At 55.4% G+C, this 57,671-nt stretch carries 49 protein-coding genes, 3 tRNA genes and 1 other annotated feature (2 of these 53 cut by a window edge); of the genes, 30 read left to right on the top strand and 22 right to left on the bottom strand.

Annotated features, from left to right (window positions below):
- On the top strand, positions 1 to 301 hold the final stretch of the coding sequence (locus GC087_RS19660) for an MFS transporter (RefSeq protein ID WP_039338800.1). 920 nt of this gene lie to the left of the window's left edge; 301 of the gene's 1,221 nt are visible here — the last part of the coding sequence; the start codon falls outside the window, past its left edge; its stop codon occupies positions 299 to 301.
- Here the strand turns inward: GC087_RS19660 and GC087_RS19655 are convergent.
- Both GC087_RS19655 and GC087_RS19650 read right to left on the bottom strand, forming a co-directional pair.
- Entirely contained in the window at positions 298 to 762 is a 465-nt protein-coding gene (locus tag GC087_RS19655; RefSeq protein ID WP_033740183.1) for a YbaK/EbsC family protein, read from the bottom strand. The genes GC087_RS19660 and GC087_RS19655 overlap by 4 nt on opposite strands.
- Before the next feature lie 192 nt (positions 763 to 954).
- Entirely contained in the window at positions 955 to 2,049 is a 1,095-nt protein-coding gene (locus GC087_RS19650; RefSeq protein WP_006121830.1) for a GGDEF domain-containing protein, read from the bottom strand.
- Between the two features lie 256 nt (positions 2,050 to 2,305).
- Between GC087_RS19650 and GC087_RS19645 the strand changes: the two genes are divergently transcribed.
- Positions 2,306 to 2,539 (top strand): DUF1435 family protein, encoded by a 234-nt coding sequence (locus tag GC087_RS19645; RefSeq protein ID WP_006121831.1) that lies wholly within the window; start codon positions 2,306 to 2,308, stop codon positions 2,537 to 2,539.
- A gap of 45 nt (positions 2,540 to 2,584) precedes the next feature.
- On the opposite strand, the gene GC087_RS19640 is transcribed toward GC087_RS19645, so the two are convergent.
- The 4 genes from GC087_RS19640 to rsmC all read right to left on the bottom strand — a co-directional run bounded on the left by GC087_RS19640 (position 2,585) and on the right by rsmC (position 4,094).
- Positions 2,585 to 2,671: transfer RNA gene (locus tag GC087_RS19640), tRNA-Leu, on the bottom strand.
- A gap of 28 nt (positions 2,672 to 2,699) precedes the next feature.
- Positions 2,700 to 2,786: transfer RNA gene (locus tag GC087_RS19635), tRNA-Leu, on the bottom strand.
- A 30-nt stretch (positions 2,787 to 2,816) separates the two neighbouring features.
- A tRNA-Leu gene (locus GC087_RS19630) sits at positions 2,817 to 2,903 on the bottom strand.
- A 159-nt stretch (positions 2,904 to 3,062) separates the two neighbouring features.
- Positions 3,063 to 4,094, bottom strand: coding sequence for a 16S rRNA (guanine(1207)-N(2))-methyltransferase RsmC (gene rsmC / locus GC087_RS19625; RefSeq protein WP_039338798.1), 1,032 nt, complete (start codon positions 4,092 to 4,094; stop codon positions 3,063 to 3,065).
- Between the two features lie 105 nt (positions 4,095 to 4,199).
- On the opposite strand from rsmC, the gene GC087_RS19620 reads away from it, so the two are divergent.
- Genes GC087_RS19620 through yjjG form a run of 3 tightly spaced genes read left to right on the top strand, consistent with a single transcriptional unit; the run spans position 4,200 to position 5,722 of the window.
- Positions 4,200 to 4,610, top strand: coding sequence for a DNA polymerase III subunit psi (locus GC087_RS19620; protein WP_006121833.1), 411 nt, complete (start codon positions 4,200 to 4,202; stop codon positions 4,608 to 4,610).
- A complete protein-coding gene (gene rimI / locus GC087_RS19615) occupies positions 4,582 to 5,022 on the top strand; it encodes a ribosomal protein S18-alanine N-acetyltransferase (RefSeq protein WP_205955954.1) in 441 nt (146 codons plus the stop codon). The genes GC087_RS19620 and rimI overlap by 29 nt, the downstream gene beginning before the upstream one ends.
- Positions 5,023 to 5,041: 19 nt before the next feature.
- Entirely contained in the window at positions 5,042 to 5,722 is a 681-nt protein-coding gene (gene yjjG, locus GC087_RS19610; RefSeq protein ID WP_006121835.1) for a pyrimidine 5'-nucleotidase, read from the top strand.
- A gap of 114 nt (positions 5,723 to 5,836) precedes the next feature.
- Here yjjG and GC087_RS19605 read toward each other — a convergent pair whose 3' ends face one another.
- Positions 5,837 to 6,505, bottom strand: a complete 669-nt coding sequence (locus tag GC087_RS19605; protein WP_033740187.1) for a YtjB family periplasmic protein — start codon at positions 6,503 to 6,505, stop codon at positions 5,837 to 5,839.
- 107 nt (positions 6,506 to 6,612) lie between these two features.
- Between GC087_RS19605 and serB the strand changes: the two genes are divergently transcribed.
- From serB to GC087_RS19555, 10 genes are all read left to right on the top strand, one after another.
- Positions 6,613 to 7,590, top strand: coding sequence for a phosphoserine phosphatase (gene serB / locus GC087_RS19600; RefSeq protein WP_033740188.1), 978 nt, complete (start codon positions 6,613 to 6,615; stop codon positions 7,588 to 7,590).
- Positions 7,591 to 7,603: 13 nt separating this feature from the next.
- The gene (gene radA, locus GC087_RS19595) at positions 7,604 to 8,986 is read left to right on the top strand and encodes a DNA repair protein RadA (RefSeq protein WP_006121838.1); all 1,383 of its coding nucleotides are present in this window, start codon (positions 7,604 to 7,606) and stop codon (positions 8,984 to 8,986) included.
- Between the two features lie 92 nt (positions 8,987 to 9,078).
- Positions 9,079 to 10,317: a multifunctional transcriptional regulator/nicotinamide-nucleotide adenylyltransferase/ribosylnicotinamide kinase NadR gene (gene nadR / locus GC087_RS19590; RefSeq protein ID WP_006121839.1), complete on the top strand. Its 1,239-nt coding sequence runs from the start codon at positions 9,079 to 9,081 to the stop codon at positions 10,315 to 10,317.
- 322 nt (positions 10,318 to 10,639) lie between these two features.
- Positions 10,640 to 11,557, top strand: coding sequence for a winged helix-turn-helix domain-containing protein (locus tag GC087_RS19585; RefSeq protein ID WP_324029107.1), 918 nt, complete (start codon positions 10,640 to 10,642; stop codon positions 11,555 to 11,557).
- Positions 11,557 to 12,006, top strand: a complete 450-nt coding sequence (locus GC087_RS19580; RefSeq protein ID WP_006121842.1) for a YqeJ family protein — start codon at positions 11,557 to 11,559, stop codon at positions 12,004 to 12,006. The genes GC087_RS19585 and GC087_RS19580 overlap by 1 nt, the downstream gene beginning before the upstream one ends.
- A gap of 301 nt (positions 12,007 to 12,307) precedes the next feature.
- Positions 12,308 to 12,805, top strand: a complete 498-nt coding sequence (locus GC087_RS19575) for a fimbrial protein (protein ID WP_226374626.1) — start codon at positions 12,308 to 12,310, stop codon at positions 12,803 to 12,805.
- A gap of 39 nt (positions 12,806 to 12,844) precedes the next feature.
- Positions 12,845 to 13,534: a fimbrial biogenesis chaperone gene (locus tag GC087_RS19570; protein ID WP_205952610.1), complete on the top strand. Its 690-nt coding sequence runs from the start codon at positions 12,845 to 12,847 to the stop codon at positions 13,532 to 13,534.
- A gap of 5 nt (positions 13,535 to 13,539) precedes the next feature.
- Complete coding sequence (locus tag GC087_RS19565) at positions 13,540 to 16,062, top strand: fimbria/pilus outer membrane usher protein (protein ID WP_324029105.1); 2,523 nt, start codon at positions 13,540 to 13,542, stop codon at positions 16,060 to 16,062.
- Between the two features lie 14 nt (positions 16,063 to 16,076).
- Positions 16,077 to 17,360 (top strand): fimbrial protein, encoded by a 1,284-nt coding sequence (locus GC087_RS19560; RefSeq protein WP_324029103.1) that lies wholly within the window; start codon positions 16,077 to 16,079, stop codon positions 17,358 to 17,360.
- 1 nt (position 17,361) lies between these two features.
- Positions 17,362 to 18,117 (top strand): fimbrial biogenesis chaperone, encoded by a 756-nt coding sequence (locus GC087_RS19555; protein ID WP_006118290.1) that lies wholly within the window; start codon positions 17,362 to 17,364, stop codon positions 18,115 to 18,117.
- A 43-nt stretch (positions 18,118 to 18,160) separates the two neighbouring features.
- On the opposite strand, the gene GC087_RS19550 is transcribed toward GC087_RS19555, so the two are convergent.
- The gene (locus tag GC087_RS19550; RefSeq protein ID WP_006118291.1) at positions 18,161 to 19,162 is read right to left on the bottom strand and encodes a zinc-binding alcohol dehydrogenase family protein; all 1,002 of its coding nucleotides are present in this window, start codon (positions 19,160 to 19,162) and stop codon (positions 18,161 to 18,163) included.
- Between the two features lie 96 nt (positions 19,163 to 19,258).
- Here GC087_RS19550 and GC087_RS19545 point away from each other — a divergent pair, with 96 nt between their 5' ends.
- Entirely contained in the window at positions 19,259 to 20,155 is an 897-nt protein-coding gene (locus tag GC087_RS19545; protein WP_039338795.1) for a LysR family transcriptional regulator, read from the top strand.
- Between the two features lie 36 nt (positions 20,156 to 20,191).
- On the opposite strand, the gene ettA is transcribed toward GC087_RS19545, so the two are convergent.
- Positions 20,192 to 21,859, bottom strand: a complete 1,668-nt coding sequence (gene ettA / locus GC087_RS19540) for an energy-dependent translational throttle protein EttA (RefSeq protein WP_006118292.1) — start codon at positions 21,857 to 21,859, stop codon at positions 20,192 to 20,194.
- 197 nt (positions 21,860 to 22,056) lie between these two features.
- Positions 22,057 to 22,821: a DNA-binding transcriptional repressor DeoR gene (gene deoR / locus GC087_RS19535; RefSeq protein WP_033740198.1), complete on the bottom strand. Its 765-nt coding sequence runs from the start codon at positions 22,819 to 22,821 to the stop codon at positions 22,057 to 22,059.
- A gap of 550 nt (positions 22,822 to 23,371) precedes the next feature.
- On the opposite strand from deoR, the gene GC087_RS19530 reads away from it, so the two are divergent.
- The 5 genes from GC087_RS19530 to GC087_RS19510 all read left to right on the top strand — a co-directional run bounded on the left by GC087_RS19530 (position 23,372) and on the right by GC087_RS19510 (position 31,919).
- Positions 23,372 to 24,958: a methyl-accepting chemotaxis protein gene (locus tag GC087_RS19530; protein ID WP_133745518.1), complete on the top strand. Its 1,587-nt coding sequence runs from the start codon at positions 23,372 to 23,374 to the stop codon at positions 24,956 to 24,958.
- 440 nt (positions 24,959 to 25,398) lie between these two features.
- The gene (locus GC087_RS19525; RefSeq protein ID WP_324029101.1) at positions 25,399 to 26,952 is read left to right on the top strand and encodes a pyridoxal phosphate-dependent decarboxylase family protein; all 1,554 of its coding nucleotides are present in this window, start codon (positions 25,399 to 25,401) and stop codon (positions 26,950 to 26,952) included.
- A 10-nt stretch (positions 26,953 to 26,962) separates the two neighbouring features.
- The gene (locus GC087_RS19520) at positions 26,963 to 28,255 is read left to right on the top strand and encodes a lysine N(6)-hydroxylase/L-ornithine N(5)-oxygenase family protein (RefSeq protein WP_033740201.1); all 1,293 of its coding nucleotides are present in this window, start codon (positions 26,963 to 26,965) and stop codon (positions 28,253 to 28,255) included.
- A 1-nt stretch (position 28,256) separates the two neighbouring features.
- Positions 28,257 to 30,608 (top strand): GNAT family N-acetyltransferase, encoded by a 2,352-nt coding sequence (locus tag GC087_RS19515; protein WP_058702087.1) that lies wholly within the window; start codon positions 28,257 to 28,259, stop codon positions 30,606 to 30,608.
- Between the two features lie 78 nt (positions 30,609 to 30,686).
- Positions 30,687 to 31,919 carry an MFS transporter gene (locus GC087_RS19510; RefSeq protein WP_324029099.1) on the top strand — a complete coding sequence of 411 codons (1,233 nt, stop codon included), beginning with the start codon at positions 30,687 to 30,689 and terminating at the stop codon, positions 31,917 to 31,919.
- Positions 31,920 to 31,957: 38 nt separating this feature from the next.
- Here the strand turns inward: GC087_RS19510 and GC087_RS19505 are convergent, their stop codons facing one another.
- From GC087_RS19505 to atzF, 9 genes are all read right to left on the bottom strand, one after another.
- On the bottom strand, positions 31,958 to 34,075 hold the full coding sequence (locus tag GC087_RS19505; protein ID WP_324029097.1) for a TonB-dependent siderophore receptor: 2,118 nt from the start codon (positions 34,073 to 34,075) through the stop codon (positions 31,958 to 31,960).
- 288 nt (positions 34,076 to 34,363) lie between these two features.
- On the bottom strand, positions 34,364 to 35,062 hold the full coding sequence (gene urtE / locus GC087_RS19500) for an urea ABC transporter ATP-binding subunit UrtE (protein ID WP_324029095.1): 699 nt from the start codon (positions 35,060 to 35,062) through the stop codon (positions 34,364 to 34,366).
- A complete protein-coding gene (urtD, locus tag GC087_RS19495) occupies positions 35,063 to 35,854 on the bottom strand; it encodes an urea ABC transporter ATP-binding protein UrtD (protein WP_133745520.1) in 792 nt (263 codons plus the stop codon). It abuts the gene before it with no gap.
- Positions 35,847 to 36,923 (bottom strand): urea ABC transporter permease subunit UrtC, encoded by a 1,077-nt coding sequence (gene urtC, locus GC087_RS19490; protein ID WP_324029093.1) that lies wholly within the window; start codon positions 36,921 to 36,923, stop codon positions 35,847 to 35,849. Before urtC ends, urtD begins: the two co-directional genes overlap by 8 nt.
- On the bottom strand, positions 36,923 to 38,488 hold the full coding sequence (urtB, locus tag GC087_RS19485) for an urea ABC transporter permease subunit UrtB (protein ID WP_324029091.1): 1,566 nt from the start codon (positions 38,486 to 38,488) through the stop codon (positions 36,923 to 36,925). Before urtB ends, urtC begins: the two co-directional genes overlap by 1 nt.
- Positions 38,489 to 38,565: 77 nt before the next feature.
- Complete coding sequence (gene urtA, locus GC087_RS19480; RefSeq protein ID WP_033740212.1) at positions 38,566 to 39,834, bottom strand: urea ABC transporter substrate-binding protein; 1,269 nt, start codon at positions 39,832 to 39,834, stop codon at positions 38,566 to 38,568.
- Positions 39,835 to 39,864: 30 nt separating this feature from the next.
- Positions 39,865 to 40,566, bottom strand: coding sequence for a GntR family transcriptional regulator (locus tag GC087_RS19475; protein WP_110267868.1), 702 nt, complete (start codon positions 40,564 to 40,566; stop codon positions 39,865 to 39,867).
- Between the two features lie 9 nt (positions 40,567 to 40,575).
- A complete protein-coding gene (uca, locus tag GC087_RS19470; protein ID WP_324029089.1) occupies positions 40,576 to 44,193 on the bottom strand; it encodes an urea carboxylase in 3,618 nt (1,205 codons plus the stop codon).
- 2 nt (positions 44,194 to 44,195) lie between these two features.
- Positions 44,196 to 45,992, bottom strand: coding sequence for an allophanate hydrolase (gene atzF / locus GC087_RS19465; protein ID WP_324029087.1), 1,797 nt, complete (start codon positions 45,990 to 45,992; stop codon positions 44,196 to 44,198).
- 270 nt (positions 45,993 to 46,262) lie between these two features.
- Between atzF and sltY the strand changes: the two genes are divergently transcribed.
- Positions 46,263 to 48,182, top strand: a complete 1,920-nt coding sequence (sltY, locus tag GC087_RS19460) for a murein transglycosylase (protein ID WP_039338782.1) — start codon at positions 46,263 to 46,265, stop codon at positions 48,180 to 48,182.
- A gap of 45 nt (positions 48,183 to 48,227) precedes the next feature.
- Positions 48,228 to 48,575 (top strand): trp operon repressor, encoded by a 348-nt coding sequence (gene trpR, locus GC087_RS19455; RefSeq protein WP_033740217.1) that lies wholly within the window; start codon positions 48,228 to 48,230, stop codon positions 48,573 to 48,575.
- Here trpR and yjjX read toward each other — a convergent pair.
- Positions 48,553 to 49,068 carry an inosine/xanthosine triphosphatase gene (yjjX, locus tag GC087_RS19450; protein WP_006117615.1) on the bottom strand — a complete coding sequence of 172 codons (516 nt, stop codon included), beginning with the start codon at positions 49,066 to 49,068 and terminating at the stop codon, positions 48,553 to 48,555. The genes trpR and yjjX overlap by 23 nt on opposite strands.
- 60 nt (positions 49,069 to 49,128) lie before the next feature.
- Here yjjX and gpmB point away from each other — a divergent pair, with 60 nt between their 5' ends.
- The gene (gene gpmB, locus GC087_RS19445; RefSeq protein WP_033740218.1) at positions 49,129 to 49,776 is read left to right on the top strand and encodes a 2,3-diphosphoglycerate-dependent phosphoglycerate mutase GpmB; all 648 of its coding nucleotides are present in this window, start codon (positions 49,129 to 49,131) and stop codon (positions 49,774 to 49,776) included.
- Positions 49,777 to 49,822: 46 nt separating this feature from the next.
- Here gpmB and robA read toward each other — a convergent pair whose 3' ends face one another.
- On the bottom strand, positions 49,823 to 50,689 hold the full coding sequence (gene robA, locus GC087_RS19440) for an MDR efflux pump AcrAB transcriptional activator RobA (protein WP_006117617.1): 867 nt from the start codon (positions 50,687 to 50,689) through the stop codon (positions 49,823 to 49,825).
- Positions 50,690 to 50,886: 197 nt separating this feature from the next.
- On the opposite strand from robA, the gene creA reads away from it, so the two are divergent.
- On the top strand, positions 50,887 to 51,360 hold the full coding sequence (gene creA, locus GC087_RS19435) for a protein CreA (RefSeq protein WP_039338781.1): 474 nt from the start codon (positions 50,887 to 50,889) through the stop codon (positions 51,358 to 51,360).
- 40 nt (positions 51,361 to 51,400) lie between these two features.
- On the opposite strand, the gene arcA is transcribed toward creA, so the two are convergent.
- Positions 51,401 to 52,117, bottom strand: coding sequence for a two-component system response regulator ArcA (arcA, locus tag GC087_RS19430; RefSeq protein ID WP_006117620.1), 717 nt, complete (start codon positions 52,115 to 52,117; stop codon positions 51,401 to 51,403).
- Between the two features lie 601 nt (positions 52,118 to 52,718).
- Between arcA and GC087_RS19425 the strand changes: the two genes are divergently transcribed.
- The 5 genes from GC087_RS19425 to thrC form a co-directional block, all read left to right on the top strand.
- Positions 52,719 to 53,423: a tRNA/rRNA methyltransferase gene (locus tag GC087_RS19425; protein WP_006117621.1), complete on the top strand. Its 705-nt coding sequence runs from the start codon at positions 52,719 to 52,721 to the stop codon at positions 53,421 to 53,423.
- 187 nt (positions 53,424 to 53,610) lie between these two features.
- Positions 53,611 to 53,679 (top strand): thr operon leader peptide, encoded by a 69-nt coding sequence (gene thrL / locus GC087_RS25845; RefSeq protein WP_071988721.1) that lies wholly within the window; start codon positions 53,611 to 53,613, stop codon positions 53,677 to 53,679.
- Positions 53,618 to 53,737, top strand: a sequence feature (Thr leader region). Its footprint overlaps the gene before it by 62 nt.
- Positions 53,738 to 53,762: 25 nt before the next feature.
- Positions 53,763 to 56,225: a bifunctional aspartate kinase/homoserine dehydrogenase I gene (gene thrA / locus GC087_RS19420; protein WP_033740220.1), complete on the top strand. Its 2,463-nt coding sequence runs from the start codon at positions 53,763 to 53,765 to the stop codon at positions 56,223 to 56,225.
- 2 nt (positions 56,226 to 56,227) lie between these two features.
- Complete coding sequence (gene thrB / locus GC087_RS19415) at positions 56,228 to 57,157, top strand: homoserine kinase (protein ID WP_006117623.1); 930 nt, start codon at positions 56,228 to 56,230, stop codon at positions 57,155 to 57,157.
- A 3-nt stretch (positions 57,158 to 57,160) separates the two neighbouring features.
- Positions 57,161 to 57,671, top strand: the 5' portion of a protein-coding gene (gene thrC, locus GC087_RS19410; RefSeq protein WP_006117624.1) for a threonine synthase. It continues 773 nt past the right edge of the window; 511 of the gene's 1,284 nt are visible here — the first part of the coding sequence; its start codon is at positions 57,161 to 57,163; its stop codon lies beyond the right edge, outside the window.

The raw sequence follows: 57,671 nt of genomic DNA, 5'->3' as shown, positions 1-57,671 counted from the left end.
CTTCCTGATGCAGTTTATGGTGCAGGGCGCCTGGGGCGTGATCCCGACTTATCTGAACGAACTGGTTCCGGGAAACGCAAGAGCAGTGTTGCCCGGCTTTGTTTATCAGTTGGGGAATCTCATTGCGTCCGTCAACGCGACGCTGCAGTCGCGCATTGCTGAAGCGCATGGCGGCAATTACGGTCTCGGTATGGCCATTGTAGCCGGGACGGTGGCAATATTGATTTGCCTGTTTGTCGCCTTTGGCCGGGAAACGCGCGGCATGACAATTTCGGGAACGGTGGCAAAGCAGACGCACTAGCGCGTTTCACAGACATCTACCCATTTTGCCGCAGTGAGTTCAGCCATTTGCTGCGGCGAAATGCGGACAGCGCTGTGAATCGATCCTGCGGCAGGCAACACTTCATCAAAGCTTTTTAACGAGATATCGCAATACACGGTCACCGGGTTTTCCAGGCCAAAAGGGCAGACGCCGCCCACAGGATGCCCGGTCCAGTTAATCACTTCGTCCACACTAAGCATGCGCGCTTTCGCACCCATCACCGCTTTCAGCTTACGATTATCTAACCGTGCATCACCGCGTGTGACCACCAGGATCACCTCATTTTTCACTTTGAGTGACAGCGTTTTCGCAATTTGTCCCGGTTCAACACCGTGAACACGTGCCGCCATTTCTACCGTTGCCGTACTGTATGGCATCTCAATGATGTCTATTTCCGGCGCACGCTCGGCAAAAAACTGGCGTACAGACTCCAGGCTCATTTTTTACTCCCGACTAATCGAAGGCGTAGAAATTGCCATAAGCCCGCGGTGGTGTAAACGGCAGAGAGAAAGAATAGGTAACAGAATGCATAACGGTACGTTAACAGAGAGCTATGGCCGTCAGGCCGGGGACAGACAGCCCCCGGTGATGTACGTGCCGACGGCTGGTGGTCCTGCGACCCGGCACGGCGGTTAGCCGATCTCGCTGACGGTGTTGTGAAGTACGGGGAGATCTTCCCAGGCGAGGATGGTATTGCGCCCCTGATTTTTTGCCACGTAAAGCGCACGGTCGGCGTTCGCAACCGCCTGATCAAATTCATCATCGTAAATAGGGGCAATGCCTGCGCTGATAGTCACATGCGTAGAAACGCGCTCATTAAACATATGCGGTATTTCCAGGTTGACGACATATTGCCGAATACGTTCAGCCAGTTTCATGGCAATCGAGGCATTCACATTGGTCATCAGCACAAGAAATTCTTCGCCGCCATAACGGGTTACCACATCACGTGACCGAACGGCGTCACGAATAGCGACGGAAACGCGGGCCAGCGCCTGATCGCCCATCGCGTGGCCGTAATTATCGTTGTAGGCCTTAAAATGGTCGATATCAAGCAATAACACATAATGGCTACCCGCATGATTATCCAGAATGTTATCAAGGCGGTTCTTCAGTCCGCGGCGGTTATATAAACCGGTTAACGGATCGAGCATACTGAGATCGCTAAACGATTCTTTCTCTTCATATAATTGATACATTAAGCGCAGTGTAAAATCTTCCGAACGTCGGCGCATTAAATGTTGTAAAGAAAACCCGATCAGCGGCAGGGCAATGGTCAATAAAATCAAGGGCAAATGCTGTCCGTGATCCAGCATCAGCACGGTGAGCATTGCGGGCGTGATGTGCAAACAAAACGCCACTAAATAATCGCTTAAGGCAATCGCACTGATAAAAAAAACGCACAGCAGACTGACAATCAGAAATCCACCATCCGTCAAAGAAACAAACTGGTAGCGGTGCTGAATATGCCACGCCCATAACCCGCCTAAAATCAACGCCACAGGATTTAACAGGGGTAATTTTAGTTTTGCCTTTATTAAACACGTGGCCAGCATCGTCATACTGAAGAAAGCCACCATAATCACCGGTACAGTAACTTGTGTTTCATTGTTTTCTGCTAAAGGGAGCAGACAAAATAGTGAAACTGCAGCGTTTAAAAACAAAAAGAGCATGAAAGAAAGGCGGTATTTGCTGTGTTTCAATTCATCATAAGATTCTATTTTCATTATTAATACTCGTGACGGCCCTGAAATAACAAAGCAAAAGCCGGCAAATGATTTCAGCCGATCGACAGATTTAATATTGCTGTTATAAATTGTGTAATCAGCCGCAATTTAGCATTTTCTTGTTTCTCTGTCATCTTCCCGCCGGGCCACAAAAACAAGCTGCGCATTGAGAATAGTTATCATATGATAATGGGAATGGTTATCATCCATGTAATCAGGTACTGTCCTGACAGCGATGACAGATGAGGAGACAATGATGCGCGGGATAAAACTGGACAGTGCATGGGCGGGCGTACTGGCCTGTGCGGTAATACCAGCCATGACGCTGTGGCAACCCAGCTTCGGGCAGTGGCGTATGATGATGTTGGTGGCGTTACTGCTGACAGTGCTGATGCTGTTTAATCAGCGGATGCGGCATTATGTGTTACTGCCTTCCTGTCTGGCGCTGGCGAGCGTGCTGGCCGCGATTAGCGTGAGATTAACCGGATAGTAACAGTAAAAAGGGAGCAGAAGAAAAAGAGAGGGAGGACAACGTTGGTGCGAAGAGAGGGACTTGAACCCTCACGTCCGTTAAGACACTAACACCTGAAGCTAGCGCGTCTACCAATTCCGCCACCTTCGCATCCTGTTGTCTTTTCATATCACCGCATTGGTGCGAAGAGAGGGACTTGAACCCTCACGTCCGTTAAGACACTAACACCTGAAGCTAGCGCGTCTACCAATTCCGCCACCTTCGCGCAGTGCTCGCGATATGAAATCTGTGATTTTGGTGCGAAGAGAGGGACTTGAACCCTCACGTCCGTTAAGACACTAACACCTGAAGCTAGCGCGTCTACCAATTCCGCCACCTTCGCATACCCGTAATACGTTACCGTATTACAACCACGGAGGCGCATTTTAGAGATTTTACTCAATGCGTCAACACATATTTCGCCAGACGGAAACGATCGCTGCAAAAAGCAACGTTTTCAGCCTGGCAACACGCAAAAAGGGCGAAAAAGGCAGAAAAAAGATTAACGGGCTTTCGCACCGCGACCGTAAACGGCACGGTAAACTTTGAAGCGACCGGTCTGCGCCAGCACTTCATGATTGCCAAAGGTTTCGTCCAGCACCTGTGGATAAGGCAGGAAGGCATTCGCCACAATGCGCAGTTCTCCGCCGCTGTTAAGGTGCTTAACGGCACCACGAATCAGCGTTTGTGCTGCATCCAGGCTGGTCTGGGTGCCTTCATGAAACGGCGGGTTGGAGATAATCATGTCAAAGCGCCCGGTGACATCGGAAAAGACGTTACTGGCAAATACTTCGCCTTCCAGACCGTTAGCGGCCAGGGTGGCTTTGCTGGCCTCGATTGCGGCGGCATGGACATCGCATAACCACAGGCGCACTTTGGGCGAATGCGCCGGTAACGACGCCGCAATCACGCCTGCACCACAGCCGATATCCAGCACTTTGCCTTTGGTATGGGGCGTGAATGTTGAAAGCAGTAACGCGCTGCCGGCATCCAGGCCGTCGCGGCTGAAAACGCCAGGTAAGGTATGGATGGTCAGGTCATCCAGCTGATAGCGGTTGCCAAAGGCCGAAGCATCAAAGGCGGGCTGCTTCTCCAGACGTCCGTGATAAAGACCGCAACGCCGCGCACTGTCGATTTTTTCCAGGGTCACCCACTGCTCCAGCATGCCTTCTGCGCTGCGCACGCCGCTGCGGTTCTCACCGACGACAAACACATCACAGCCGACGGGCAGTAACGACAGCAGGTTCTGCAACTGAAACTGCACTTCAGGTTTGTTTTTGGTCCAGAAGTAAACCAGCGTATCGCAACCCTGCACATCGTCGGCCTGCGCAACCAGTCCATAACGCGCCTGGTCGCCCAGGCGGCGGCTCAGGTTTTGCCAGTGATGATATTGTTGGGTATGCACACGGGAAGCGGCGGTCTCCAGCTGTGCGGGCAGGTCATCCTGCAGGTCGCCAGCAAATAAAACGTGGCGGGTGGAAAATTCATCACTGTGGCGCAGAATGACTTCACTGGCCGGGGTAAAAGCAGACATGTCGGGCTCCTGTAAGATCTGAGCGGAGATTATAGTGGTTTGTTGGCGCATGTTCGATGGGTTTGCTAGCATAGCGTCGCATTCCGCGAGCAAAGCAGGTATACCATGACGTCCAGGCGCGACTGGCTTTTACAGCAAATGGGGATAACGCAGTATCAACTGCGCCGCCCGCGCGTGCTCCAGGGCGAAATCGCCGTGCGGCTTTTGCCGGATACCCAACTGATTATCGTGGCGGAAAATCCGCCCGGTTTGCAGGAGCCTTTCCTGCGTGATGTTCTGCACACGCTCGGTCTGAAACCCACGCAGGTCATGACCGTTACGCCGGATCAGCTGCAAATGCTGCCGGAAACGTTGAACTGTGCAGGGTGGTTGCTGGGCGTTGAGAGCGAGCAATCCTTTAACGGCGTGGCGTTATCGAGCGCCTCTTTCAATGAACTCCTGAGTAGCGGTGCCGCCCGGCGCGCGCTCTGGCAACAAATGTGTGAACATGACAGCCATTTCTTTTCTCACGCCTGACGCGATTCCCCAGGCTTTCGCGATTGAGTGCCGTAGCCATGCGTTTCCATGGCGCGAAGAGACCTTTATCAGCAACCAGGGCGAGCGGTTTCTCAACCTGCGGCTGGATGTCGAGGGCCAGATGGCCGCCTTTGCCATTACCCAGGTGGTGCTGGATGAAGCTTCGCTGTTTAATATCGCTGTCGATCCGGCGTATCAACGGCGCGGCTTCGGGCGGGCGCTGCTGCTGCATTTAATCGATCAACTGCTTGCACGCGATGTGATGACGCTGTGGCTGGAGGTGCGTGCGTCCAATGCACCGGCCATCGCGCTGTACGAACAGCTGGATTTCAACCAGGTCAGCCGCCGTCCCAACTATTACCCTTGCGCCAGTGGCCGTGAAGATGCCCTGATCATGGCGCTGACGCTGTAGCCGCTTGTAAGGAATGTCGATGTTAGATAACTGGGATTGCATTCTGTTTGATGCAGATGACACGCTGTTTCACTTTGATTCGTATGCCGGCCTGCAACGCCTGTTTGCCGGGTACGATGTCCGGTTTACCGACCAGGATTTTGCAGATTACCAGGCGGTCAACAAGCCGTTATGGGTGGAATACCAGAATGGCCAGTTATCCGCACTGGAGCTTCAGACTCGCCGCTTTGCCGGCTGGGGGCAAAAACTGAGCGTGGCGCCGGCCATTCTTAACGATGGCTTTCTGTCAGCGATGGCGGAAATTTGCCTGCCGCTGGAGGGCGCAGACAGCCTGATGACGCTGCTACACGGCCGCGTCAAAATGGGCATCATTACCAACGGCTTTACCGCCCTGCAGCAGCGCCGTCTGGAGCGTACCGGCTTTCTTGATTACTTCTCTGCGCTGGTGGTGTCAGAAGAAGTGGGCGTGCCTAAGCCTGACGCCAGAATCTTTGACTATGCGCTCGCGCAGCTGGGAAACCCACCGCGCGATCGGGTGCTGATGGTCGGCGATACGCCGGAATCCGATATCCTTGGCGGCATGAATGCCGGTATTAAAACCTGTTGGGTTGACCATGGGACGCGCCCCTTGCCTGACGCAATTAAACCCGACTGGCGGGTGAACACGTTATCAGAGCTGGAAGCGCTGCTCAGAGGCTGACTCTCGCCCGAAGTGCAACGTCAGTAAGGCCCCGTGAAACGGGCCTTTTACATTGGGCTAAGCGTTAAGCAAGGCAGGAGAGGGCTGTCAGACGTTGACCTGTAAACCCTTCCGTCACGCGGAGGGTTTCGCGGCGTCGTCTTTTTTCTCGTCCTCTTCGTCATCCTCTTTCACAGGCGTACTGGCCGTGAGCAGAAACGGAGACTGCTGCCAGCGCGTGCGACGGTCGCGCAGTAACGTGCGACTCAGGATGATGCCAATGGCCAGCGCCAGCAGCATCATCAGGCGCAGAATATTGGTGGTGTTATCCACCTGGCGTGATTCGGTGACCAGCACGTGCGTATCCAGCGTAACGCGCAGAAAGCCAGCAGGGCCATTGCTGCCGCTGAGCGGCTGGACAATTTGATGATTAAAGTAACTGCCCGCGCGCTTGCCATCCAGCGCCAGCCGATCGCGCACGTTGATATTTTCGCCGCTGTGCGCCACCAGGCTGCCATCGCCTGCATAGACGGACGCATCCAGAATACGGCTGTTGTCGGTCATCTGACTGATGATGGCCTCAATCTGGCTACGATTGTCTTCGCTGTTATCCATCAAGGGTTTCAGACTGAAAGCCACTTGCCGGGTCAGCGTCTGGGCCAGCTCTTCTGCCTGTTCAGAACGGGCCATTTGATGGCCAAGGCTAAACCAGGATGCGCCTTGCATAAGCACCACTAACAGCGCCAGTGAAATCAAAACAATCACCGTGCGATGTAAGCGAAATTTCAGTGCGGTTTTAGCCATTAATTATCCGAATCACGTGACGACAGAAAGCCTGGATATTATGTTGCCAGAAGCAGCGCAGACAAGGTAGCCTCTTGCGTGGTTTTGTTGTTCCTACAGGAGCCCTGATGTCAAATCATCTTACCTGGTGCGATCTGCCTGCTGATGTCTCTCTCTGGCCGGGGTTGCCCCTTTCACTGAGCGGTGATGAAGTCATGCCGCTGGATTACCGTGCTGGCCGAACCGGCTGGTTACTCTATGGTCGCGGTCTGGATAAACAGCGTCTGACCGATTACCAGCATCAGCTTGGGGCCGCCATGGTGATCGTCAGCGCCTGGAACGTTGACGACTATCAGGTCATCCGCCTGGCGGGCTCCCTGACGCCGTTTGCCAGCAAACTGGCGCACGAGCTGGCGCTGGACGTAGCGCCGCTGGGGAAAATCCCCCACCTGAAAACGCCGGGCCTGCTGGTTATGGACATGGATTCTACCGCCATCCAAATCGAATGTATTGATGAGATAGCCAAACTGGCGGGCTGCGGCGAGCAGGTGGCAGAAGTCACCGAGCGGGCGATGCGCGGCGAGCTGGATTTTACCGCCAGCCTGCGCCAGCGCGTGGCGACGCTGAAAGGGGCGGATGCCAATATTCTTAAGCAGGTGCGCGACGAACTGCCCTTAATGCCGGGTCTGACCACGCTGACCAAAAAATTACAGGCGCTGGGCTGGCAGGTCGCGATTGCCTCAGGTGGCTTCACCTATTTTGCCGAGTTCCTGCGCGATAAGCTGCATCTGGCGGCAATAGCCGCTAATGAACTGGAAATCCGGGACGGAAAACTCACCGGCGAGGTGCTGGGTCCTGTCGTTGACGCACAGTACAAAGCAGAGACGTTGAAAAAGCTGGCGAAGCGTTTTGAGATTGCGCCAGAGCAGACCGTGGCGATCGGCGATGGTGCCAATGATTTGCTGATGATAAAAGCGTCGGCGCTGGGCATTGCTTACCATGCCAAACCGAAAGTCAATGAGCAAACCGCCGTCACGATTCGCCATGCCGATTTGATGGGCGTGTTTTGCATCCTGACCGGTAGCCTGATTCACGAAGAGCGTTAACTGAGGAGTTGTTTTGGCCAAAGCGGCAAAACGCGCATTTGTCTGTAACGAGTGCGGCGCAGATTATCCACGCTGGCAGGGGCAGTGCAGCGCCTGTCACGCCTGGAACACGATTACCGAGGTCCGTATTGCGGCCTCACCGGCGGCGGCGCGCAATGAGCGCCTCAGCGGTTATGCAGGCAATGCCGGAACCAGTCGGGTGCAAAAGCTGTCCGAAATCAGTCTGGAAGCCTTGCCCCGTTTTTCGACCAGTTTTAAAGAGTTTGACCGCGTACTGGGTGGCGGTGTGGTACCGGGCAGTGCCATTCTGATTGGCGGTAACCCCGGCGCCGGGAAATCGACGCTGCTGTTGCAGGTGATGTGCCGTTTAGCCGAGAGCATGAAAACCCTCTACGTCACCGGGGAGGAGTCATTACAGCAGGTCGCTATGCGCGCCCATCGTCTGGGGTTGCCGAGTGACAATCTGAACATGCTGTCGGAAACCAGCATTGAGCAGATCTGCCTGATTGCGGAGCAGGAGCAGCCGCAAATCATGGTGATCGACTCGATTCAGGTGATGCATATGGCGGATATCCAGTCGTCGCCGGGCAGCGTGGCGCAGGTGCGTGAAACGGCCGCCTATCTGACGCGTTTCGCTAAAACCCGTGGCGTGGCAATTATCATGGTGGGCCATGTGACCAAAGACGGATCGCTGGCCGGGCCAAAAGTTCTGGAGCACTGCATTGACTGCTCCGTCCTGCTGGACGGCGATGCCGATTCCCGCTTCCGGACGTTACGTAGCCATAAAAACCGCTTTGGTGCCGTCAATGAACTTGGCGTATTTGCCATGACCGAGCAGGGCATGCGTGAGGTGAGCAACCCGTCCGCCATTTTCCTGTCGCGTGGTGAAGAGATCACGTCCGGCAGTTCGGTCATGGTGTTATGGGAAGGCACCCGTCCTTTACTGGTGGAGATTCAGGCGCTGGTGGATCATTCGATGATGGGCAATCCGCGTCGGGTTGCGGTCGGTCTGGAACAGAACCGCCTGGCCATTCTGCTGGCAGTGCTGCATCGTCATGGCGGTTTGCAAATGGCGGATCAGGATGTGTTCGTCAACGTGGTCGGCGGCGTGAAAGTCACGGAAACCAGTGCTGACCTGGCCCTGATGCTGTCGATGGTGTCCAGCCTGCGCGATCGCCCTTTGCCGCAGGATCTGGTTATCTTTGGCGAGGTCGGACTGGCCGGAGAGATTCGTCCGGTGCCCAGCGGACAGGAGCGCATTGCTGAAGCGGCTAAACATGGCTTTAAGCGGGCGATCGTGCCGGCGGGTAACGCACCGAAAAAGCCGATTGAGGGCATGCGCGTATACAGCGCGAAGAAGCTGGCGGATGCGTTGGCTATCCTTGATGATCTCTAAGCGAGTCCGTTTGTCCGGTGGCCGTATGGTCACCGGGCAGACGACAGGCTACGCTCTTCCCCTCGTTGAACATTGCTTGCAGGAGGCACCACATGTCGGCGTTTGATTATTTAAAAACGGCGATTCGCCAGCAGGGCCACACGCTTCAACAGGTGGCCGATGCCAGTGGCATGACCAAAGGGTATTTAAGCCAACTGCTTAACGCGAAAATTAAAAGCCCCAGCGCGCAAAAGCTGGAGGCTCTGCACCGTTTTCTCGGCCTGGAATTCCCCCGTCGCGATAAAAAAATAGGGGTGATTTTTGGCAAGTTTTATCCGCTCCATACTGGCCATATCTATCTGATTCAGCGCGCCTGTAGTCAGGTCGATGAGCTGCATATCATCATGGGCTACGACGAGCCGCGCGATCTGAGCCTGTTTGAAAACAGCGCCATGTCGCAGCAGCCCACCGTCAGTGATCGTCTGCGCTGGTTACTGCAAACCTTTAAGTACCAGAAAAATATTCGCATTCACGCCTTCGATGAAGAGGGGATTGAGCCCTATCCTCATGGCTGGGATGTGTGGAGCGCAGGGGTAAAGATCTTTCTGGAAGAGCAGGGGATTGCGGCAGACTGCGTCTATACCAGTGAGGCACCTGATGCTGAGATGTATCAACAGCATCTGGGCATTCAAACCATACTGATCGATCCGAACCGATCGTTTATGAATATCAGCGGCGCGCAGATTCGTCAGGATCCTTTCCGCTTCTGGGATTACATCCCCACCGAAGTGAAGCCCTTCTTTGTGCGCACCGTGGCCATTCTGGGCGGTGAATCGAGTGGGAAATCGATGCTGGTGAATAAGCTGGCGAACATCTTTAACACGTCCAGCGCCTGGGAATATGGCCGCGACTATGTCTTTTCACATCTGGGCGGCGATGAGATGGCGCTTCAGTATTCAGACTACGACAAGATCGCGCTGGGCCATGCACAGTACATCGATTTTGCGGTGAAATATGCCAATAAAGTGGCATTTATTGATACCGATTTCGTCACGACCCAGGCATTTTGTAAAAAGTATGAAGGCCGTGAGCATCCGTTTGTTCAGGCCATGATTGACGAGTATCGCTTCGATCTGGTGATCCTGCTGGAAAACAACGTACCCTGGGTAGCGGACGGGTTACGCAGCCTGGGCAGCTCTGTCGATCGCCGCGAGTTCCAGAGCATGTTGATAGCGATGTTAGGTGAAAACAACATCGACTTCGTTCATGTGCAGGAAGAAGATTATGACGCGCGCTTCCTGCGCTGTATTGAACTGGTGAAAGGTATGCTGGGCGAACAAAGCGCCCTTTGAGATTTTTGCCTGCACGCCGGGGCGGTGAGGGGACACCCTGCCGCTCCTCACGTCCTGTTTTCTGCGCCTGTTATTTTCCCGCCTTTTTGATTACAAAAAATAATGCTTTGCGAAATACCGCGCCCTCCAAATAACGTACGTAACATACACAAACAAAATAAAGAATTTTGAATTCCTGAGTAACATTATTTCGTATTTAAAGTCTGAAGTTATTTTATTTCTTCTGTTTGTTTATGTTAAATGTAAGTTCAATATTATTTACTGGCTTATATTAAGGGAGCATTCATAAGACAGAAATAAGGATATATCCGGATTTAATAATATGAAAAAGATAAGTATTGGTAATGAAGTGGTTTTTTATCCTGGGAAAAGGGAAATTGTTGGTAATAATCAGACGCTGAAGCTGCATTCTTCAGTCTCATATTGTTTTGAATTGCTGATCGCGCGGCAGGGCGAAATTGTCGATCATGAGGCGTTTTATCAGTATGCCTGGCGACGGTTTGGGATGGAGGTCAGTGCCAATGCGTTATATCAAAGTATTTCGCTCATCAGAAAAGCGCTGTTGGCATGCAATATCCGTCAGGATGTGATCAGGACCATTCCACGCCGTGGCTTCATGCTGGCAAATGCGATTCTTATTGAGGAGTCGACAATTGCGCCTGCTGATGAGGACGCTGGGGCAGGAAAAAACGACCAGAAAGACGAACAGAATATTCCGCCCTTCGCTACGTCCGGTGAAGAGGCGAGTGCGTGCGATACAACGGAATCCGTTATTCAGGATGATGAGGATATTTCAGAAAACCTTATTAAGAACGCACCGTATTCTGAACCAGAATCTCAACAGCCCATCAGCCGTCCTGAGCCTGCTGAATTCACTGTCAGCAAAGGCGCTTATCGCTATGCTATTTCGACACGGCATCTTTTTATCACGGGACTGGCGGTGATGACGATACTGGTTTGTGGTTTTGCCATCATGACCTTTTCACTTCACCGCCACGAGATGATTTTTATTAAACGGTTTGATATGAATGGATGTGAAATATACGCCAATGAAAAAGCCGGTAATGGCCTGGTCGCGCGCATCGCCGTTGACAGTAAAGTCAGTTGTACAGAACGACGAAAGATTTATATCACGGCATTTACCAATGGTGAACGCATTTCGGTACTGCAATGTAAAAATGCACTCTCGTTTTTCGGCTCCCCCGACTGTATTTCGTATTATTATATAAGGAGTAAGTAGTGAAGTTAACCTTTCTGTTGGCTGTAATCGTGATGACAGCAGCAGGCATTGTCGTGTTTTTATTCAGACAGGATTCTGTCCATTGTATTGCAAACAGTAATTACATCAGAAATGGTGAGACATTTTCCGTCATCACCTCTCATGATATGCGAGAGGGGCACGGTGTTATCGCCATCACCGGCCGACTCACCGATCACGATAATAACGTTACTCGTCTGAGCAAAATTATCCGGTTTACTTATCAGCGCGAGGGCGATCTGTACCTTGCCCGGTCAACATTAATTGAATCGTCCCCGGATAATCAAATGTCCCAGCAGGAACAGCAAAAGTGGCTGCCGGCATTTTTTATTAACGTGGGGGCGACGTTTCCCTTTGTCATCAAAAGGACGGGTATTGACACCTGGACATTTTATTCGGGCCCTGTTCCGCTTTACCTCTGCGAAAAATAAGCCATAAAACGTGGCGATCGTTAATGTTCTTTGTGGGTTCCCGGTCTGTGGTTATCTTAAGGGGACTCTCATTTCAGTAACAGAGGATTAACACCATCTAATTGAATTTAAATATCTTTCTATTTGATGGTGCATTCCTTCACATAAGCTCAGAACACTTCACACACCGTTCCCCTGCCGTGCGCCTTATGATCCTCGCCGCCAATGCGCATCTTTATTCATCAAAAATCATAAGAGGGAATCAATGAAAGCCAGCTCTTTTTCACGCTGCATGACGCTTGTTGTATGGAGTGCGAGTTTAATGTCTTGCCATGTTTTTGCAGCCTCAGAAAATACAATTCGCTTTCAGGGTGAGGTCAATGCACAAACCTGTAACGTCAATGTTAATGATGCAACCGGCAGCCCGATTATTTTGCTGCCGACCGTTTCAACGGCCGAGTTGAGTACAGCAAAATCAACCGCCGGTAAAACACCTTTTACGATTAACTTAACCGGTTGCGTCGCACCGGACGCCGGATCAACACAGGCAATGGCAATTAATCTGGCTGGCAATAATATTTCGCCCACCGGCGATTTACTCAATACCGGCACCGCCGAAAACGTGGCGCTGCGTTTACTGGACAGTAACGACAACGCGATAGATTTGTCGGGTGGGACGGCCAGGGTCACCGGTATGACGCTGGAAAGCGGAAGCACCAGCGCATCGCAAAACTTTTCAGTCGTCTATTACAGCGACTCTGGAAAGGCGGGCGCCGGTACGGTTTTAAGTAGCGTTCAATATTCTGTCAGCTATCCCTAATCATCAGGCCCCCTTATTTTAAGGGGGCAGGAGAACCCTGTGTTGAAGTCTCTAGTTCTTCTTTTTCTGGCCTTTTCAGCCATGTTTTGTCAGGCAAGCGTCGTATTAAATGGCACGCGCGTCATTGTAGACGGTGCGAAAAAAGAAAAAACGCTTCAGTTTACGAATACTGGCGATCAGCCAGCGCTGATTCAGATTCAGGCGATCAATCTCAATAATCATTCTGTCCCCCCTTTTGTGGCGTTGCCGCAAATATTCAGGATTGCTCCTGAAGCCGGCCAAACGGTAAAGCTCAACGTGACGGAGAATAATCTTCCTCAGGACAGAGAGTCACTGTTTTATATGGATTACACCGAGATCCCCTCGTTAAAAAAAGGGCTGGAGGATAAGAATAAACTCTATTTGATTATTAAGAACAGAGTAAAGGTTATCGTTCGCCCAAATGGACTGAATTTTTCCATGGATAACCTGAAGAATGCGCTCTCATACCATATTCAGGGACATGACATCGTTTTCCGCAATGCCTCGCCCTTTTACGCCAATATTCGATCTTTTGCGTTGGTTAAAGGAAATAACCGTGTTCCCTGGCATGAAGCCGTGACGCTGGCACCGTTTAGTGAGCAGCGTATTACGTTAAAAGGCCAGTCATCCCTTCAGGGATATACGCTTAACGCCGTTCTTATTAATGATTTTGGTGCCGACGAAAGAATAAACGTGAACGAAAAGTAGCAGAAATGAATATAGTCTCATTATTCTTATTGTTCGCTTTGAGTCTGCTTTTCCTCCGGGGCGGTCAGGCGGCTGAAGGTCAGGATGACTATCTGTTTGATCCTGCTTTAGTGCGCGAAATGCTGCCTGGACAGATTGCGATGCCTGACAATGTGCAGGACGCCTGGTTCCAGCCCGGCCGCTATGATGTCGATCTTTATCTCAACGGTAAATTTCAACAGTCCACGTCGGTTGATATCGTTCGTGCGGGCAGAGCGCTTTCGGTATGCCTGCCGTTGTCCTTTTATCAGGCCTTCGGCGTCAAAGCCCACTATCTCACTGCGCTCAAGGCGAAAGACTGTGCCAGGCCCGATGCGCTTTTGACGGGCGCGTCAGTTAACGTGAATACGGGCAGCCTGCGTGTAGACGTTACCGTCCCACAGGCGATGCGGGTTCAGCGGCCCGTCGGCTATATCGCGCCCGAAAACCTGACGGCGGGCACGACCATGGGGTTCGTGAATTACAATCTGAACCAGTTCTATTCCGATTATAAAAATGCGCAGCGTTTCGAATCCACGTATCTGGGTATTAACAGTGGCATCAATGTCGGCATGTGGCGTTTTCGTCAACAGGGAAACTTTACGCATGACGAGGTCGGCAATCGCTGGCAAAGCGCCAGGGCCTGGGTACAACGTGCGCTGCCGTCATTACGAAGTGAGGCGGGCATAGGCGAGCTTTTCAGTAACGGCGATCTGTTTACGGCGGTCAGTTTCAACGGGGTCAGTCTGGACTCTGATGACCGTATGCTGCCGGATTCTGTTCGGGGTTATGCACCGCTGGTGCGCGGCGTGGCAAACAGCAATGCCCGCGTGACGGTCTGGCAGGGCAAGCAACGGATATATCAGACAACCGTGCCGCCAGGGCCGTTTACGATCAATGACCTGAGCCCGGTGAGCTATGGCGGCGATCTCAGCGTGGAGGTTCAGGAGTCTGACGGCAGCCTGCATCGTTTTAGTGTGCCGTATGCGGTCTTACCGCAGTCGCTGCGTCCAGGCCGGACAGACTACAACTTTGCCGCCGGTAAAGTCAGGGATTACAGCAAAGCCAACACCTTTACTGAGTTAACCGCCAGGCACGGCCTGAGCAATGCCATTACGCTGAACGGCGGCGTCAGGCTGGGTGAACGCTATCATGCCGTGCTGGCTGGCGGCGTCTGGGCTTCAGACATAGGGGCCGTGGGATTTAACAGCGCGTATTCCAGCGCGGTTCTGAACGGCGGTGAGTCGACCCAGGGATGGCGTTACGCACTGAGTTACAGCCGGACCTTTCAGCCCACGAATACCACTCTGACGTTTGCGGGCTACCAGTATTCCACCCAGGGTTACCGCGATCTCAACGACGTGATTGCACTGAATAATGCGGAAACGCCGGGCCGCAACAGTATTACCAGCGAATATATGCAGCGTACCCGCCTGCAGATGACCCTGAATCAGACGCTGGGGCAGTGGGGCAACATCTATCTCTCCGGCTCGAAGCAAAATTACTATGACGGTCGCTCACGGACGACACAGTTTCAGGTCGGTTATGGCACGGTGCTGCCCAAAAACATCGCACTGAATATTTCCCTGTCCCGCCAGTATTCGCGCAGAGCCTATGCCACCGATCCGCGCAGAGCTGTCATGGCTCAGTACGCAGACGAGACGTTTTATAAAGATACCCAGTTACAGGTCAGTGTCTCTGTGCCGCTGGGCACGGACGCCACTTCACCTTACCTGGCTCTGGGGGGATCCCGTGGAAGCCAGAACGGCAGTAATTACACAGCGTCGCTCAGCGGGCTGAGTGGTGAGAGCGGCACCAGCTACAGCCTGAATGTGAATCGCGATCAGCAGCAGCGTGACACGACAGTAAGCGGCAGCCTGGGCAAAACCTTTTCTGAGGCCAGCGTGACCGGTACTGCCTCGACCTCTTCACGTTTTAATCAGATGTCCGTTAACGCCATGGGGGCGGCGGTGATCCACAGCGGTGGTGTGACGTTAGGCCATTATCTGGGCGATACCTTCGCCCTCGTCGAGGCGAAAGGGGCCAGGGGCGCACGCATCCTGAACAGCCAGGGCAGTGAAATCGATCGCTTTGGCTATGCGCTGGTTCCTTCGCTCAACCCGTATCACTACAACACCATTACGCTGGGTGCCAGCGGCAGCGACGGTCATGTGGAAATTCAGGACAGCGAAAAAAGTGTCGCGCCTTATGCCGGTGCGATGGTGAAGGTGTCGTTCAGAACCTTACGCGGTTATCCCCTGATGCTGAAAACCCGCACGAATCACGATGCTATGGTGCCTGTGGGCGCGGATCTGCTGGATGAGACGGGCAAGCGCGTGGGCACGTTTGGCCAGGGCGGCAATGCCTGGTTACGTGTGGCGAAAACCCAGGGCCGACTGAAAGCCGTCTGGGGTGACGATGCGCAATCGTCCTGCGTGATGGATTACCACATACCTCAACCTGAACCTGACGCGGTGATGACCTACGCGGATGCCGTCTGTCGTTTTTAGATTCTAAGGTGTTAATGATGAAACGCGTTTTAGCGGTAATGACATTCTTTTTTTTGACCGCATGGCTCCCGGCTTACGCGACCTGCACCCGGGTCAACCCGGTCGATCAGGGCTGTGATGCCTGCGGTGCGCCACTTAACTTCGGCAATATCGCATTAATGAATCTGCGTTATCAGCCGGCCGGCACGGTGCTGGCCCGCTCGGTGTTTCGGGTCGTACCGGCTGTCAATAACAGCAATCCCGACCGTGTGTTGTACCAGTGTGATCTTGCCGATAAAGATCAGCTGTATGAGGTCTTCGCCACCAATGGCGACAGTAACGTTGGCGGCGCCTGGGACATGGGGGACAGTTATTTCCAGACCTACTTTCCCTATACCGCGTTAAAACTGGTTCACGTGCGCAGTGGTAAGCCTTTTACCCGTATCTGGCAAAAAGTGCCGCTCACGCAGTATGAGATAGACGGGAACAAAATCAAGATCAGGGGGCGCGATTTCAGCCCCATCAGCGCGGAGCTCATTCGTACCGACAGCAACAACCGTACGCCGGGTTACGCGTCATGGGGCTGCCTCTGGGCGGCGGCTGATAATTACACTGGCTCCTACAGTTGCAACCAGCCCAATGGCTATGTGGTGTTTATGGGGCCGGGGATGAATGTGCCCGAAGCGGGTCAGGACAGCTGGAACCATTTTGAAACCTGGGGAACCGGACGTTACATGGCCTTTGGGATGAATACCGCGCCGGTCGCCACTCTGACGCAAAATATGACCCAGGGCTGCCGGGTGGAGAATTATACCGCAAACGTCCTTTTCCCCGGCATCAGCATCAATGCGCTCAATGAAGGCCAGGCGGTGACGGCGCCGCTCAGCATTACGCTGGCCTGTGCGGACGGAACCGAAAACCTCTCTGGCGTTCAGTCGGGTCAGCTGTCTCTGGGCTTTCAACCGAGCTACGCCGCGTGGCTGCAGGCGCAGCAGTTGGGACTGACGACGGGAGACGGTCTTTCGCGCTACCTGGTGTCCGATCATTACGACAGTTTACCGTCGCTGGCGAAAGGCGTGGGCATTCAACTGGAAACGTCAGGTGGCCAGCCCGTCTCCTTTTTAAGCTGGAGCAGCTTCAGCGGGAGTGCGGGCTGGCGACCGGTGCTGGAGGACGCGCAGGTGATCAGCGGCAGCCAGCAGAATGACGAGAAACTGTATCAGCGAACTTTCAACGCCCGTCTGGCAAAGCTCCCGGGTAAAACGGTGACGGCGGGCCATGTTGATGCAACCGCATCTATCCTCATTCGGCTGCAATAAGATGAAAACGTTTCTTTGGTTATGGATGTGTATCGTGATTAACGCTCAGGCCGCGGTCATTCCGCAGCAAAGCCGACTGATCTTCCATCCCGGCGAGGTGCAAACCCCGTTACTGCTGGTTAACAGCGGCGACGCACCCGTGCTGATCCAGACCTGGGTCGACAGCGGCGCTCCGGAAAAATCGCCGGGCAGTAAAGCCTTTCCTTTTGTCGCGCTTCCCGGCGTTTTTACGCTGAACAAAGATGAAAAAAAACAGATTACCGTTTTACGCACTGAGCTGGCCGCAACGCTGCCACAGGATCGGGAATCCCTTTACTGGCTCAATCTGTACGAAATCAGCGCCGTAAAAAAAGGAACGATACAGCCGGGCAGCGATAAGATCAGCATGGCGCTGAATACCCAACTTAAAGTGATCAACAGACCGTTTAAGAAGGCGATACCGTTTACGGCACGGGTGAACGCCGTCACCTTTCAGGTCAGGAAAATGCAGGGGCAGGTTTTCATTCGTGCCACCAACCGTAGTGGCTACTTTTTCACGCCGGGCAAAATGACCGTGCGGGCAGGCGGAAAAGGCTACACCGTTTATCTGGACGGGGATAAAACGCTCGCGCCTTTTTCCAGCAAAGAGTATCCCCTGATGGGAAACGCGTCGCCTTCCGCGGCGAGCCAGATCCTTGTTGATTACACGGCGCTGGACGATGAGGGGAACCCGCAGGCTTTTACCGCGCCTGTGGCTCCCTCCGAGGAAGCCCCGTGAAACGGGCCGAGCGGATGCCGCACGGACCGGCATCCGCAGGTGATCAGTAAACCATGACCACTTTGCCGCGCATATGGCCTTCCAGTACACGCTGGTGGGCCGCTTCCAGGGTTTCCACACTTAACCCGTGCAGGGTTTCACTCAGGGTGGTTTGCAGCTTTCCGTCATCTAACAGGCGGGCAACGCTGTTCAGAATCTCACCCTGTTGCGCCATATCCGGCGTGGTGAACATGCTGCGAGTGTACATAAACTCAAAGTGCAGCGAGGCGCTCTTAAGCTTCAGTTGATCCATTGACAGCGGATGTTCGTTCTCGACGATGGTGCAGATATGACCCTGGGGCGCGATGAGCTGGCTCATGGTTTCCCAGTGGCCGTCAGTGTCGTTAAGGCAGAAAATGTAGTCGACCTGCTTAATGCCGTGCTTTTCCAGCTCAGCGGGCATGTCTTTATAGTTGATCACCAGGTCGGCCCCGCGATCGCGGCACCACTGGGCAGAGTCTTCCCGTGACGCGGTGGCAATCACTTTCGCCTTGCTGCGCATTTTCGCCAGCGGAATCGCCAGAGAGCCTACACCGCCTGCGCCGCCAACGATCAACAGCGTTTGATCGTCACGCGCGGCTGCCATATCCAGTCGCTCGAACAAACCTTCCCAGGCGGTAAGCGCCGTTAAAGGAATCGCCGCAGAGGCCGCCCAGTCGAGCGTTTTCGGCTTATGGCCAGTGATACGGGAATCGACTAACTGTTCGGTGCTGTTACTGCCTGGGCGGGTAATATCGCCTGCATAGTACACTTCATCCCCGGGCTTGAAGCCCGTGACTTTGCTGCCGGTTTCCAGCACCACGCCGCTGGCATCCCAGCCGAGGATACGCGGCACCTGCAAACCATTTTTGATCGCGCCTTTATGCACCTTGGTATCCACCGGGTTGACCGAGGCGGCTTTTACCTGGACACGCAGGTCATACTCGCCGGGTACAGGCGTTTCCGGGAAAATTTCGGTGAAGTTTTTTGGGTTTTCGGGATCAACAGCAATCGCGCGGACAGACATAATTTATTCTCCTGTAGTGTTTCTTCAAGTGTAGAACCCCACCGCCAGGCTGATAAGATGGACAATAGTTATTAGAGTGTTCGTCTGAGGTGAACAATGGCGTTTCGTGAGTGGCAGGATATGGCGCTGTTTGCGCTGGTGGCGGAGTGCGGCAGCTTTACCGCTGCGGCAGAGCGGGCAGGTTTGCCCAAATCCAGCGTCAGTCAACGTATCAGCCAGCTTGAGCAGCGGCTGGGCATCCGGCTGTTAAACCGAACGACGCGCCAGCTTAACCTGACCTTTGCCGGGGAGCGTTATCTGCTGCACTGTCAGGAGATGATGCAGGCCAGCGAACGTGCCGAACAGGCGATTGCCAACCTGCGGGAAAATCCCAGCGGTCGCCTGCGCATCACCAGCCCGGCAGGCATTGGGGCAACCTTACTGGCGCGCTGTAACGCCGCGTTTTTACGGCGTTATCCTGATGTCACGCTGGACATTTCCGTTTCAGACGAGATTCGCGACCTGGTACAGGATGGCTTTGATCTTGCCTTACGCACCGGCCAGCCACAGGAATCGTCTCTGATTGGGCGACGTGTCGGGTACTGCGAGCGATTGCTGGTGGCCTCGCAGACTTATCTCGATCAGCATCCGCCGGTTACTCATCCGCAGCAGCTGGCTGAACATCGCTGTATCGCGCACCGCGCCTGGAACGAGTGGGTGCTTAAACGCGACAGTCAGTATCATCGCTGGCTGCTGCCGCCCGCGCACCTGACCGACAATTTGCTCTATGCCCGCGAATCGGCGCTGGGGCATGCCGGCATTACGCTACTGCCGCGTTTCTTAACGGACGGGGAGATGCGCGATGCGCGCCTGGTGCAGGTGTTACCCGAATGGACGGTTGAGGGAAACGAGCTGTGGCTGGTCTATCCCAGTCGTAAACTGAATTCGCCCGCGCTGATGAGGTTTATTGAATTTGCGTTGCAGTCGCCGGTGTTTCGCGACTTTTACCGCTGAGGAAAAGAAAAGGGCGGCATTGCTGCCGCCCCTGAATCATTTGGCAATACGCTTGTACTTGATGCGCTTCGGCTCCAGCGCATCCGCGCCCAGCGTGCGTTTCTTGTACTCTTCGTATTCGGTAAAGTTACCTTCGAAGAACTCGATCTTCCCTTCATCCTGGTAGTCCAGAATGTGCGTCGCGATGCGGTCAAGGAACCAACGGTCATGCGAGATCACCATGGCACAGCCAGGGAATTCAAGCAGGGCGTTTTCCAGCGCGCGCAGGGTTTCAATGTCCAGGTCGTTGGTCGGTTCATCGAGCAGCAGCATGTTGCCGCCAACCTGCAGCAGTTTTGCCAGATGCAGACGGCCCCGCTCACCACCGGATAACTCACCGACGCGTTTGCCCTGATCAACGCCTTTAAAGTTAAAGCGTCCGACATAGGCGCGGCTTGGCATTTCCGTGTTGCCGATACGCATGATGTCCTGACCACCGGAGACTTCTTCCCACACGGTTTTGGCGTTATCCATGCTGTCACGGAACTGATCGACAGAGGCCAGCTTCACGGTTTCACCCAGCACGATCTCACCGGAATCCGGTTGTTCCTGACCGGACATCATGCGGAAAAGCGTGGATTTACCGGCCCCGTTCGGACCGATGATGCCGACGATGGCACCTTTCGGTACCGAGAAGGACAGATCGTCAATCAGCACGCGGTCACCGTAGGATTTACGCAGGTGGCTGACTTCCAGCACCTTATCACCCAGCCGGGCACCCGGCGGAATAAACAGTTCGTTGGTTTCGTTACGTTTCTGGTAGTCGGTATTGTTCAGCTCTTCAAAGCGTGCCAGACGGGCTTTGCCTTTAGACTGCTGGCCTTTTGGCCCTTTACGTACCCACTCCAGCTCTTTCTCGATAGATTTACGACGGGCCGCTTCAGTTGAAGCTTCCTGTGCCAGACGGGCATCTTTCTGCTCCAGCCATGAAGAGTAGTTACCTTCCCACGGAATCCCCTCACCACGGTCGAGTTCCAGGATCCAGCCGGCAACGTTATCCAGGAAGTAACGGTCGTGGGTAATCGCGACCACGGTGCCTTCGAAGTCATGCAGGAAGCGCTCCAGCCAGGCGACCGATTCGGCGTCCAGGTGGTTCGTCGGTTCGTCCAGCAGCAGCATGTCTGGCTTTTCCAGCAGCAGGCGGCACAGCGCAACACGGCGGCGTTCACCACCGGACAGGTTCGCGATTTTGGCGTCCCAGTCTGGCAGGCGCAGCGCATCGGCGGCACGTTCCAGCTGTGTGTTCAGGTTATGGCCGTCGTGTGCCTGAATGATCTCTTCCAGACGTCCCTGCTCAGCTGCCAGCTTGTCAAAATCCGCATCTTCTTCGGCGTAAAGCGCATAAACCTCATCAAGGCGTTTCAGCGCGCCAACCACTTCCGACAGCGCTTCTTCAACGGATTCACGCACGGTGTGCTCAAGGTTGAGCTGCGGTTCCTGCGGCAGGTAACCAATTTTGATACCGGGCTGTGGACGGGCTTCCCCTTCGATGTCTTTATCGATGCCTGCCATGATGCGCAGCAGCGTCGATTTACCGGCACCGTTCAGGCCGAGTACGCCAATTTTCGCACCGGGGAAGAAGCTGAGGGAGATGTTTTTCAGAATATGACGCTTTGGCGGTACCACTTTGCCAACGCGATGCATGCTATAGACGAATTGAGCCACGTTGTATTGAGCCTCTGGGTCTGTTTGTCGTTTGGATGATGTCGAAGTTTAGCCTTTTTCGCCGCCTAATCACAGCCGAGGGGACGGGATTATTCGATGGCGGCCGCGGGTTCAGAATAACTGTTTGATTTATGTCCGTTGTCAGACCGACCCGGCACAGGGCTACGCGCATCAGAACGCCGGTGGACAGGCTGAAGTCAGGGCAGCCGCACGGGAATAGACTGTTGCGCTAACCACTGACTCAGCGTGGCATCTGGCGCGCTGTCGCTGACCAGCAGGTCGAAGCGTGAAAGCGCGCCAATGCGGGCCGGTAACACTTTCCCGTATTTACTGCTGTCCGCCACCAGAATCCGCTGGCGGGCGCGCCGCATGGCGTGGTGTTTCATGGGCAGTTCATTGAGGTTATAGCAGGTCGCGCCCTGATCGTGGCTGACGCCTGCCGCAGAAATAAAGGCCAGGTCAGGGCACAGGTCATCCAGAATGCACTGTCCGCCCACCGGCGTGAATAAGGCGTTATCCGCATGGAATTCACCGCCGCTCAGGATGACATGGCAGGCGGGCTTTTCTTTTAACGCCAGAAAAGTATTCATGGCACAGCAGATGGCGGTGAAGGGCAGGGCATCCGGAATGGCATCCACCACATAGGGCAAGGTCGTCCCGCAGTCGAAAAAGACGGTATCGTTCTCCCCGATCAGACCTGCCGCCGCCTGCGCCAGCTGCTGTTTGCGGGTGGCGTTTTGGCCGTGCTGATCGGAGACAAAATAGTGACCGGGTTGGCTTCTGGGATCGCTGACGATATAGCCGCCGAGCAGGACGACGCTGGATGTCGGTTCGCTCAGATCCCGGCGAATCGTCATCTCTGAGACGTCCAGCAACCGGGCGGCATCCTTCAGGTGAAGTTTATCGGTGCGCTTCAGTGCCAGAGCGAGTTTGCGCAGACGTTCGTCGCGGCGGGTTTCCATTGTCATCTCTGAACCTGTATTCCTTGAGGAGGACGTCATATGTCTGTTACACCGCGAAGGTGGCCGGTAACGGGGGCGTTCAACTCGCCCGTTTTCACTTCGTGACCTTTGATAAAGGCAAAAAAGAAGGCGTTGCATGCTCGACGCATCCGTTTTTTATCTTACCTGCAAAGCGATTATCCCGTAAATCGCTGGCATGCCACCCGGGGAACCGTACTGTAACCTGCAATAAGCCGATGTGTGATGTTGAAATTTTAACAATGTCTTTGCGCGATATCGGACGGTTTGTACCGCAGCGCAATATGCCAGTGCGCAGGTCGCACCGGTAATGCCCGCTGAGCAACCTCCGTTACAGGTCAAAGCGCACAGGCTGTGAAAGCGCAAGGCAAGATATTATGGGTAAAAATGTCGCTATTTGGGGGCTTTCTGTCACAAAAGTGTCACGTTATTTCCTCAACCGGCTCCATAAAGGTTGCTACCCGCCAGGACGATAATCAATGTGACGAAAGTCACGTTTGTTCTCCTATTTATTCATCAGGTAACAGTTTTTATGAAGCTCAATCGATTTAAAATTGGTCAAAGACTCGGTTTTCTTGCCACGTTGCTGCTGCTTGCAACCCTGTTGATGGGGGTGAACGGATTACGTGTTAACGGACAGGCTTTAGAGAACAGTCAGGCCGTTATGGCAAAGGAGATGCTCATTGCAGAAAGTATTGATACTGCGCGCAGCGCGCAGGTGCAGTTCAAAATACAAGTGCAGGAGTGGAAGAATATTCTGCTGCGTGGGACACAAGGACAAAATACATTTGATAAATATAAAACGGCCTTTTTGAATGAAAGCCAGAAAACGCAGCAATTATTGACCCGGCTCAGTCAGATTCAGGCCAAGCTGAACCTGCCAGTTGCCCCGGTTGAGCAGGCGCGCGCGGCGCATGCCGGGCTGGAACGCCAGTACCTGACGGCGCTGAACAGCTATGTTATCAACGACATCAGCAGCCCCGCGCGGGTCGATCATCAGGTAACGGGCATTGATCGTGCGCCCACCCAGCAAATCGATGCGCTGGTCACGTCGACCTTAGCGCGTGCGCAGGAAATGCATCGGGACATTGATGCGAGTAACCTTGCGCATTACCAACAAACGCGCCTGCTGTTGCTGATCGCAATGGGATGCATCCTGTTAGTAGGCGCGGGAATTACATGGTGGCTTATCCAGAGCATTACGCAACCGTTGAAACAGGCAATCACGATAGCCAAAACGGTAGCAGCGGGTGACCTGCGCGCCCGTATTAGCGTCAGCGGACATGATGAAACGGCACAATTGATGGCCGCACTGCGCGATATGAATACGAGCCTGACACGCATTGTGATCGGTGTTCGCGGTGGAACAGAAGCCATTGCGGCCACGACAGATCAGGTGGCACATGGCAGCCGTGAGCTTTCTTCACGTAATGAAGCGCAAGCCAGTGCGCTGGAAGAAACGGCGGCGTCAATGGAACAACTGACCTCTGTTGTAAAAATCAATGCAGAAAATGCCCATCATGCCAGCATCATTGCACGTGATACGCGCCAGCGCGCCGATGATGGCGGTGAGGTGGTCGAAAAAGTGGTCATTGCCATGGAAGATATCCATCAGTTTTCACGCGAAATTAATGACATCGTTACGGTAATTGACGGCATTGCTTTCCAGACGAATATTTTGGCCCTTAACGCGGCGGTAGAAGCCGCCCGTGCTGGTAACGACGGACGCGGTTTTGCCGTTGTCGCTTCAGAGGTCCGTGCACTGGCGCAGCGTTCCGCTACGGCGGCCCGCGAGATTCGGGGACTCACGGATCGATCGGTGACGCTGGTTGCGCAAGGCAATTCACTTGTAAAAGGCGCGGGGGCATCCATGCAGGCGATCGTTGAGAGCGTAAAACAGCTGTGTACGCTCATGGAGAATATCTCTGCTGCCAGCGCTGAACAGAGTGCAGGTATTGAACAAGTCAATTTGGCGGTGACGCATATGGATGCCGCGACGCAGCAAAACGCAACCTTATCACAGCAGTCAGCCCAGTCCGCACGGGCATTAGACCAGCAGGTCAGCGCGCTGGTTGAGAACGTCAGTGTATTCAGGCTTGATGCCCAGACCGCAATGTAGAACCGTGCCGGGGCTGAGCCTCTGCATCCCGTCATCTGTATTCACATCTTGAAAACAGCACTTCCCTACGGCATCAGGGCCGTGGGGAAGCCTGTTTTGTTAGCCTGGCGGCTCCTTTCGCCTACTTTTTGTGATCAAGATCACGTAAATAGATATTAGTCATACTTATGAGAATGGTTACACTTCCATAAATTGAATGATAATGATTATTATTTATGTTGTCATTTTCGTTAACAATCACTCAGTAAATACAAATAAACCACACAAAATGTAGTTTTTTGGATTTTTGCGAACATAAATTCTCAATTTTTCAGGGCTGATGGGTTAGCTGTACCGGCTAAAGATTACCGAATCTGAACTGACACGTGCGGTCTGGCACGATCTGCTGCCCTTTTACCGGGGCGGCCAGGCGACTTACGTCTTAAACAAAGGAACAGGATATGGTGTTACGTAAGCAAACTCTGTCGGTCCCGCGCCGACATCTGTCTGAAGATATTCCTGCGGCTCAGGACGTCATCTTTAACGAGGCGCAGATTACGGCGTGGCAGCAGCAAACGCACGCGGCGCTGGCGCTGATCAGCAGCACGGTGCAGCGCGTGGAGAAGCCGTTCAGCGGAATCCTGCCCCATGAGCTGGCCCCGGCGTTCAGCGCCGTCGACCTTGATCAGCCTCTGGGCAGCAGCGAAGCCGCGTTGGAAGAGCTGCGGTCACTTTACCTGCGCGATGCCGTCTGGTTCCACCACCCCAAATATGTCGCCCATCTTAACTGCCCGGTTGTGCTGCCCTCGCTGCTGGCAGAGCAGATCATGGCGGCGGTAAACAGCTCCGTCGATACCTGGGATCAAAGCGCGGGCGGCACGCTGATTGAGCAGAAGGTCATTGACTGGACGCTGGGCCGCATCGGCCTGCCTGCGAGCGCAGACGGCATCTTTACCAGTGGCGGTACGCAGTCCAACCTGATGGCGATGCTGCTGGCGCGGGACAGTTGGTGCGCCACGCACCATCCGGGTCACCTGATCAAGCATAAGGGGTTGCCGGCGGAGGCCGCGAAATGGCGCGTGCTGACCTCCCGACTGAGTCATTTCAGTATTCAGAAGTCGATGGCGATTCTTGGCCTGGGCTACGATGCGGTGATTTCCGTGGATTACGACGAACACTACCGCATGGACAGCGTACAACTTGAGCGCGAAATTGAGCACTGCCATGCGCAGGGCCTGATTCCCATCGCCGTCGTGGCCACCAGTGGCACCACCGATTTTGGCAGTATCGATCCGCTGAACGCTATCGCGGATCTGTGTCAGCAGTACGGCATCTGGATGCACGTCGATGCGGCTTACGGCTGTGGCCTGCTGGTATCTGAAACGCAGCGGCAGCGCCTCAGTGGTATCGAAAAAGCGGACTCGGTGACGGTGGATTACCACAAGTCATTCTTCCAGACCGTCAGCTGCGGGGCGTTTTTCGTGCGCGATAAACAGCACCTCAGCCATGTGACGCACCATGCCGATTACCTCAATCCGCTCAGCGCCCAGCAGGAAGGGACGCCAAACCTGGTCAACAAAAGTATTCAGACGACGCGCCGGTTTGACGCGCTGAAAATGTGGCTGACGTTGCGCATCATGGGCCCGGCGGCGCTGGGGGAAGCATTCGATACCATCCTGACGTTGACCGAGGCAACCCATCAGTTGCTGAAAGCCCATCCGTCCATTGAGGTGCTGCATGCGCCTGAACTGACCACACAAATCTTCCGTTTCGTACCCCGGCCTGACATGCGGGCCGCACAGCTGGATGCCATCAATGCCGGTATCCGCAAGGCGCTGTTCCGCTCGGGTAACGCGGTGATCGCCGGTACGAAAGTCGAGGGTCACCAGTACCTCAAATTTACCCTGCTGAATCCCACCACTACGGTGGCCGACATGGAAGACGTCATTGCCCTGATTGTCCATTATGGCCGGGAGCAGGCACGTGACCTGACTTTGCAAGCCGCTAACCAGTGAGAACGGTACGATGAACGACAACATTTATGACTTTATCGGAATTGGCATCGGTCCTTTCAATCTCAGCCTGGCCTGTCTGAGTGAACCTGTTGAAGGGCTGAATGGCCTCTTTCTGGATCAGAATCCGGGCTTTGACTGGCATACCGGCATGATGCTGGAAAGTGCGCATCTGCAAACGCCGTTTATGGCCGATTTGGTGACGCTGGCCGATCCCACCAGTCCTTACAGTCTGCTGAACTATATGAAGCAGAAAGGAAAACTGTATTCGTTCTATATCCGCGAAGACTTTTTCCTGATGCGTAAAGAGTACAACCAGTACTGTCAGTGGGCCTGTTCAAAGCTGAGTAACCTGCGCTGGAACACGCGCGTGGACTATGTGAGCTACGACGAAGCGTTGCAGTGCTACCGCGTACGGGCAGTCGATACGGTCAGTGGGCAGCAGCAGGACTGGCTGACCCGCAGGCTGGTGTTAGGCACCGGTCCTGAAGCCTGGCTGCCTGCCTGCAGCCATCCATTCCGGTCGCGTTTTACGCACTCCAGTCAGTATCTGGCGAATAAGGCGGATTTGCAGAAAAAACCGTCCATTACCGTACTGGGTAGCGGGCAGAGCGCGGCAGAGATCTATTACGATCTGCTTACGGAGATCGATCGGTTTGGCTATCAGCTGAACTGGATAACCCGTGCGCCACGCTTTTATCCGCTGGAATATACCAAACTGACGCTGGAGATGACCTCGCCAGAATGGGTGGACTATTTCCACGCGCTGCCGGGTGAGAAACGCGATGCGCTGAATGCGCGTCACAAAAATCTCTATAAAGGCATCAACAGCACGCTGATCAACGCTATCTACGATCTGATGTACGTTAAGCAACTGGATGGCGCGCTGAACGTTAACCTGTTCACCCATTCAGAACTGACCGGAATGCGCGCATTACCCAACGGAGAGTTCGAGCTCGCGCTGCATCAGCAGGAGCAGGATTGTGCCTTTACCCGCCGTACGCACGGTCTGGTGATGGCAACGGGCTATCAGTATCGTCCGCCGATGTTTATTGAAGGCATCAGCCAGCGTCTGCGCTGGGACGAGAAGGGCCGTTACGACGTTCAGCGTAACTACAGCATTGATCGCCACAACCAGATCTTCGTGCAGAACGCGGAGCTGCACACGCACGGCTTCGTTACACCGGATCTGGGCATGGCCTGCTATCGCAATTCGGTGCTGCTGCGTGAAATCACCGGCAAAGAGATCTATCCCGTCGAACGGCAGATTGCCTTCCAGACTTTCCCGGCTCAATCGGAATCGTAATATGTCACAGTTAACGCTTTTCACTGCCGCCCGCCCGGCAGGCCAGTTTACCCTCCGCCCTATGCAGGCCGCTGACGCCACGCTGATTCATCGCTGGGTGACGCGCGACTATGCCCGCTTCTGGGGAATGCAGAATGACACACCAGAGCAGGTCGCCGACTTTTACCACCAGCTGACGGCCAGGGATCCGCATGCGGCGTTGATCGGCTGCTGCAATGGTGAACCGGCCTTCCTTGTCGAATGCTATCGCGCCCGCGAGGATGAAGTAGGTAAATACTATCCCGCTCAGCCGGACGACTACGGCATGCATATTCTGATCGCGCCCGCGGAAACCCCGGTCAGGGAATTTAGCTGGCAGGTCTTCAGCACCGTTATGGACTACCTGTTCAGCCGCCCCGAGGTCAGTCGCGTGGTGGTCGAACCGGATGTGCGCAACGACAAAATCCATCGCCTGAACAAACGTGCGGGTTTTCGCTACCAGCACACCATTGATATGGGCCACAAAACCGCCTGGCTCGCCTTCTGTCAGCGCGACGATTATCAACAGGCATTACTGCAGGACTCACGAATGAATCACGCCACCTCACTGTTAACCGGTGCCCATCTCACCGGACCTCACTGGCTGCAGGCTAACCGTTTACTGATTCGTAAAGCGATTGCCGAATTCGCGCATGAAAAGCTGATCGTCCCCGACGAAATGCACCCAGGACGTTATCGCCTGGCCGTGCCGGGTGCCGAGGCAGAGTACCATTTTTCCGCTCAGCGTCTGGCGCTGGACCACTGGGATATCGACGTTGCCTCACTGGAAAAGCAGGAGAATGGTCGGGCGTTACCGCTGGATGCGCTGCAGTTTATTGAGGAGTTTAATGCGCAGATCGGCATTCCTCAGGCGCTGTTAGCCACCTATATGGAAGAGATCAGCAGCACCTTATGCAGCAGCGTATTTAAGTTGCAGAAGCAGAATCCAGACAGCCAGGCGCTGGTAAAAGCGGACTTCCAGACCGTGGAATCCTCTATGACGGAAGGGCATCCCTGCTTCGTCGCCAATAACGGCCGCATCGGCTTCGATGCGCGGGATTACCTGGCTTATGCTCCAGAGGCCGCCGCGCCGGTAAATCTCATCTGGGTAGCCGTGCACCGTCGTCATGCCCATTTCTCCAGCCTCAGCGCGCTGAGCTATACGCAGTTGCTGCAGGAGGAGCTAGGGCAGTCCATTCTGGATCGGTTCGCGGCTCAGCTGACAAGCCACGGGGTGGAACCCGAGGACTATATCTTTATGCCCGTGCATCCGTGGCAGTGGCAGAACAAGCTGCTGACGGTGTTTGCGGCGGATATTGCCAGTCGGGACATTATTTATCTGGGCATCGGTGATGACCAGTATCAGGCGCAGCAGTCGATTCGTACCTTCTTTAACCGCAGCCAGCCTCATAAGCGTTATGTGAAAACTGCCCTGTCGGTGCTCAACATGGGCTTTATGCGCGGCTTGTCGCCGTACTATATGGCGACCACGCCTGCGATTAATGAATGGCTGGAAACGCTGGTGGCAAACGACAGCTGGCTTCAGCGCTGCAACTTCCGCATCCTGCGCGAGGTGGCCGCCGTGGGCTATCACAACCGCCATTACGAACGTGCCATTAAGGGCGATTCCGCCTATAAGAAAATGTTTGCGGCCCTGTGGCGCGATAATCCGGTTCCTGATCTGCAGCCCGGCCAGCGCTTGATGACCATGGCGGCGTTCCTGCATGTTGATCATCATCAGCAGCCGTTACTGCCCGCACTGATCGCCGACTCAGGCCTGCCCGCGGCACAGTGGGTTGAACGTTACCTTAACTGTTACCTCAGTCCGCTGCTGCACTGCTTCTATCAACACGATCTGGTGTTTATGCCCCACGGCGAAAATCTGATCCTGCTGCTGGAAAACAATGTGCCGGTCAGCGCCTACATGAAAGACATTGGCGAAGAAATCGCCGTCATGAACCCGGAGGCGGTACTGCCGGAGAACGTCCAGCGTCTGGCGGTAGACGTGCCTGAAGAACTGAAGCTGTTGTCGATTTTTACCGACGTCTTTGACTGTATCTTCCGCTTTATCAGCGCGATTTTGCACCAGTCAGGTACGCTGCCCGAGAGTCAGTTCTGGCAGTTGGTGGCACAGTGCGTGAAGGATTATCAGCAGGCGCATCCGCAGCTGGCCAGTAAATTTGCCCGCTACGATATGTTTGCGCCCACCTTTACCCGCTCCTGTCTGAACCGCCTGCAGCTGGCCAATAATCAGCAGATGATCAACCTGTCCGATCCTGCCGAAAACCTCAAGTTTGCCGGCACGCTGGAGAATCCTGTCGCCCGGTGGCGTTAACGGGATTATCACCGCCTTCCCATCAGCGCGGTCGCCCTGGCGGCCGCGTTTTTCTCGTTTTACTGGATAATACTGACGATGGCTCGTTTTCAACCTGTCTCGCGCCTGACGCGACGACATCTGTTATTTCCTTTATCGCTGGTGCTGTTTGAGTTTGCCACCTATCTCGCGCATGACATGATTCAGCCCGGCATGCTGCGGGTCACACAGGCGTTTCACGTGGGCCCGGAGTGGGTGGCCACCTCGCTGACCGCCTATCTGATGGGCGGGATGCTGTTACAGTGGCTCCTGGGGCCGCTGTCCGACAAGCTGGGCCGCCGTCCGGTCCTGCTGACCGGTGTTGCGTTTTTTATGCTGACCTGTCTGGCGACGCACTGGGTGCAGGGCATCGGGCCCTTTATCCTGCTGCGCTTTCTGCAGGGCATCAGCCTGTGCTTTATCGGTGCGGTGGGCTATGCCGCCATTCAGGAGGCTTTTGACGAGGCACTCAGCGTAAAGATGATGGCGCTGATGGCGAACGTTGCGCTGCTGGCTCCGCTGGCCGGGCCGCTGGCGGGTACGGCGTTTCTGGCCGTCGCAGACTGGCGCACACTGTTTCTGTTTTTCGCTGCTCTGGCCGCGCTGTCGCTCATTGGTCTGGGCCTGTCGATGCCGGAAACCGCAGGTGACAGACGCACCTCCGTATCGCTGCCGTCGCTGGCGGCGGGCTATTATGCGTTGCTAAAAGACCGCCAGGTGATGTGCGGTTCGCTGGCTATTGGCCTGGTGACGATTCCCTGCCTGACATGGGTCGCGCTTTCGCCTGTTATCCTGATTCACGGTCTGGGCCTGAGCCGACTGGATTACGCACTGCTTCAACTGCCGGTCTTTATGGCAATGATTGCCGGGAATCTCACGCTGGGACGACTGGCCAGCCGTCTCTCCGTCGAGCAGCCGTTACGGTTGGGGGCCTGGCCTGTGGTTACAGGGCTTTTGATCGCTGTGCTGAGCACGTTATGGCAGGCGGACAGCTACATTGGGCTCACGGCTGGCCTCAGCCTTTACGGCTTCGGCAGCGGAATGGTCAATGCCGGACTGTACCGACTGACGTTATTTTCCAGTCAGGCAGGGAAGGGCAGCGTGGCAGCGATGCTGGGCATGGTCAGTATGGTGGTCTTTGCTTTTGGGATTGAGGCAGGCAAAGCGGCCTATTTTCATGGCGGTACCGCAGGCTTCAGCCTGTTGAACCTGATCTGTGGTGTGCTGTGGCTGTGGCTGGTTCGTGTTTTTCTGCGAGAAAAACAGCGGCGACATTGCGCCGCTGTGGCATAAGCGGTGACAGGCGGCACGGATTGCCGCCCTGGGAGGGATCAGAAATCGTAGCCGACGGTCGCCACCACGGTGCGCTCTGCGCCCCAGTAGCAGAGGCCCGTGCCGTAGCAGGCAGAAACGTAGTCGCGATCGGTCAGGTTATTGGCATTAAGCTGCACAAACGCGCCTTTGAGGCTGCTGTTCCAGGCACCTAAATCAGCGCGGACCGAGGCGTCAAACAGCGTAGCGGAAGGCAGACGTGTGGTGTTCTCATTGTCTGCCCACTGCCGACCAATGTAACGCACGCCAGCACCGACGCTGATTCCCGCATCAAACTGGTATTTCGCCCAGGCAGACGCCATCGAGTCAGGCGTCACGTAAGGCGTGTGGCCGTTATTGCCGTCGATGGAATCTTTGAAGCGCACATGGTTCACCGTCACGCTCGCCAGCGTGCTCAGTCGCGGGGTGAGCTGATTATGCGCTTCCAGTTCGAGGCCCTGAGAGTGCACTTTGCCAGCCGGTTCATAATAGGAGCCCACTACCACGCGGTTACCGACATCATTCTGTGTCAGGTCGTAGATCGCGGCGGAGTAGAGATCGGACGTGCCCACGGGCTGGTACTTAATGCCGGTCTCATACTGCTCCGAGGTCGTTGGCTTCAGCAGGTTGCCATCCCGTCCGGAAAGGGATTGTGGCGTAATCGCCTGGCTATAGCTGACGTAGGGCGAAATCCCGTTATCGAAGGCATACAGCAGCGCCGCCCGGCCACTGACGTGATCATCCTGACGACGATATTGGGTATCGGTGCTGTACTGGCGGTTTTCAGACACGATGCGATCGTAGCGGCCTGAGAGATCCAGATGCCATTTGTCCCATTTCAGCTCATCCTGCAGGTACACGCCGGTTTGATAGTAACGACGCTGTGAATTTGTAAACACGTAAGCCGGATTCACGCCCATGGCCTGACCTGTCAGCGCATTGAGTGAACTGGCCGGGCCGCTGGCACCCCGTAAATCGTTCGTGTACTGATGGTATTCCGCACCGAGCACCACCTTGTGATCCACCGGACCGGTATCAAAGTCGGCTTCCAGCTGGTTATCAATCGCGTACGCCTGCAGCGACGAACGCGAGCCGGAATAGTAGCGATTGAGCAGTTCTGACTGCGGTGATGCCCAGCCAATCTGATAAACCTGATCCAGATCGACATTGGAATGGGAGTAGCTGGCATTCGAGCGAAACGCCCAGGTTTCATTAAAGCGGTGAGCGAATTCCGCGCTGTAAATCTGCTCTCGCCGCTTGAACTGATCCAGCGCGCTGTCGCCATCATAGAAACCGGTGCTGAGCTTACGCCCGTTATGTTCGGTGATGCTGCCGTCCCCTGGCACGGCACTGTGATAGCCGCCGGACGGATCTTTTTGCAGATAAGCGCGCAGCAGGAGTGACGTATCCTCATCAGGTTGCCACAGCAGTGAAGGCGAAATCGCATATTTTTCTTCGCGTGTGTGATCGTACTGCGTATCACTGTTGCGCGTTATGCCGGTCAGACGAAACGCCCACTGATCGTTGATGGCATTGGTGTAATCAAACGCAGCGCTGTTGGTGTTATGGTTGCCGGTAGACAAACGGAAATGTCCCTCAGGCGCATACTGCGGACGTCTGGAGCTTTCCATCACTAAGCCACCCGGCACCGTCTGTCCATAGAGGGCAGAAGAGGGGCCTTTGATCACATCAATACGGTCGAGGAACCAGGGATCGACCTGCAGCACGTTATAGCTGCCGGGATCGCTCATCAGGCGCAGACCGTCCAGGAAAATGTTATCGACATCGCCGCCGTGGAAGCCGCGCAGAGAGACCGTGTCGTAGCGGGTGGCTGCGCCAGCGAAGTTCGTGAAGGCACCGGCGGTGTAGTTAAGCGCCTGATTCACATCCATTGCGCCCTGATCGGCCATTTGCTGGCGCGTCACGACCGAAACGGACTGACCGGTGGTGATCAAAGGACGATCGGTTTTGGTTGCCCCTTTACTGACGGTCGCCGTGTAGCCTTCAGTGGGCGTGGTCGATGTTTCTTCAGGCTTTGCTGTCACCACCAGCGTATCGGCGGCAAAGGAGACCGCAGGGGCGGCAATGGCGATGGAACACAGTAGCGCTAACCGTTTCGGGCCAAAAGGCATTCTCATTGTTTATCCCTTACAAAGGCAAATACAACGCGCCCGGCAGAAGAAAGGCGCAGAAAGTCATGTGACAAAGGTGTTATGCACATTGAATGCAAATGAGAATTATTATACTTACTGTTATTTATTACAAGATGTCTTGTGCGTTATTACACAAGAATTTAACGACGGAAAAGAAACGGGCCGGTCACGGATGCGTACCGTGGGCGTGCATGGCTCAGGTGGGAAGAAAGCGCAGGGTGCCGCGTTCCAGGCAGGTCAGCCTGCGCGCCGACCTGCCTGACAGGAGGAGAATCAGATGGTGACCAGGCTCCGCACGTTATCCGTTTCCATCTCTTCACCGCGCCCGCGCTGGATAATTTCACCGCGCGACATGACCAGATAGCGGTCGGCCAGGTCCGCGGCAAAATCATAAAACTGCTCGACCAGCAGAATCGCCATGTCGCCGCGCTGTGCCAGTTGGCGGATCACCAGGCCAATCTCTTTGATCACTGAAGGCTGAATCCCTTCGGTAGGCTCGTCGAGGATCAGCAACTGTGGACGGCTGGCCAGCGCCCGGCCAATGGCCAACTGCTGTTGCTGGCCGCCGGACAGATCGCCGCCCCGGCGGGATTTCATATCGAACAATACCGGAAACAGCTGGTAAATCTCTTCAGGCACCTGCTTTGCCTGCGAGGATGAAAAGCGTGACAGGCCCATCCGCAGATTCTCTTCAACCGTCAGACGCGGAAAAATCTCCCGCCCCTGCGGCACGTAAGCCATGCCGGCCTGCACGCGCTGGTGGGGCTTTCGCCCGTTGATGATATTGTCCTGCCAGCGCACCTCGCCCGATTTAGCCGGTATTAAGCCCATCAGGCATTTCAGCAGCGTGGTTTTCCCCACACCGTTGCGGCCGAGCAGGCAGGTGACTTCACCCTGTTTAACCTCAAAAGACAGGCCACGCAGAATGTGGCTGCCGCCATAATACTGATGCAGTTCAGATACCTGTAACATTTAGCGCCCCAAATAAACGTCAATGACCTGCTCGTTGGCCTGTACCTCGCGCAGGGAACCTTCTGCCAGTACGGCTCCCTGATGCAAAACGGTGACGTGATCGGCAATGGTTTCCACGAAGCCCATATCGTGCTCAACCACCATAAGTGAATGCTTGCCCGCCAGACTGCGAAACAGTTCTGCGGTGTAGTCAGTTTCCGCATCGGTCATGCCCGCAGCGGGCTCATCAAGCAGCAGCAGGTGCGGTTCCTGCACCAGCAGCATGCCGATTTCAAGAAATTGCTTTTGGCCATGCGACAGCAGACCTGCCGGTCGCTGGCGGGCGGCGCTAAGCCGCAGCAGCGTCAGGATCTCATCGATCCGATCCCGTTGCGCGCTGTCAAGGCGCGCACGCAGGCTGGCCCAGACGGTTTTGGTGGTTTTCAGGGCAATCTCCAGATTCTCAAATACCGTCAGCGCTTCAAACACTGTCGGCTTCTGAAATTTGCGCCCAATTCCGCTACGGGCAATCTCGACCGGCGACAGGGCGATGAGGTTTTTATCCTGATCGTAAATGGCCTGCCCTGTGTCGGGACGCGTTTTGCCGGTAATAACGTCCATCAGCGTGGTTTTACCTGCGCCATTAGGACCAATGATGCAGCGCAGTTCACCGACGCCAATCTGTAAAGAGAGATTGTTAAGCGCACGAAACCCCTCAAAGGTTACGGTGATGTTAGCCAACTGCAGGACCGGATCGCGCCGGGCACGATAACGATCGGCTGGCAGAGTTTGGGTGAACAGGGTCTCAGTCATCTTTTCTCCGGCGCAGTAAACCCATCACGCCACGCGGCAGAAACAGCGTGACCAAAATAAACATCATCCCCAGGAAAAACAGCCAGTACTCCGGAAAAGCCACGGTGAAGAAGCTTTTCGCGCCGTTGACGATGGCGGCCCCGAGCAGCGGACCGATAAGCGTACCGCGCCCGCCAAGTGCGACCCAGATAGCGGCTTCAATGGAGTTGGTCGGGGACATTTCACTGGGGTTAATAATGCCAACCTGGGGTACATAGAGCGCGCCTGCCAGGCCACATAACATGGCCGAGAGGGTCCAGACGAACAGCTTAAAACCCCGGGGATCGTAACCGCAGAACATCAGGCGGTTTTCGGCATCCCGAACAGCGGTCAGCACCCGGCCAAATTTACTGCGGGCCAGCGCGAAGCCCAGCACCAGGCTTGCTAACAGCAGCATGACGGTAGCAATAAACAAGCCGATGCGCGTGTTGGTTGAGGTCACACTAAAGCCCAGCAGGGTCGTAAAACCGGTAAAGCCGTTGTTACCGCCAAAACCGGTTTCGTTGCGAAAGAACAGCAGCATGCCGGCATAGGTCAGCGCCTGGGTCATGATGGAGAAATACACGCCTTTGATTTTCGAGCGGAAGGCAAAGAAACCAAACACCAGCGCCAGCAGGCCCGGCACGAGGACAATCAGACACAGCGCCCAGGCGAAATGCTGCGTGCCTGCCCAAAACCACGGCAGCCGATCCCAGGACAGGAAGGTCATAAACGCGGGCAGGCTGTCCCCGGAGGCCTGGCGCATCAGGTACATGCCCATCGCATAGCCGCCCAGCGCAAAAAACAGGCCATGCCCCAGAGAAAGTAAGCCCGCATAACCCCACACCAGATCCAGCGCCACCGCGACCACGGCGTAGCACAGAATTTTACCGACCAGCGTTAAGGTATAGGTGGAGATCGCCAGCGGATGCGAGGCGGGCAGCAGTGCCAGGAACGGCATGATCAGCAGCAGCAGCGTAACGACTGCGCCAATGCCCAGCGTCAGGCGCGGTGCCTGACGCGTCAGACGTAAGGTGAGAGGTTGCGTCATCAGTCAGTCACCCTTCCTTTCACGGCAAACAGTCCCTGCGGACGTTTTTGAATAAACAGCACGATCAACACCAGAATAAGGATTTTCCCCAATACGGCCCCCATCTGCGGCTCCAGCACTTTGTTGAGAATGCCCAGTCCCAGTGCGGCGACCACGGTTCCGGCAAGCTGGCCGACGCCGCCCAGCACCACCACCAGGAAAGAGTCGATGATGTAGCCCTGGCCCAGTTCTGGCCCGACATTGCCTAACTGCGACAGGGCGACGCCGCCCAGCCCCGCGATACCGGAACCCAGACCAAATGCCAGCATGTCCACGCGGCCCGTCGGCACGCCACAGCAGTCGGCCATGGCCCGGTTTTGGGTGACGGCGCGCACGTTCATCCCCAGCCGCGTACGGTTGAGGAGCAGCCAGGTTAGTATCAGCACAAACACCACGAACAGGATGACTGCAATGCGGTTCCAGGGCAGAACCAGATTGGGCAGCACCTGCAATCCGCCCGACAGCCAGGCGGGATTGGCGACCTCCAGGTTCTGCGCACCAAACAGCATACGCACCAGCTGAATCAGCATCAGGCTGATGCCCCAGGTCGCGAGCAGGGTTTCCAGCGGGCGGCCATACAAATGGCGAATGATAGTGCGCTCCAGCGCCATTCCAATGACTGCCGTCATCAGAAACGCGACCGGCAGCGCCAGCAGCGGATACCAGGCGATATACTGCGGTGCAAACTGCTGAAACAGGTTTTGTACCAGCCAGGTGGCGTACGCGCCCAGCATCAGCATTTCACCGTGCGCCATATTGATCACCCCCAGCAGACCGTAGGTGATGGCCAGGCCCAGCGCGGCCAGCAGCAGGATCGATCCCAGCGAGAGCCCGCTGAATGCCTGTCCCAGCAGATCGCCCCACATCAGGCGACTTTTCATCTGCTTCAGGCTGTCTGCCGCTGCCTCGCGTACCGTTTCATCGGGCTCGGCTGCGGGCTGCGTCAGGCGCTGCAGGCTGGCCTGAGTATTAGGATCGCTGGATTCGCCCAGCAGTTTGACCGCTCTAAGCCGCACCATCGGCTGCGTGCTGGTCAGCTGCAGACTGGCCGCCGTCATGGCCAGCGCAGCATGAACCTGAGGATCCGTTTCAACACTGAGGCGTTTCTCTATGAGCGGAAGCAGGTCAGCGGCCGCGTCGTTTTGTAACTGTTGCGCCGCGCGCAGGCGCACGCCGGCATCAGGGCTTACCAGCTGATGGGCGGCGAGAGCACTGGCGACCAGTACACGCAGGCGGTTGTTCATAAACAACTTTTTAACGTCGCCGTTGGGCTGTGCGGCGTCATCCAGTGGCTGAAGCGTATTCCCGGTTTTACTAAAGGGATGGTGGTCCTGATCCGTTACGACGGTTTCCGCTTTTAACGCTTCCAGCAAGGGTAAACGGCGGGCATCTGGCGCAGCGGCCCACTGTTGCAGCAGATCGGCCTGCTGAGTTCGGCTGGCGGCGGCAAAGTCCGTAGCGGGTCCGGCGCTGGCAAACAGCGGCAGAAGCAGCAATAACGCTAAAAAATTCAGGCGAAGCATCATGGTGAGCCTCATCAAAAGGGCGAGCATAGGATGTCCTGACGGCCGCCCTCACAGCCAGCGCGAGGGCGGTCTGAGTTTTACTGCGTCGTTTTCACGGGATGATCCGGTTTTTTATCATTGCCGGGAATATACGGGCTCCAGGGCTGGGCACGTACCGGTTTGTCCGTCTGCCAGACCACGTTAAACTGACCGTTTTCTTCAACTTCGCCAATCATCACGGGTTTGTGCAGATGGTGGTTGGTCTGATCCATCGTCAGGGTAAACCCGTCCGGGGCCTTAAAGGTCTGACCGGCCATGGCCGCACGCACTTTATCCACATTGGTCGTACCGGCTTTCTCGACGGCCTGCGCCCACATATGAATGCCTACGTAGGTGGCTTCCATCGGGTCATTGGTTACCACGGTGCTGGCATTCGGCAGATTGTGCGCTTTTGCATAAGCCCGATAGTCGGCAACAAATTTCGCGTTGGTCGGGTTATCTAAGGATTCAAAATAGTTCCAGGCTGCCAGTTGACCGACCAGCGGTTTGGTATCAATCCCACGAAGTTCCTCTTCACCCACCGAGAAGGCTACGACCGGGATATCGGTGGCTTTAATGCCCTGGTTAGCCAGTTCCTTGTAGAACGGAACGTTGGAATCGCCATTGATGGTGGAGACCACCGCGGTTTTGCCGCCAGCGGCGAACGTCTTGATATTAGAGACGATGGTCTGGTAATCGCTGTAGCCAAACGGGGTGTATACTTCTTCGATATCTTTATCCTGCACGCCTTTTGAATGCAGGAAGGCGCGTAAGATCTTGTTGGTGGTGCGGGGATAAACATAATCTGTTCCCAGCAGGAAGAAACGTTTGGCCCCGCCGCCATCCTGGCTCATCAGGTATTCCACCGCCGGAATCGCCTGCTGGTTTGGTGCTGCACCGGTATAAAAGACGTTCGGCGACATCTCTTCACCTTCGTACTGCACCGGATAGAAGAGCAGACCATTCAGTTCTTCAAAAACTGGCAGCACGGATTTGCGCGATACCGAGGTCCAGCAACCAAACACCACAGCCACTTTGTCCTGGGTCAGCAGTTGCCGGGCTTTCTCGGCGAACAGCGGCCAGTTTGAGGCCGGATCCACCACTACGGGCTCCAGTTTTTTCCCCAGCACGCCGCCTTTGGCGTTAATTTCATCGATGGTCATCAGGGCGACATCTTTAAGTGGCGTTTCAGAAATGGCCATGGTGCCGGAAAGGGAGTGCATGATGCCTACTTTGATGGTGTCAGCCGCCTGAGCGCTCCAGGCGAACCCCATGCCCGCGACGGTAGCTGAGAGAGCAAAAGCTTTAAGCAATGAACGTCTTTTCATCGATGATAAACCCCTAATGGTATGGATACGTTATTCAATGGGTTGAAGCCGGGCCTGCTGGAGCATGTGTAGCGTGATTTTTCTGACCTCCGCTTTACTGACGGCAATGTGCCCGGTCAGGATCTGGCGGGCGTCGCCGGTCTCTTGCAATAAAATGGCCCGCAAAATCTGTGCGTGTTCGCGATAGGTCGCCGCGATACGATCTTCCCGGGTAAAATCAAGCCGCCGGATAATGCGGATTTTCTCTGTCAGCTCGGCATGGATCCGCGCCATTTCCGCATTGCCCGCAGCGGCGACCAGCGTCATATGAAACGCCTCATCATGCTGTGAAACCCGCTTGCCATCTTCCACCTGCGCGGCTTCGCACCAGAACTGATACAGCTCGCGTAGCCGGTCGGCGCACTGGGTCGGCGGCAACGCACACAGGCGCGTGACCGCCTCGCACTCCAGGACGGTACGCAAATCGTACAGCTCTTCGAAGTAGGCAAAATCAAAGGCTTTCACCTGCCAGCCGCTGCGAAACCACACGTCGACATAGCCTTCACGCTCCAGCCAGAACAGGGCCTGGCGAACCGGGGTGCGGCTGACTGCCATGCGCTCTGCAATCTCACTTTCGCTGAAGCGGTCGCCGGGCATCAGGCGGAACTCAAAAATGTCGTTTTTCAGTGCCTGGTAAACCCGTTCTGCCAGTGCTTCCGGGCGGGCTTTGCTTCGTGGTGATCGGGTCGTCATCGGCGCTCCTTATTCCAGCCACAGCAGCGTGTCGCCAGGGCTGACAGGGCGGCCGGCCTGGCAGGCCACGCGTTTCACCCGACCCGCGCAGGGAGCCGTAATGGCCAGTTCCATTTTCATTGCCTCAACAATCACCAGCGTTTGTCCGGCGCTCACCGTCTCGCCCGCCTGCACCAGCACTTTCCAGATATTGCCGTTCATATCTGCCTGTACAGCCTGCGCGCTGTTATCCTCAGCGGGCGCGTCTGACTCGGCCTCAGTGGAAGTGGGGGCTTCCGGCTCCTCCTGCGACCAGAGCCGGACCTCCTGCTCAAATGCCGCGGCCTGGCGCTGGCGAAACGCCGCAATGTCGTCGGCGTTCGCCACCAGAAACGCCTGGTGAGCGGCAAAATCGAATTCAGTTTCTTCGATACGCAGCGCAGCACGGCCCTCGCGGAAATCATCACGAAGTTGCGCCAGTTCCTCTTCGCTCACCGGATAGAAGCGCACCTGATCGAAGAAGCGCAGGAGCCAGGGCTCACCGGCACCGAACTGCGGGTTTTTCAGGAAGGTGTTCCAGATGGGTAACGTACGGCCGACCAGCTGGTAACCGCCGGGAGAGTCCATGCCGTAAATGCACATGTACATGCCGCCGATGCCGACGGTGCCCTCTGCGGTAAAGGTACGGGCCGGACTGTACTTGGAGCTGAGCAGGCGATGACGGGGATCAATCGGCACCGCGCAGGGTGCACCCAGATAAACATCGCCCAGGCCCAAAATCAGGTAGCTGGCATTGAACAGCGTATCGTGGACCTGTTCACGATCGGATAATCCATTGATACGTTGAATAAAATCGACATTATTGGGTAGCCAGGGCGCGCTGGCGCGCACGGTTTCTTTATAACGTCCGACGGCACCGATCGTAGCGCTGTCTTCAAACGCCATCGGCATCCAGACAATGCGAGAGGGCACTTTCAGCGTGCTGACATCACCGAGCATGGCTTCCCGGGCCAGCAGCTCGGACATTAACTGGGACTGCGACAGGGTAAGGCTGTCATAGCGAATTTGCAGTGAACGCACGCCGGGGGAGAGCTCTTCGATGCCGTCAACCGGTCGCTCACGCAGCGACGCCATCAGCAGATGAACACGGAGGCGGAGCGCCAGATCCAGCACGTTGTCGCCATATTCGATCAGAATGTATTTATCGCCGGCCTGACGATATACCGCCTGCGGTGTGGTGTCGGTGGCGGCAACGGCGGCGAGCACGGTAGCGGAGCCAAAGCGGTTGTCGGCCAGCGACGGCACGTCAAACGTCTGCGCCGTGTGCGGACGCAACGTGGCGATGACCTGCAACCGGGCATTTTCCAGCGCGACGGCTTCTTCGACGCTGATGGGATGGAAGCGAATTTTATCGCCCGGTTTGACCTGGCCGACCTTCCACAGTTCGGCTTTGGCTATCGTCACCGGGCAGACAAAGCCGCCGAGGCTGGGACCGTCGTGGGTCAGGATGACCGGAAAGTCACCGGTGAAGTTGATTGCGCCAATCGCGTATTCACAGTCGTGCACGTTGGACGGATGCAGGCCCGCTTCACCGCCGTTAGCGCGCGTCCAGGCCGGTTTAGGCCCGACCAGACGTACACCAAGGCGGTTGGAGTTGTAGTGAACCTGCCAGTCGCTGGCAAAGAATTCATCGATGGCGGCCTGGGTGAAAAAGTCAGGTGCGCCGTGCGGTCCGTACAGGACACCAATGTGCCATTCGCTGGTGTACGTTGGGATCAGCGCCGGGCTGAGTGCCTGCGGAGCGCTGACCGGCGCGGGCGTGGTGCAGGCTGCCAGTGACGGTTGCGAGACAGGCAGCATATCGGCAACCCGAAGCGTGCGACCGGCGTGCCCGCCAAACTGGCCCAGAGAAAAGGTGGAACGACTGCCAAGGTATTCCGGGACATCAAAGCCGTTACGGATAGCCAGATAACAGCGGCAACCGCGCTGGGCGCGACCCAGTGTCAGCGTTTGGCCAGCATTGACCGTTATCGGCTGCCAGTTGCTGACAGGGATGCCATCCAGCGTGGCACCGCAGTCTGCCCCTGTGAGAGCAAGGGTCGCCGCGCAATGAAAGCGCAGCGTTGGGCCCTGCAGGGTAAATTCCAGCCCGGCCGCCGACTCGTGATTTCCGACGATGCGGTTGGCAAGGCGGAAGGCATAATCATCCATCGGACCTGACGGCGGTACGCCGATATTCCAGTAACCCAGACGGCCCGGCACGTCCTGGATGGAGCTGAACGTGCCCGCCTGCAGCACTTCGACTACGGCTGCCGCGGGCGTAAAGCTGTCCAGAAAACGTGTCCAGACCTTGCCGCTACGGAACGCCTCGGTGGCCACGACCTGCCGCAGATAATCAAGATTGGTGGCGATACCGTGCAGTTGTGTGGCGTTCAGTGCGCATTGCAGTTTTTTCAGCGCCGCCTCTCGCGTGTCCGCATGGACGATGAGCTTGGCGATCATCGGATCGTAATAGCTGGAAACCTCGCTGCCGGTCGTCACCCAACTGTCCACACGGACATCGTCAGGAAAACTGACATGCGTGAGCACGCCGGGGCTGGGCTGGAAGTTTTTTAAAGGATCTTCGGCGTACAAACGGACTTCAATCGACGCGCCCTGCGGTGCCTGCTGCAGGCGCGGCCAGTCGATCGCTTCGTCAGCGGCGACGCGCAACATGCATTCCACCAGGTCGAGGCCGGTGACGCATTCGGTGACCGGATGCTCAACCTGCAGGCGGGTATTCACTTCCAGGAAATAGAAGGCGTCCTGCTGTGCATCATAAATGTATTCTACGGTCCCCGCGCTGCGGTAATTGACTACCTCACCCAGCCGAACGGCCGAGGCGAGCAACGCCGCGCGCGTGGCCGTGGGCAGGCAGGGCGCGGGGGTTTCCTCCACCACTTTCTGGTTGCGGCGTTGCAGCGAACAGTCGCGCTCGCCCAGCGCCACCACGGTGCCCTTGCCATCACCGAAGATCTGCACTTCCACGTGGCGGGCATGATCGATACAGCGTTCGAGGAAAACGCCGGCGTCACTAAAGAATTGTTCGCCCAGTCGACGGACGCTCTCCCAGGCATTGCGCAGTGCCCCGGCGTCGGCACAGCGCGTCAGCCCAATGCCTCCGCCGCCTGCCGTGCTTTTTAACATCACCGGATAACCGATGGATTCGGCTGCGCTTAGGGCGTCATCAAGTGTGTTGAGCAGCGGCGTGCCTGGCGTCATCGGTACTCCGGCCTGCGCGGCTAACTCACGGGCGCGATGTTTCAGCCCAAACTCGCCAATTTGCGCAGCCGTGGGACCGACAAACACGATACCGGCCTGTTCACAGGCGGCAGCAAAGGGCAGACTCTCTGACAGAAAACCATAGCCGGGCCAGACCGCCTGGGCGCCCGTTTCCTGCGCCGCCGCCAGAATTTTGTCGACGCGCAGATAGCTGTCACTGGCTTTGTCGTCGCCCAGACCCACGGCGATATCCGCCTCTTTCACATGCTGCGCGTTGCGGTCGGCATCGGAAAACACGGCCACGCTTTCAATGCCCAGACGTTTCAGCGTGCGGATGGCGCGACAGGCAATTTCACCCCGGTTAGCAATCAGGACTGTGCTGAACATAATTAGTTACTCCCAGGCGAGGCAAGCCAGTTACGCCAGCCGCCAAATTCAGTGATTTCCAGCGCGCCGGTTAGCGCGGCACCTTCACAAATAAAGCCTTTCACCACACGTCCATCGGCAAGCGTCAGATTGCCAATGCCCAGTGGGGCAGGAATTTCCGCCACAAACTCACCGAAGCGCGCCAGCGGGATATCCCAAAGTTCAACGGTAATGGCCGTCCCCTGTTCTGTGCGCATCAGGCCGGGTTTCTTAATCGGACCCTCTAATAAGGCAAACAGGCGATACTGGCTGGCGGTCTGCGTCTCTTCCACCAGAACGGCCTGGCGCGTGGTGAGCTGGAAATTAAGGGGCATCCCGGTGAGGTGTGCGCCGACGACGGCCACCCGAACATGATCGTGGGATAGAGGAAGCGCCGCCGGGGAGGACGGCAGTGGCAGGCCGGTTGCGCCGAGAGGCAGGGCCAGAGCCTGCTGCCAGCGCAGTCCAAACTGCGCCAGCGCGCGGTCATGCCAGGCGGGAGCGATGAGCGTAATGCCCGCCGGCAGGTCGTCGTTTCTGAACGGGGCGGGCAGGGCCAGTGCAGCAAGATCGGCCAGATTAGTGAAGTTGGTATAAGTGCCAAAATGCGCGTTATACAGTACCGGCTCCTGCTGCATTTCGTCCAGCGTGTAAATGGTGGGCGAGGTGGGCACCACCAGCGCATCAAACGAGGCCAGAACCTGCTGAATGTGCCGGGCCAGTTCGGCACGCTGGTATTCGGCCTGCCAGGCATCCACGGCGCTGTACTTCAGGCCATTCGCCACAATGCCGTGGACCACCGGATCCATGTTCTCTGGCTGGTTAAGCATCTCGCCTACGGCGACGGTGCGCTCGGCGACCCACGGACCCTGATAAAGCTGCTCGGCGAGCTGGCGGAAAGGGGTAAAGTCAATGGGATGCAACGTCGCGCCGGTCGCCTTCAGTGCGCTGAGCGCGGCATCCCAGGCGGCTTCGGCGGCGGCATCATCGTAAAATTCCGGTGTAGCCGGAATGGCGAAATCAGGACGGGCTTTCATGCCTGCTGGGGCCGTACGGGGATTCACGCGCGAATAGGCGTCTTTCTCGTCGTAGCCACCGGCCAGGCTGGCCACGGTAAAGGCGTCTTCAACCGTCAGCGCAAACACCGAAATCGTATCGTTCAGGCGACAGGCCGGGACCACACCACGGGCAGAGAACCAGCCCTTTGTCGGTTTCAGGCCGACAATATTGTTAAACCCTGCCGGCACCCGACCTGACCCGGCGGTGTCAGTACCGAGTGAGAAAGCCACCAGGCCACGCGCCAGTACTGAGGCCGATCCGGAACTGGATCCGCCACTGACAAAATCCGGATCAAAGGTATTACACACCGCGCCATAAGGTGAGCGTGTGCCCACCAGGCCGGTTGCAAACTGATCAAGGTTGGTTTTGCCGATGACCACCGCACCTGCTGCTTTCAGGCGCGCCACCACAAAGGCATCCTCTTCAGCGGTGTAGCTAAACGCCGGGCAGGCGGCGGTGGTCGGCCAGCCTGCGACATCAATATTGTCTTTGACCGCGAACGGCACACCGAACAAAGGAAGCGCGTCGGGATCCTGCTGATAGCGTGCCAGAAGCGGCGTGATTTGTGCTTCGAGCTGCGCCGGACTGGCAAGACAGATCCAGGCATTATCACTGGGTTCCTGTTCCGCCAGGTGGGTTGCCAGCAACGTCTGAAGCTGCTGTGGGTGCTGCCGGGCGCGTTGCTGCCATTCGCTAAGGGTCAAGCCAGATGTTGAAGCCATGCAATAAATTCCAACTGGTATACAAGATGGCATTCAACAGAGCAAAGGCTGTGCCAGATTTTTAACTTGATGAATCAAAGAGATAAAGCGGCATGCCATAAGTTTATGTGATGATAAAATGCACAGCCGTAGCGCAGAACGTGTGACATTGCGGTGCGCCACGCCTGCGCAAAGGTAAATTTTGTGAAGAACATGGCAAGAGTGGCTTCCCCTGGTTAGCATGAATAACGTCTGGCACCCTGCCAGGGCCCAGCAACAGAGGAGATTTACGTGGAGAAGTGGCGTAACGGGATGATAGGGTTCTGCCTGGTGAGCATGGCCGGCAGCGCATGGGCTGATTCGCTTGATCAACAACGGCAACGATATCAACAGATTAAACAGGCGTGGGACAGTAACCAGATGGCGACAGTCGATCAACTGTTACCGACGCTGCAGGATTATCCGCTTTATCCCTACTTAGAATACCGTTTGCTGGCGCAGGATCTGGATCAGGAAACCAGCCTGGCGGTGCAGAACTTCATTCAAAAGTACCCCACCTTGCCCCCGGCACGGTCGCTGAAAACACGGTTTGTGAACGTGCTGGCCCATCGTCAGGACTGGCAAGGCGTACTGAATTTCAGTCCGGATGAACCGACGCCGGTGCAGGCGCGCTGCAACTGGTATTACGCAAAATGGTCTACCGGTCAGCAGCAGGCGGCCTTTGCGGGCGCAAAAGCGATTTGGCTGCGCGGCACCGCCTTGCCGAATGACTGTGACAAGCTGTTTTCAGTCTGGCAGGCCTCAGGGCAGCTCTCGCCTATTACGGTGCTGGAACGCATTCGTCTGGCGATGAAAGCGGGCAATGACAGCCTTGTCAGCTATCTGGCGAAGATGCTGCCCGCTGATTATAAGACGATGTCGGATGCCTTACTGACGCTGCAGAAAGATCCCCAGTCCGTAACGACTTTTGCCAACAGCGTTGGTGCCACCGACTTTACGCGCCAGGCCACTATCTTTGCCTTCGCCCGTGTGGCGCGTGCCGATATGGAAAATGCCCGCAGCATGATTCCCGAACTGGTCCGGGCGCAAAAAATGGGGCCGGAGGATGAACAGGCGCTGAAGGAGATTGTGGTCTGGCGCATGATGGGCAGCGATCTGACTTCTGAGCAAGCGCGCTGGCGCGATGCGGTGGTGATGAACAGCGAATCAACTGCCTTGCTGGAGCGGCGCGTCCGCCTGGCGCTGAGTGAAAATGACCGTCGTGGCCTGAATACCTGGATTGCCCGTCTGCCGGTAGAAGCGAAAGAGAAAGACGAATGGCAATACTGGCAGGCCGATCTGCTTTATTCCAAAGATCGCAAAGAAGAAGCCGATGAGATTCTGCGCAAACTGATGACGTCACGCGGCTTTTACCCGATGGTGGCTGCACAGCGTCTGGGCGTGAATTATCCTCTGCAGGTAGATGCCGCACCGAAACCCGACAGCGCCACGATACAGGGGCCCGAGCTGGCCCGGGTACGCGAGCTGATGTACTGGGGGCTGGATAATCTGGCGCGAAGCGAATGGGCCAACCTGATTAACAGCAAAACCCATGTCCAGCAGCAGATGCTGGCGCGTTACGCAAGCGAGCAGGACTGGTGGGATCTCAGCGTACAGGCCACCATCACCGCAAAAATGTGGGACAGCCTGAAAGAACGCTTCCCGCTGGCATGGCAGAATCTTTATAAGCAGAACACACAGGGGAAAACCATTCCGCAGAGCTATGCGATGGCGATTTCCCGTCAGGAAAGTGCGTGGAACCCGAAAGCGCGTTCCCCGGTCGGTGCGAGTGGCCTGATGCAAATTATGCCCGCCACCGCCACGCATACCGTGAAGATGTTTAGCATTCCTGGCTATGTGAATCCGTCTCAGCTGTTCGATCCGCAAACCAATATCCAGATTGGCACGCAGTATCTGGATTATGTCTATCAGCAGTTTGATAAGAACCGGATCTTCGCCTCGGCGGCCTACAACGCCGGGCCCGGTCGCGTACGGACCTGGCAAAACAGCACCGCGGGCAATCTGAGTGCCGTCGCCTTCATCGAAACCATTCCGTTTTCCGAAACGCGGGGTTACGTGAAGAATGTGCTGGCTTATGATGCCTACTATCGCTACTTCCTGGGCCAGCCTGACAAGATCCTGTCAGATGCTGAGTGGAATCGCCGTTACTAGCTGTGTTAAGCTTCCGTACTCTTTAGTGAGTACGGAAGCCCTCTCATGAACCAACCTGCTGTGCCACCCGAAACTGAACAGGCTGCGGAGTCGAACTGGCTACGTTTTGTTGATCTGATTCAGCAGGCGTTTGCCGACCAGCATGCATTACCGCTCCTGCAACTCATGATGACGCCCGATGAGCGGGAAGCCTTTGGCACACGTCTGCGTATCATCGAATCGCTGCTGAACGGCGACATGAGCCAGCGTGAGTTGAAAAATGAGCTTGGCGTCGGCATCGCGACCATCACCCGGGGATCGAACAGCCTGAAAGAGGCGCCTCCCGCACTCAAGCGCTGGCTGGAGGCCCAACTGCGCCACCCTGAGTCGATTACGCGTAATAAGGATGTGTAAACGGGCAGAGCGCCAGAATTAACGCCTGATGATACACACTGGAGCGGCTGAGCAGACCATGGGTTAACGTGCCTATCGCACCGCCTTTGTGTTTAATGTTTTCTATGCCGGTCAGGCGCGCCATCTCGTCGCCCAGTTCACGGCCTTCACGTAAACCCGCCATCACGGGCGGCGGCAGCGTAAAGCTGGCTGAACGTGATTCACCCCGCTGCTTGTGGTTTTCCACCACTATCCAGGCAAACGCGCTCTCTTCTTCAATGCCTGCTTCAATCGCGACCCAAAAATCGGCTTCCGGGCGAACCTGACGGGCATTCATGACGCGCTGACGTGCGCCGGTGCGGGTTTCAAGGTTAGAGAGGGGCTGTGCTGCCACGCCGCTCTCGACCTCCACCCCTTCTGTATGGCAGGATCCCTCGCCGAAAACGTCGTTGAATGCCTGAGCAATCGCACGAATCTTCGCTGGATTGGTGGTAGCTGCGACGACATGGTACATAATTAATTGAACCCTCAGGTAATAAAGGCGATTTTGGTCGCAGTATAACGGAAACTACGCATGCTACAGGTCTATCTTGTTCGTCACGGTGAAACGGTATGGAATGCAGAACGCCGCATTCAAGGGCACTCCGACAGTCCGCTGACGGCAAAAGGCGAGCACCAGGCCCGTCAGGTCGGTGAACGGATTAAACACGCAGGTATCACCCATATCATTTCCAGCGACTTAGGACGTACCCGACGTACGGCAGAAATCATTGCCGATGCCTGCGGCTGCGATGTCACCTTTGACGCCCGCCTGCGCGAACTGAATATGGGCGTGCTGGAAAAACGCCTGCTGGACGAGTTGAGTGCGGAAGAAGAGGGCTGGCGCGCGTCGCTGGTTAACGGCACTGAGGGTGGCCGTATTCCGCAGGGCGAATCTATGACAGAACTGGCGCAGCGTATGCAGGATGCCCTGAATGCCTGCCTGGCGTTACCGGCTGGCAGCCGCCCCTTGATTGTCAGCCATGGTATGGCGCTGGGCGTGCTGGTGAGCACCATTCTGGGATTGCCTGCGTATGCGGAACGTCGTCTTCGTCTGCGTAACTGTTCGATTTCCCGCGTTGATCATCAACAAAGCGCCTGGCTGGCAGCGGGCTGGGTGGTCGAAACGGCGGGAGATATTTCGCATCTTGACGAGCCCGCGCTGGACGAACTTCAGCGGTAAGTTGACAGATCATGCCGTCATCGCGACGGCATAATCACAAACGCGATTAACGGCGAATCGGGATCAGATACTCGCACTTAATATCTGCTGGGGGTTCGGTCCGTTTCTTTCCGCCATGGGTAATAAAACGTTCAATATCCTGGCCCTGACGGCGAGTCAGTCCCAGTGTCGGCATGCAGGTGCCATACAGTAACAGGATAAATTCCTGCAAATCTACGCGGGGACCTGCATAGTTGAACTGCACATAGTCGCCTGCTTCCAGGCTGACGTTCTGCCCGGAGTGCATATTCGTTGCGCTGTCCACAGGCACCGCCGTGGTATACAGAATCTCCTGCTCATCATCCTTTTCATGACTGGCACGGACCTGGTGCAGACCGTAAAGCACTGGCGGCACCGTATCCGTTTCCAGCAGAAACTGCCGCCAGAAGTGGAGGCGCATTTCATCACGATATTTGGAAATTTGTTCCAGCGTGCAGGTGTAGCTCTGTGTCTGACCAAACAGTACGGTTTCCGGCAGCGTAACGAACTGGTGTTCCGGCAGTGTGTCATTGCCCAGGCGAATCGGTGGGCGAATGCCGAAGGAGTTCCAGTCAGATGAACGGCGATACCATGCAGGGGTTTGATTAAACTGCTTTTTAAAGGCACGCGTAAAGGTCTGCTGGGAATCGAACCGATACTGTAAGGCGATATCAAGAATCGGGCGACTGGTCAGGCGAAGCGCGACGGCGGCTTTAGAAAGACGCCGTGCCCGGATGTAAGCGCCGATGGCGTGCCCGGTGACATCTTTGAACATCCGTTGTAGATGCCATTTAGAATAACCTGCCTTAATGGAAACGTTATCCAGTGAAAGGGGTTGATCCAAATGGCTCTCCAGCCAGGCAAGCAAATCGCGAATGATACCGGCTTGGTCCATAAAACATCCTCATACTCTGGTGGCGCAGCTAAATGAAGTCGACGAATAATAGTACTTATAGCGTAAAGACGTGATCGGCTTTGATTGGGGTAGTTGTACTATTCACTAACGCGGGAGTTTATACCCTTTTTGCATTGGTTATTGTATCAATTGACAGTACATTACATGCTCATCTATTACATTTGCAATGGTAACTCATGACAATAACTCGTCTTGCGATCGCCACCTTCGCCGGTCTGCTATTTTCCAGTTCGCTGCTGGCCGAAGAGATCGGCTCGGTCGATACCGTATTTAAGATGTTTGGGCCGGACCACAAAATTGTGGTGGAAGCGTTCGATGATCCTGATGTTAAAAATGTAACCTGCTATATCAGTCGGGCGAAAACGGGCGGGATTAAGGGCGGACTGGGACTCGCAGAGGACACGTCTGACGCCGCTATTTCCTGTCAGCAAACCGGACCGATTGAGTTAAGTGATAAGATCGCCAAAGGAAAAGCGCAGGGTGACGTTGTGTTTCGCCAGCGTACTTCCCTGATTTTTAAGAAGTTGCAGGTTGTTCGCTTCTTTGACAGCAAGCGCAATGCGCTGGTCTACCTGGCGTATTCGGATAAGGTGGTGGATGGTTCGCCGAAAAATGCGCTGAGTGCCGTGCCGATTATGCCCTGGCATTAACGCATAAAAAAACGCCCGAAAGGGCGTTTTTCTGAAGCAGTTACTCTTGCAGGTCACCGCAGAAACGATAGCCTTCACCGTGAATGGTAGCGATGATTTCTGGCGTATCCGGTGTGGATTCGAAATGTTTACGAATACGGCGGATGGTGACGTCAACGGTACGATCGTGAGGTTTCAGATCGCGTCCGGTCATTTTTTTCAGCAAATCAGCACGGGTCTGAATTTTGCCGGGATTTTCGCAGAAGTGCAGCATGGCGCGGAACTCACTGCGCGGCAGTTTGTACTGCTCACCGTTGGGATTGATCAATGAACGGCTGTTGATATCCAGTTCCCAGCCGTTGAACTTATAGCTCTCGACCTGACGACGCTCTTCATTAGGCAGCGGTAAGTTCATGGTGCGTAACAGCAGATTACGTGCACGAATAGTTAACTCACGCGGATTAAATGGCTTCGTGATGTAGTCGTCTGCGCCAATTTCCAGTCCAAGGATCTTATCAACTTCGTTATCGCGTCCTGTCAGGAACATTAATGCCACATTAGCTTGCTCACGCAGTTCACGCGCCAGTAACAGGCCGTTTTTGCCCGGCAGGTTGATGTCCATGATGACCAGGTTGACATCATTGTCGGTCAATACCTGATGCATTTCTGCACCATCGGTCGCTTCATACACGACATAACCTTCCGCCTCAAAAATACTTTTGAGGGTATTACGCGTGACCAGTTCGTCTTCAACGATGAGAATGTGCGGGGTCTGCATGTTTAGCTACCTAATTTTGCCAACTAAATTGAAAACAGGGCGTACAGCGGTTAGGTGCTCTCCAGTGCGGAGAACGGCAAGCTTTGCTGAACCGTTGTACGAAAGTCATTGTGATAAGCTTTTATCAAGGTCAACAACCGTGTTCGCTCAGCCAGCCGTAACGACAATTCCATGCCCTGCGGAATAATAAATTGAAACATATACTAACTGTCTTAACAGCAACCTAACAGCAATAACAACAACTGCTAAGCATAAAAACAACGCTTCGTTGACTTATATCAAATGCAATTGTAGCACGTTAACATTTCTGTGAAAAACATCCCGAAAAATTGACGCAGAAGGCGATTACACGTCGTTTTTGTACCGACAGGCACAGCACAGCACAAAACGGGATGTTAGAAACTTACTATCACAGGGGGCTGAATTGAAAGGCTTTTATTTTGAAGTTTCTGATAATGTGCACTTTATGGTAAAAAAGGACGCAATGGCTTTTTTTTACGTGTTTTAACATGTATTTCAGGGTGTTAACCTCAAAGCTTATACCTCTTAATATCACGCTACATGTTACACTGCACCGTCTACATTTACTGATGGAATGATCATGCTTTTTCCTCTTATCCTCGTCTCGCCCGCCCGGCCGGAAAATATCGGCGCAGCGGCCCGTGCCATGAAAACCATGGGTTTTAGTGAACTGCGCATTGTCGCCAGCGATGCCTGGCAGGACCCGGCTGCACGGCGTGTGGCGCACGGCGCGGGGGACATCCTGGATAACGTGAAAACATTTGCTACGCTGGCTGATGCGCTGGCGGATATCGATTTTTCCGTCGCCACCACCGCGCGCAGTCGCGCCAGGTTCCGTTACTACGCCACGCCCCAGCAGGTTGAAGCCCGGTTGCTTGAAAAGCGGCAGTGGGTAAACAGCATGGCGCTGGTGTTTGGTCGCGAAGACAGTGGGCTGACCAACGAGGAACTGGATCAGGTTGACCTGCTCACCGGGATCCCTATGGCGCAGGACTATCCTTCATTAAATCTCGGGCAGGCGGTGATGGTGTACTGTTATCAGTTAGCGGCCCTTAACCAGGTCACAGCGCCCGTTACGCCGCTTGCCGATGCGCAGCAATTGCATGCGTTGCGCCAGCGTCTGACGCAGCTACTCCAGCAACTGGATGTCAGCGACGACATCAAAATGTCAGACTGGATTAATCAGCGTATTGGTTTGCTGGAACAGCGCGACAGTGCAATGCTGCATCGCCTGTTACATGATGTGGAAAAAAAGCTCGCAGAGAAATCCTCGGGGAATGCGTAACTATTTAGTGACAGATGTTAATTAAGCGCACGATACCAAACGATTCGCCAGGTTTTTTTCCTGCAATCACACGCTAAGCATGGCGAGTTTTTTTTGCACAAAGGATAAAACCGTTGACTTGATGTGCGCTTTGATTTACTTCTTAGAACCAGACGGACAATCAATGACAGACAGAAAATAAATCTGAATGCGTAATCACAGCCTGAACACCACAATTATTACCACCACCATTACCATGGGTAACGGGGCGGGCTGACGCATCCAGGAAAAACAAAAAAAGAAGCCCGCACCTCACGAGTGCGGGTTTTTTTTTGACTCAAAATCAGGAGAGTTGACATCATGCGAGTGCTGAAATTCGGTGGGACCTCGGTGGCCAATGCAGAGCGTTTTCTGCGCGTCGCCGATATTCTGGAAAGTAATGCGCAACAGGGACAGGTTGCTACCGTGCTTTCTGCACCTGCAAAGATTACCAACCACCTGGTTGCGATGATTGAAAAAACCATCAGCGGTCAAGATGCGTTGCCCAATTTGAGTGATGCGACGCGCATCTTCGCAGAACTGCTGCAGGGGCTGGCCGAGGCACAACCCGGTTTCGACTATGAGGGGCTGAAAAGCCGTGTTGACAGCGAATTTGCGCAACTTAAACAGGTTCTGCACGGCATCAGCCTGTTAGGACAGTGCCCTGACAGCGTCAATGCGGCCATTATCTGTCGGGGCGAGAAGCTCTCCATTGCCATTATGGAAAAGCTGTTAGAAGCCCGTGGCTATGGCGTCAGCGTGATCGACCCGGTCGAAAAACTGCTGGCCATCGGTCATTATCTGGAATCAACCGTGGATATCGCCGAGTCAACCCGCCGCATTGAAGCCAGTCAGATCCCAACAGAAAACATGATCCTGATGGCTGGTTTCACCGCCGGTAACGAACGGGGTGAACTGGTGGTGCTGGGCCGCAACGGTTCTGACTATTCAGCGGCGGTGCTGGCGGCCTGCCTGCGGGCCGATTGCTGTGAGATCTGGACCGATGTGGACGGGGTTTATACCTGCGATCCGCGCCAGGTTCCGGACGCGCGCCTGCTCAAATCCATGTCTTACCAGGAAGCAATGGAGCTGTCCTATTTCGGGGCCAAAGTTCTGCATCCTCGCACTATCGCACCTATCGCGCAGTTTCAAATCCCTTGCCTGATCAAAAACACGGCCAATCCCCAGGCGCCAGGTACGCTGATTAGCGGCAACGGCGAGCAGGATGAGTATCCGGTCAAAGGCATCACCAACCTGAACAATATGGCGATGTTTAACGTCTCCGGCCCGGGCATGAAAGGGATGGTGGGCATGGCGGCCCGCGTCTTTGCCACCATGTCGCGCACCGGCATTTCTGTGGTGCTCATTACCCAGTCTTCGTCTGAATACAGCATCAGCTTCTGCGTTCCTCAGAGCGAGCAGGCCCGCGCCCGTCGCGTGCTGGAGGACGAATTCTATCTTGAACTGAAAGATGGTCTGCTGGATGCGCTGGACGTTATCGAAAATCTGGCGGTGATCTCGGTCGTGGGTGACGGAATGCGTACCCTGCGCGGGATTTCAGCCAAGTTCTTCTCTGCGCTGGCGCGGGCCAATATCAATATCATTGCGATTGCTCAGGGCTCGTCTGAACGATCAATTTCCGTCGTGGTAAACAATGACGACGCCACCACCGGTGTTCGCGTGGTGCACCAGATGCTGTTTGCCACCGATCAGGTGATTGAAGTCTTCGTGGTGGGCGTTGGCGGTGTGGGCGGCGCGCTGCTGGATCAGTTGCATCGCCAGCAGGCCTGGCTCAAACAGAAGCATATCGACTTGCGCGTATGCGGTATCGCCAATTCCCGTGCGCTGTTAACCAATGTACACGGTATTGATCTCAGTAACTGGAAAGGCGAGATGGAGCAGGCCAAAGAGCCGTTCAATCTGGGACGCTTAATTCGTCTGGTAAAAGAGTATCATTTGCTCAATCCGGTCATTGTGGACTGCACATCAAGTCAGGCGGTTGCCGACCAGTACGCGGATTTCCTGGCTGAGGGCTTCCACGTAGTGACGCCGAATAAAAAGGCGAATACCGCGTCATGGGAATATTACCAAAAGATGCGCGCCGCCGCTGCCGGATCGCGCCGTAAGTTCCTGTACGACACTAACGTGGGCGCCGGTTTGCCCGTTATTGAAAATTTGCAAAATTTGCTGAATGCAGGCGATGAATTGATCCGCTTCTCCGGTATTCTGTCGGGATCGCTGTCGTATATTTTTGGCAAACTGGATGAAGGTGTCTCGCTGTCGGAGGCCACGCGCATGGCGCGCGAAATGGGATTCACTGAGCCGGATCCGCGTGACGATTTATCCGGCACGGATGTCGCGCGTAAGCTGCTCATTCTGGCCCGCGAAGCCGGCTATCAACACGAAATGCACGACATTGAGATTGAGCCGTTGCTGCCAGCGCACCTGACCGCTATCGCCGATGTCGAGCAGTTTATGCAGCAACTGCCCGACGTCGATGCGGCGATTGCCGCCCGAGTGGCGCAGGCGCGTGAGGCGGGCAAAGTGTTGCGTCTGGTCGGCGTGATCGAAGAAGGCGGGGCGTGCAAAGTCAAGATCGAGGCAGTAGACAGTAACGATCCGCTTTTTAAAGTGAAAAACGGTGAGAATGCACTGGCTTTCTACAGCCGCTATTATCAGCCCATTCCGTTGGTGTTGCGCGGATACGGTGCAGGAAATGACGTGACAGCAGCGGGCGTGTTCGCCGATCTGCTGCGCACACTGTCGTGGAAGTTGGGAGTGTAATGATGGTAAAAATTCATGCGCCGGCCTCAATAGGCAATGTCAGCGTGGGCTTTGATGTGCTGGGCGCGGCGGTCTCGCCAGTGGATGGTTCATTGCTGGGAGATTGCGTCTCGGTCGAGGCGGCCGACAGCTTTAGCCTGAGCAATACTGGCCGCTTTGTCAGTAAACTGCCCAGCGATCCTAAAGAGAATATCGTTTATCAGTGCTGGGAGCGGTTCTGCGAAGCCATTGGCAAAAGCGTGCCGGTGGCGATCACGCTGGAAAAAAACATGCCTATAGGCTCGGGGCTGGGCTCCAGCGCCTGTTCCGTGGTTGCGGGTCTGATGGCCATGAACGAATTTTGTGGCAAACCGCTGGATGACAACCAGCTCCTGACGTTAATGGGGGAGCTGGAAGGGCGCATTTCCGGTAGCGTACATTACGATAATGTCGCGCCGTGCTTCCTTGGCGGTATTCAACTGATGATCGAGGAAAATGGGATCATTACCCAGGCGGTGCCAGGCTTTGACGACTGGCTGTGGGTGATGGCCTATCCGGGCATCAAAGTGTCAACAGCGGAGGCGCGGGCGATTTTACCGGCGCAGTACGCGAAGCAGGACTGCATCAAGCACGGCCGACTGCTGGCCGGATTCATTCATGCCTGCCATACGCGCCAACCCGCGCTGGCGGCTAAACTGATGCAGGATGTGATTGCTGAGCCGTACCGGACTCAGCTGTTACCGGGCTTTGCCCAGGCACGTCAGGCTGCTCAGGATATCGGGGCGCTGGCCTGCGGTATTTCGGGCTCTGGCCCCACGCTCTTTGCCATTTGCAACCAGATGGAAACGGCACAGCAGATGGCCGACTGGCTGAGCCAGCACTATCTGCAGAACGATGAAGGCTTCGTCCATATCTGCCGTCTTGATACGGCTGGCGCACGTAAACTGGGATAACGCATGAAACTCTACAATCTTAAGGATCATAACGAGCAGGTCAGCTTCGCCCAGGCGGTGAAACAAGGTCTGGGTTCACAGCAAGGGCTGTTTTTCCCGCTTGAGCTGCCTGAATTTGAACTGACCGACATCGATGCCATGCTGGAGATGGATTTTGTTACACGCAGCAGCAAAATCCTCTCTGCCTATATTGGCGACGAAGTGCCGGCGGCGCACCTGACCGAACGCCTGAAAACGGCCTTTACCTTTCCGGCACCGATCAAAGCGGTGACCGATGATGTCGCCTGTCTTGAACTGTTCCACGGCCCAACCCTGGCGTTCAAAGACTTTGGCGGCCGTTTTATGGCGCAGATGCTGTCCTATGTAAGTGGTTCAGATGAGCAGATCACGATTCTGACGGCAACCTCTGGCGATACCGGTGCCGCCGTCGCCCATGCGTTTTACGGCATGGAAAATGTGCGCGTCGTGATCCTGTATCCGCAGGGCAAAATCAGCCCGTTGCAGGAGAAATTGT

The sequence above is a fragment of the Pantoea sp. JZ2 genome, assembly GCF_035191405.1.
Taxonomy (GTDB): Bacteria; Pseudomonadota; Gammaproteobacteria; order Enterobacterales; family Enterobacteriaceae; genus Pantoea; species Pantoea stewartii.
The sequence above is the reverse complement of the archived record's forward strand: the minus strand, read 5'-3'. Positions and strand labels throughout refer to the sequence as shown.

Bases quoted from the DNA above. Each gene is read 5' to 3' on its own strand.
- GC087_RS19555 (WP_006118290.1), top strand. From the start codon at position 17,362: ATGAAAACGTTTCTTTGGTTATGGATGTGTATCGTGATTAACGCTCAG.
- GC087_RS19530 (WP_133745518.1), top strand. From the start codon at position 23,372: ATGAAGCTCAATCGATTTAAAATTGGTCAAAGACTCGGTTTTCTTGCC.
- GC087_RS19605 (WP_033740187.1), bottom strand. From the start codon at position 6,505: ATGGCTAAAACCGCACTGAAATTTCGCTTACATCGCACGGTGATTGTT.
- deoR (WP_033740198.1), bottom strand. From the start codon at position 22,821: ATGGAAACCCGCCGCGACGAACGTCTGCGCAAACTCGCTCTGGCACTG.
- GC087_RS19550 (WP_006118291.1), bottom strand. From the start codon at position 19,162: ATGTCTGTCCGCGCGATTGCTGTTGATCCCGAAAACCCAAAAAACTTC.
- robA (WP_006117617.1), bottom strand. From the start codon at position 50,689: ATGGACCAAGCCGGTATCATTCGCGATTTGCTTGCCTGGCTGGAGAGC.
- nadR (WP_006121839.1), top strand. From the start codon at position 9,079: ATGTCGGCGTTTGATTATTTAAAAACGGCGATTCGCCAGCAGGGCCAC.
- GC087_RS19510 (WP_324029099.1), top strand. From the start codon at position 30,687: ATGGCTCGTTTTCAACCTGTCTCGCGCCTGACGCGACGACATCTGTTA.
- GC087_RS19505 (WP_324029097.1), bottom strand. From the start codon at position 34,075: ATGAGAATGCCTTTTGGCCCGAAACGGTTAGCGCTACTGTGTTCCATC.
- urtE (WP_324029095.1), bottom strand. From the start codon at position 35,062: ATGTTACAGGTATCTGAACTGCATCAGTATTATGGCGGCAGCCACATT.
- GC087_RS19515 (WP_058702087.1), top strand. From the start codon at position 28,257: ATGTCACAGTTAACGCTTTTCACTGCCGCCCGCCCGGCAGGCCAGTTT.
- atzF (WP_324029087.1), bottom strand. From the start codon at position 45,992: ATGGCTTCAACATCTGGCTTGACCCTTAGCGAATGGCAGCAACGCGCC.
- GC087_RS19560 (WP_324029103.1), top strand. From the start codon at position 16,077: ATGATGAAACGCGTTTTAGCGGTAATGACATTCTTTTTTTTGACCGCA.
- GC087_RS19565 (WP_324029105.1), top strand. From the start codon at position 13,540: ATGAATATAGTCTCATTATTCTTATTGTTCGCTTTGAGTCTGCTTTTC.
- rimI (WP_205955954.1), top strand. From the start codon at position 4,582: ATGACAGCCATTTCTTTTCTCACGCCTGACGCGATTCCCCAGGCTTTC.
- urtD (WP_133745520.1), bottom strand. From the start codon at position 35,854: ATGACTGAGACCCTGTTCACCCAAACTCTGCCAGCCGATCGTTATCGT.
- GC087_RS19585 (WP_324029107.1), top strand. From the start codon at position 10,640: ATGAAAAAGATAAGTATTGGTAATGAAGTGGTTTTTTATCCTGGGAAA.
- GC087_RS19575 (WP_226374626.1), top strand. From the start codon at position 12,308: ATGTCTTGCCATGTTTTTGCAGCCTCAGAAAATACAATTCGCTTTCAG.
- GC087_RS19475 (WP_110267868.1), bottom strand. From the start codon at position 40,566: ATGACGACCCGATCACCACGAAGCAAAGCCCGCCCGGAAGCACTGGCA.
- rsmC (WP_039338798.1), bottom strand. From the start codon at position 4,094: ATGTCTGCTTTTACCCCGGCCAGTGAAGTCATTCTGCGCCACAGTGAT.
- trpR (WP_033740217.1), top strand. From the start codon at position 48,228: ATGAACCAACCTGCTGTGCCACCCGAAACTGAACAGGCTGCGGAGTCG.
- thrA (WP_033740220.1), top strand. From the start codon at position 53,763: ATGCGAGTGCTGAAATTCGGTGGGACCTCGGTGGCCAATGCAGAGCGT.
- urtA (WP_033740212.1), bottom strand. From the start codon at position 39,834: ATGAAAAGACGTTCATTGCTTAAAGCTTTTGCTCTCTCAGCTACCGTC.
- yjjX (WP_006117615.1), bottom strand. From the start codon at position 49,068: ATGTACCATGTCGTCGCAGCTACCACCAATCCAGCGAAGATTCGTGCG.
- serB (WP_033740188.1), top strand. From the start codon at position 6,613: ATGTCAAATCATCTTACCTGGTGCGATCTGCCTGCTGATGTCTCTCTC.
- uca (WP_324029089.1), bottom strand. From the start codon at position 44,193: ATGTTCAGCACAGTCCTGATTGCTAACCGGGGTGAAATTGCCTGTCGC.
- urtC (WP_324029093.1), bottom strand. From the start codon at position 36,923: ATGACGCAACCTCTCACCTTACGTCTGACGCGTCAGGCACCGCGCCTG.
- GC087_RS19520 (WP_033740201.1), top strand. From the start codon at position 26,963: ATGAACGACAACATTTATGACTTTATCGGAATTGGCATCGGTCCTTTC.
- GC087_RS19650 (WP_006121830.1), bottom strand. From the start codon at position 2,049: ATGAAAATAGAATCTTATGATGAATTGAAACACAGCAAATACCGCCTT.
- GC087_RS19425 (WP_006117621.1), top strand. From the start codon at position 52,719: ATGCTTTTTCCTCTTATCCTCGTCTCGCCCGCCCGGCCGGAAAATATC.
- GC087_RS19525 (WP_324029101.1), top strand. From the start codon at position 25,399: ATGGTGTTACGTAAGCAAACTCTGTCGGTCCCGCGCCGACATCTGTCT.
- gpmB (WP_033740218.1), top strand. From the start codon at position 49,129: ATGCTACAGGTCTATCTTGTTCGTCACGGTGAAACGGTATGGAATGCA.
- yjjG (WP_006121835.1), top strand. From the start codon at position 5,042: ATGTTAGATAACTGGGATTGCATTCTGTTTGATGCAGATGACACGCTG.
- GC087_RS19655 (WP_033740183.1), bottom strand. From the start codon at position 762: ATGAGCCTGGAGTCTGTACGCCAGTTTTTTGCCGAGCGTGCGCCGGAA.
- urtB (WP_324029091.1), bottom strand. From the start codon at position 38,488: ATGATGCTTCGCCTGAATTTTTTAGCGTTATTGCTGCTTCTGCCGCTG.
- GC087_RS19545 (WP_039338795.1), top strand. From the start codon at position 19,259: ATGGCGTTTCGTGAGTGGCAGGATATGGCGCTGTTTGCGCTGGTGGCG.
- thrB (WP_006117623.1), top strand. From the start codon at position 56,228: ATGGTAAAAATTCATGCGCCGGCCTCAATAGGCAATGTCAGCGTGGGC.
- GC087_RS19620 (WP_006121833.1), top strand. From the start codon at position 4,200: ATGACGTCCAGGCGCGACTGGCTTTTACAGCAAATGGGGATAACGCAG.
- creA (WP_039338781.1), top strand. From the start codon at position 50,887: ATGACAATAACTCGTCTTGCGATCGCCACCTTCGCCGGTCTGCTATTT.
- GC087_RS19645 (WP_006121831.1), top strand. From the start codon at position 2,306: ATGCGCGGGATAAAACTGGACAGTGCATGGGCGGGCGTACTGGCCTGT.
- arcA (WP_006117620.1), bottom strand. From the start codon at position 52,117: ATGCAGACCCCGCACATTCTCATCGTTGAAGACGAACTGGTCACGCGT.